Here is a 57,671-nt window from a genome sequence, read left to right on the forward strand (position 1 = left end):
CGCCGGCGGCGGTCGTGAGGAAGTGCCGTCTGTCGAGTGGTCTGGTCATAGCCGGATCTCCGCATGTCGTGGGCCGGTGGGCCCGAGGTGTCCCGTCACCATGGAGTGTTCGGTATGTCGAACGTTGTGCGACATGCTGTGCGCTCCCACGCTACTGACGTCCCAAGGGAAGTCAATGCACCCGGCGCGAGGCCGAGTTGTGGGAGTCCGGGCGGTACGGTCGACGCTATTGACTACCTGTCAATAACGGGCGCAGTGTGGTCGCCATGTCATGGGGCGAGGCGACGGCGGTACGGATCACGGGGCGGGGCGCGCGGCGGCGAGGGCGCTCGGGGCGGCGCGGGGGCCCGAGGTGGGGCCCGGGACGGCGAGCGTGCGTGCCAGGCGTCGCCGGCCAGGCGGGACTTTCGCGACACGCCCGAGGGCGCGGCGCACTGCTCGGCGCGGTCGGCCTGCTCCTCGCCACGGTCGCGCTCGCCGGTCCTCCCGCCCGCGCCGCGGACGGCGATCCGCAGTGGTTCGACGGCCGGACGGCCACCGAAGTGAGCGTGGACGACGGCCGGTTCAGCGACGGACACGGCCGTGAGGTGGTCCTGCGCGGATTCAACATCTCCGGCGAGACCAAACTGGAGGAGAACGGCGGCCTGCCCTTCGCGAACGCGGCCGACGCCCGCGCCTCCGCCGCCGCCGTCCGCACCCTGACCGGGGGCAACGCCGTCCGCTTCCTGCTCTCCTGGGCGCACGCCGAGCCCGCGCCCGGCGTGCTCGACACCGCCTACCTCGACCGGGCCACCGAGCAGATCAAGGCCCTGCTGGCCGTCGGGCTGCGGGTGTTCCCCGACTTCCACCAGGACCTCTACTCCCGCCACCTGTTCGACGAGGACAGCTGGTACACCGGTGACGGCGCGCCCCGCTGGGCGGTCGAGGCCGGCGGGTATCCCGACGAGTCCTGTGGCATCTGCGTCCTGTGGGGCCAGAACATCACCCAGAACCAGGCGGTCAAGAGCGCCACCCGGGACTTCTGGGCCAACCGTGTCCTCACCGTTCCCACGCCCTCCGGCCCGGTCTCCGTGCCCGTCCGGGACGCCTTCCTCGACACCGCGCAGAAGACGATGGAACACCTGGCCCGCGATCTCGACGCGGACGAGTTCGCGGGCGTCGTCGGCTTCGACCCGTACAACGAGCCCTACGCGGGCGAGTACGCGAGCGGACAGGACAGCCGCGCGTGGGAACGGGACGTCCTGTGGCCGTTCTACGAGGAGTTCCGGGCCCGGATGGACGCCGCGGGCTGGCGCGACAAGCCCGTGTTCGTGGAGCCCAACATGTTCTGGAACGCCAACCTCGACTTCGCCCGGCAGCCCGGCGGCCTCCTCGACGCGGGCGCCGTCGGCGACGACTACGTCTTCAACACCCACTTCTACGACCAGAAGGCCATCTCGGGCATCTTCATGTGGGGCAAGGCGCGGGACGGCCGGTACGCCACCGACTTCGCGGCGGTGCGTGACCGCGCGGCGGCCCTGGCCACCCCCGGCATCGTCAGCGAGTTCGGCCACCCGCTCAGCGGCACCACCGCCGACAAGGCCCCCTCGGTGCTGAAGGCCATGTACCAGGCGCTCGACTCCCGGCTGCCGGGCGCCGCCTGGTGGTCGTCGGCGGCGCGGTCGGGCCCCGTCCTGTCGGGCACCCAATGGCAGTGGGACCTCTACAGCGGCCGCCACCGTGAGGCGATGAACGGCAACCCCGGCAAAATTCTCACGGACGGGGACGCCTGGAACGACGAGGACCTCTCCTCCGTCGAACTCGACGCGTCCGGCAAGGCCGTCCTGCGCCAGGACGCCCGGCTGCTCGACCGCCTCTACCCCACCGCCGTCGCCGGCCGCGCCCTCGCCTTCACCTATGAGGACCGGTCCCGCGACGGCACCTCGGTGATGAGCTGGAACCGCGTTCCGGAGGGGATGCCCAACACCGCGCGGCTGGTGGGTCCAGGGCGCTACGGTGTGATCGTCTGGCGCTCCGAGGGCGCCACGCGGGCGCCGACCGAGCTGCACCTGCCGAGCGGTTTCGACCCGGCCACCACCACCGTCGTCTCCGACCTCGGCGCCGTGACCGGCCTGCCCGCGTACACCGCGCAGGGGCAGACGGCCGGCCATCCCGTCGCCCGGGCCGCCGAACGGGGCGGCCCGGGCGCGCACCGGCTGCTGCTGTCGGCCCCGGCGGCGGCCGACGGGCCCGGGACCCTCCACTACGCACTCGTCGCGGACGGCACCACGTCCCCGAGCGCGGAGCTGCGCGCCGCGGCGGGGCGTGAACTCGCCGCGTGGGCGGCGTCCTCGGCCTTCCCCGCGGCGGGCTGACCGGGGATCCGGTACGGAGTGGACATGAGCGCGGTTGAAAGGAATATCTACTTAGCTTAGGCTTCCCTAAGCCGCTGTTGACCGGTGTCGCACGGCTGCCTGTGCCCCATGGCCGCAATACGCCGCATCACACAGAGGAATCCGATGCCCACCTGGTCCACCCGAGTGCGCCGCCGCACGCTCACCCTCTCGGCGGCCGCCGCCGCGCTCACCCTCGTCCTCGGCGGTTGCTCGTCGGGAGGATCCGACGAGGGGAAGTCCTCCGGCGGTGCGGCGAGAAACGGTGGCGGTGCCTTCCCGGTCACGATCAAGAGCTCGCTCGGCGAAGCGAAGATCAGCGAACAGCCCGAACGGATCGTCACCCTCGGGCAGGGCTCGGCCGAGACCGCCATCGCGCTCGGTCACACCCCCGTGGGCATCGAGGAGTACGCGTGGGGGAGCGACAAGACCGGCTACCTGCCCTGGATCCACGAGGCGGTGAAGAAGTCCGGCGACGAACTGCCCGAGCAGTTCGCGGGCGGTGAGGACATCGACTTCGAGGCCATCACCGAACTCGCCCCCGACGTGATCCTCGCCCCCTGGTCGGGCATCACGCAGAAGCAGTACGACATCCTCTCCGACATCGCCCCGACCGTCGCCTACCCCGGGCTGGCCTGGAGCACCAACTGGGACGAGCAGATCGAGATCATCGCCAAGGCGCTGGGCAGGCCGGCCGAGGCCAGGACCCTCATCTCGCGGATCGAGAAGCAGCTCGCCGACGCCGCCGCGACCCGCCCCGCGTACAAGGGCGTCTCGTTCTCGTACATCTACACCTCGGGGCCCGGCACGCTCGGGGTCTTCCTGCCCGAGGAGCAGCGGGTCGAGATGGTCTCCTCGCTCGGGCTCACCGTCGACCCGGTCGCCAAGACGTTCAAGGAGACCAAGGGCACCGACTCGGCGCTCATCGGCCTGGAGAACGCCGAGAAGCTCTCCGGCAGTGACGTGATCTTCACCTTCTACACCGACGCCAGGACCCGCGAGGAGATCGAGGCGCAGCCGCTGTACGCGGCGATACCCGCCGTCAAGCGCGGTGCCGTCGTCGCGAGCGACGACACCTCCTTCGTCACCGCGTCGTCGATCATCAACCCCCTCACCGTCCCCTGGGTCGTCGAGCGCTATCTGCCACTGATCGACAAGGCCGTGGCCAGGGCCGGTGGCTCGGCGGGCGCCACGTCCTGACACCGCGTGGTGCCCCCGCACCTGCCGGGCCCGGCGGCCCGGCGCCGGGCGACCCGTGACAGGCCCACCCGCCGGACAGCGACCATCAGGACCCCATGACCACCACCACCTCAGCCGTCCGCCCGGGCGGTGCCGGTACGTCCCGGCGTACCGGCACCGCCCGGCGGGTGTACGTCCTCCTCGCCGGGCTCGCCGTCCTGGCGTGCGCCGTCGTCGCCAGTGTGATGTTCGGCAGCAGGACCACTTCCTTCGGCGATGTCGTGGACGTGTTCTCCGGCGCCGCCGACCCGTACGTCGCCACCGTCGTCGAGAGCCGCTACCCGAGGACGGCGCTCGGCCTGCTGGCCGGGCTCTGCCTCGCCGTCGCGGGCACGCTCATGCAAGGGGTGACCCGTAACCCGCTGGCCGACCCCGGGCTGCTCGGCATCAACGCGGGCGCCTCCGCGAGCATCGTCGCCGCCACCGCGTTCCTCGGTGCTTCCGGCGCCACCGCCACGTTGTGGTGGGCGCTGCCCGGGGCGCTGGTCGCGGGGGTGCTCGTGCACGCCATCGGATCGGCGGGGGCCGGCCGGAGCATGGTCAGGCTGGTGCTCGCCGGGGCGGTGCTCTCCGCCGTGCTGATGGCGTTCATCCAGGCCGTGACCCTCAGCAGGCCCAAGGTCTTCGACAGCTACCGGTACTGGGTCGTCGGGGCCCTCGGCGGCCGGGACTTCGACGTCCTCTGGTCGGTCCTGCCCTTCGCCGCCGTCGGGTTCGCGCTCGGCGCGCTCGTCGCGCCCGGTCTCAACGCGCTCGCGCTCGGGGACGATTCCGCGACCGCGCTCGGCGCCCGTCCGGCCCTGGCGCGCGGCGGCGGTCTGTTCGCCGCCACGCTGCTGAGCGCGGCGGCCACGGCGGCGGTCGGCCCGATCGCCTTCGTCGGGCTGGCCGTCCCCCATGTCGTACGGGCCCTCGTCGGCACCGACTTCCGGACCCAGGTCGCGTTCTCCGCCGTCGCGGGCCCGGCCCTGCTGCTGCTCGCGGACGTCGTGGGCCGCGTCGTGCTGCGGCCGCAGGAGCTGATGGTGGGCGTGGTCACCGCGTTCGTGGGCGCCCCCGCGCTCCTGTACGCCGTACGGAGGATGAAGGGAACGGCGGGATGAAGCACACCATCCGTAGCGCGGATCCGCGCGACACCTCACCCGCGTCGCACGGCACACCGAACGGCATACGGAACGGCATACGGAACGGCATACGGAACGGCATACGGAACGGCACCTCGAACGGCGCGCCGGACCCGGCGCGCCGACCGTCCCGGCGGACCCGCCCCACCGGCGCGCCACGCGGCTTCCTCGTCATCGGGCGGGCCCTCGCGCTCCCGGTCCGGCGGATCTCCGTCGTCACGGCGCTCCTCGTCGTGCTCCTGACCCTCGCCGCCGCGGCCGCGACGCTCTCCCTCGGCCGGACCGGGGTCCCGCTCGCCGACCTGCCGGGCGCCCTCACGGGCGGCGCACGGGGAACGGACGTCTTTGTCCTCGAACGGCTGCGCGGGCCACGCCTCGTGGTCGCCGCGGGGACGGGCGCGGCGCTCGGACTGTCGGGCGCGCTCTTCCAGTCCGTGACCCGTAACCCCCTGGGGAGCCCGGACGTGATCGGCCTGGGTTCCGGGGCGGGCGCCGGCGCCGCGATCGTCGCGTTGCTGCTGCCGGGCACCCTGCCAGTACCCGTCGGCGCGCTCGCGGGGGCGGCCGCCGCCATGGCGCTGGTGTACGTCTCGACGGGTGCCGGCTTCCGCAACGGCGGACGCCTCGTGGTGGCCGGTATCGGAGTCGCCGCCATCGGGACGGCGGTCACGCAGTACGTGGTCTACGCCGTGGAGCGGGACAAGGCCACCGTCCTGACCGCCTACGTCAACGGCAGTCTCGCGGCGCGGTCCTGGAGCGACGCCGGTGTCATCTGGCTGGTGCTGCTGGCCGCGGCCCCCTGCACGGCCCTGATCGCACGGCGCCTGGACATCGGTGAGATGGGCGACGACCTCGCCGAGGGGCTCGGCGCCCGTCCCGGGAGCACCAAGTCCCTCGCCGTCACCTTGGCGATCGTGCTCTCCGCGGCGGCCGTCAGCGTCGCGGGGCCCATCGCGTTCATCTCGCTGACCGCACCGCAGATCGCCAAGCGCCTCACGCGCGGCTCCGGCCCCCAGCTGACGCAGGCCACCCTCGTCGGCGCGCTGCTGCTGGTGTCGGCGGACCTCGCGGCCCAGCAACTGCCCCTGTTCGAGGACCTCCCCGTGGGCATCTACACGATGGCCCTCGGCGGCGGCTATCTCGGCTGGCTCCTGATCCGCGAGTGGCGCCGGGGCGTGCTCTGAGCCGTGGCGCCCGGTGCCGGGCGCCACGCGGCGCGGCGGATCCGGTGGACCGCGGCCGGGCCGGGCCGTACCAGGGCCGAACGGCCACGGTGAGGCCGAACGGACCTCTAGGGCCAATACCGCTGTTTTAAGGGCTTTCCTGGCGTCTGCTGGTGGTTTTGGTGGGTGGGACCAGTGTGACTGTCGTGGCCGGGGGCTGGGGTGGGTTGCGGTGATGGGGGTGTTTGAGGTGCCAGTTGGACATCTTGCGTTTGATGACACGGGGGTTGGTGCGTGGCCTTCGGGGTGGCAGGAGTCGTTCCAGCAGTTCACGGCCCGTGTGTCTCAGCGCCTGCTTCAGTCGTGAGGGGGGAAAGTGCCGCCTGGCCGGTGACGTGCCGGCGGGCGGCGTTCAGTGTGCGGGTGAAGGAGATCCGGTCGGGGTCGAGTCCGGCTCGGTGGGCGGTGCGGTGTATGACGTCTCTCAGCGCGTGGTGGACCAGGAGGAATCCGTAGATCTCCTGCTCGACGCCGTCGGGATGGCGCGAGCGCAGGACGAGGTGGTGTCCGCCCTGATGGGTCTTGATCTCGTCGAGAGTGTTCTCGATCTCCCACCGCTGGTGGTAGAGGGCGGCAAGCTCGGCCGCGGGAGCCTGGTCCGGGTCACAGACAGTGGTGACGAGCCGGTAGACCGTCTCGTCCCCTCCGTTGAGGGTGTACTCGACCACTCTGACCGTGGCCGGGTCACGGCGGCGGGCTCGGTCGCTGGTGGCGACGATCTCGGACAGGTAGGAGCCGTCGTCGAAGTTCTCGAGGACGGGCAGCACGACGTTCTTGCGGACCCGCCACACCAGGTCCGCGCCCGTGTCCGTGGCGGCCCGCCACAGCTCGAACCCGGTGATGCCCCGGTCGGCGAGCACCAGCATGCCCGGCCTGAGCCGGTCCAGCAGGCCGGGGATCAGGTGCTGTTCGTGGACCGAAAGCGGTGCGGTCGCCGCGGCAAACACCGCATGCGTGCCGCACTCGACCAGGGCGGTGACCCTCACCTGCGGGTAAGCGCTTCGCTGCTGTCCCCGGGCTGAACCGGGCCGGCCGAAGAAGTCTGCGTTCGCGTCGGTGTCCGGGATGTCGAAGACGGTGCTGTCCACCGAGACCAGTCGCCACTGCCGGTACCAGGCACCGGCAGTGTCCTGGTCGGCCACCGGCCGGCAGACACGGTCGAACAGCACCTTCAACGGCTCCGGCCCCAGCCGTGAGCGGGCCCGGCCGATCGCCCCGGTCGTCGGCACCCGCCACGGCTTCTCCCACCGCCGGGCCCGCTCCAGCCCCTGCGTCAGCAGCCTGGCGACTTCCTCATAGCCCTGCCCGGAGAACAGACACATCGCCAGCACGAAATACACCACCACACGGGCCGGCAGCAGACGCGACCGCTGTTCCAGACGCCCGCACTCAGCAATCACCTCATCCACCAGCTCCGGCGGGAAGACCCGCGTCAGCACCCCCAGAGCAATTCGGTTCGACAGACGCTCACCCGACGACGACTTCACCTGACCAGGCCTCGGCACACCACACCCAACGACCCACACCACACAAAGTCACTGGTATTGGCACTAGTAGTGCTTGGTCATGTTGGTGCGGGGTGTGGCATGTCGCGGTGACAGGTGGGGCAGGCGCCGGTCCAGATCGCGAGGAGTAATTGCAGCTCGCGAACGACTTGGTAGAGGCTCAGGCCGACGCCGTCTCTTTTGGGGATCGGCTCAGTCGCTGCAGGGTGCAGAAGGCGTGGGCGACCGAGACGAGGGTGACGTGGTGGTGCCAGCCTGGCCATGTCCGGCCTTCGAAGTGGGCCAGGCCCAGGGTCTGCTTCATCTCGCGGTAGTCGTTCTCGATGCGCCAGCGGAGCTTCGCGGTGCGCACGAGGACGGGCAGCGGAGTGGTCTCGGGCAGGTTGGAGAGCCAGAACTGCACGGGCTCGTCCTGGTCGGCGGGCCATTCGGCCAGCAGCCAGCGGACCGGGAGCCCGGTGCCAGCCGTGGCCTTGCGGATCTCCCGTCCGGCAGGCCGGACCCGCAGGGCCACGAAGCGCGAGTACATGCGCTTGCGCCCGCTGCGGCCACTGCCCGGCCTCGATCCCTCCCGCCACTGCACCGGCCGCGCGGCGCGTTTCCCGGCCGCGATGACCAGGCTCTTCACGGTCTGTGCTCGCTCGGGGTAGGCCGGGACCGGCCGTCGGCCCAGGCCGGGGTAGGCCGGGGTGCACGGCTGTGCATCCCCGGGGTGCGCCGTGGTCGTGGTCGAGATGCCCACCACATAGTCGAGACCGCGTTCTTCCAGGCCGAGCCGGAAGGCGGCGGTGTCCCCGTAGCCGCCGTCGGTGATGACCTGGGGTACTTCGATGCCCCAGGACCGCGTCTCGTCGATCATGTCGAGGGCCAGCTGCCACTTCTCGACATGGCCCACCTCGGCGGGGATGGCGCACCTGGCACGGCGGGCCACTTTGGCCGGATCTGCCTTCGGCGAGGCGGGGTCCCAGCTCCCGGGCAGGAACAGACGCCAGTTCACCGCCGCCGAGGCACCGTGGGAAGCCAGGTGCAGAGAGACGCCGGCCTGGCAGTTGGTGACTTTGCCCGCTGTGCCGGTGTACTGCCGGGTCACGCACGCGGACGCGTCCCCGTCCTTGAGGAACCCGGTGTCATCGATGATCAGCGCGGTGGGCTTGATGACCGGCTCCATGCGCCAGGCCAACCGGGCCCGCACATGCGCTGCATCCCACGGACTGGAAGTGACGAAGTGGGCCAGGGCCTGACGGTTCCCGTCCTCGCCCAGGCGGGCGGCCATCGGCTCCACCGACTTACGCCCGCCGTCCAGCAGCAGACCCCGCAGATAGACCACACCCCACCGTCGCTGATCCACCCGCGCGAACGGCTCGAACATCTCCGCCGCGAAGTCCTCCAGATCACACCGGACCGCAGCCAACTCCCCACCCAGCACACCCGGTCAACGACACGACCAATCAAAAAGACACGCCATCCCAGACCGCACATGACCAAGCACTACTAGACGCCGTTCATCGAATCATTTAATGATGGCGTCACCGGGTACTACGGCCTGCGGGTCGCCACCCGACAACGCCCCTCGCGAAGCGGACGACGCCAGAGCTACGGGAGTGCCTACATGACGGACGGTCAGCAGAAGAGTCGCCGCAGCCAGGCATGGTTCGGCGCACGGGGCCGCAGCGGGATGGTGTACCGCTCCTGGATGCGCAACCAGGGCTTCGGGCACGAGGTCTTCGACGGGCGCCCGGTCATCGGCATCGCGACCAGTGCCTCCGAACTCGCCCCGTGCAACGCCCATCTGACTCGCGTCGCCGAAGCCGTCAAGCGCGGCGTGTGGCAGGCGGGCGGCCTGCCGCTGCAGTTTCCCACCATGGCCACCGGCGAGACTCTGATGCGTCCCACCGCCATGCTGTACCGCAACCTGATGGCCATGGAGGTCGAGGAGCTGATCAGGGCCAACCCGCTCGACGGTGTCGTGCTGCTGTCCGGCTGTGACAAGACCACCCCCGCCATGCTCATGGGCGCCGCCAGCGTCGACCTGCCCGCCGTCATGGTTACCGGCGGGCCGATGCTCAACGGCAAGTACCGGGGTCAGGACGTGGGGTCCGGTACTCACGTGTGGAAGTTCGAGGAAGATCTGAAGACCGGCAGGATGACCGAGGAGGAGTGCTTCTTCGCGGAAGGCTGCATGGCCCGTTCCAACGGGCACTGTATGACGATGGGGACCGCCTCGACGATGGCCTGCATGGCCGAGGCGCTCGGCATGCAGCTGCCGGGCTCGGCGGCCTGGCCCGCGGTCGACTCCCGGCGGATGGAGACCGCGCAGGCGGCCGGGCAGCGCATCGTGGGGATGGTGGAAGAGGAACTACGCCCCTCGCGGATTCTGACCCGGGAGGCGTTCGAGAACGCCGTCCGGGTCAACGCGGCCATCGGCGGTTCCACGAACGCCGTCATCCACCTCACCGCCCTGGCCGGGCGGGTCGGCGTCGAGTTGAGCCTGTCGGACTTCGACGGCCTGGCTCGCGCGGTGCCGACGCTGGTCAACCTGATGCCCAGTGGCGCGTACCTCATGGAGGACTTCTGCTACGCGGGCGGCCTCCCGGCTGTCCTTGCCGAGCTGCTCGGCGGCGGGCTGCTGCACGGCGACCAGATCACAGTCACCGGACGCACCATCGCCGAGGACACCGAGCACGCCGAACGCGTCGACTCCGACGTCATCACCCGCCTCGACGCCCCCTTCCAGCCGGCCGGCACCGGTATCGCGGTCCTGAGCGGCAACCTGTGTCCCGACGGGGCCGTGATCAAACAGTCCGCCGCGTCACCGCACCTGCTCACCCACCGCGGCCCCGCGCGCGTCTTCGACTCGCCGGAGGCCTACCACGAGGTGGTCGACGACCCGGACCTGGACATCGACGAGAACACCGTCATCGTCATCCGCAACGCCGGCCCCAAGGGCTACCCTGGCATGCCCGAGGTCTCCAACGTCCCGCTTCCCGCCAAGCTGCTGAAGGCCGGCGTCAAGGACATGGTGCGCGTCTGCGACGGCCGGATGAGCGGCACCGGGTACGGCACGGTGGTCCTGCACGTGGCGCCCGAGGCCGCCGTCGGCGGACCTCTCGCCCTGGTGCACGACGGAGACTCCGTCGTCCTCGACGTCCCGAACCGCACCCTGCGCCTGGACGTGGACGACGTTGAGCTGACCCGGCGCCGGCAGACGTGGAGGCCACCCGCTGACCGGTACGACGGGGGCTACACCTGGCTGTACACGCGGAACGTGGAACAAGCCGACCGGGGGGCCGACTTCGGGTTCCTGCGCGGAAGCCGTGGACACGAGGTCCCTCGCGACTCCCACTGAGACGGCCCCAGGCACCGCACCCCCGGACCCAGGAGAGCATTGATCGTGGAATCGGCAGCCGCCCGCCCCCGTCCGGTCCTCACCAGCGGCTCCGTCCTTCCGGAGGACGCCGACCGCGCAACCCTCGTCGCCCGCGTCCACGCCCCGGAACACGACGGGCCGTGTGTGGCCGCGGTTCGCGGCGAGCGGGTCGTCGACCTGACGGCCGTCGTTCCCACCGTTTCCGACCTCATGGAACGCGACGACGCGGCGGCAGTCGTCCGCGAGGCCGACGGAGGACACGTCTGGCGCCTGGACGCATTGCTCGAGGCACCTACCGGTCGCCGTGACGTTGCCCATCTGCTCGCCCCCGTCGACCTGCAGGTGATCAAGGCCGCCGGCGTCACCTTCGCCCGGAGCCTGCTGGAACGCGTCATCGAGGAGCGCGCAGGAGGCGACCCGGCGCAGGCTGCCCGGGTGCGGGCCCGCCTCGTGGAGGCGGTGGGCGGTGCGCTCGACGGCATCCGTCCCGGATCACCCGAGGCCGACAAGGCCAGGGAACTCCTTGTCGCCGAGGGGCTGTGGTCGCAGTACCTGGAGGTCGGCATCGGGCCGGACCCGGAAGTGTTCACCAAGGCGCCGGTGCTGTCCGCGGTCGGCGTCGGCGCCGACATCGGAGTGCTCGGCGCCTCGGTGTGGAACAACCCCGAGCCCGAGGTCGTCCTCGTCGTGGACTCGGGCGGCCGGGTCCACGGTGCGACGCTCGGCAACGACGTCAACCTCCGTGACATCGAGGGACGCAGCGCCCTGCTGCTCGCCCGCGCGAAGGACAACAACGCCTCGTGCGCGATCGGCCCGTTCCTCCGCCTGTTCGACGAGGACTTCACCCTCGACACCGTACGCGGTCTCGACGTCGATCTGCGGGTCGAGGGCACGGACGGATACGTACTGCACGGCAACAGCACGATGCGGGGGATCAGCCGCGACGTGCTGGACCTGGTGGCCGCCACGTACGGTCCGCACCATCAGTACCCGGACGGCTTCGTGCTGTTCACCGGAACGCTGTTCGCCCCGACCGAGGACCGAACGGCACCCGGCATGGGCTTCACCCACGCGTACGGCGACGTCGTGCGGATCTCCAGCCCGCGACTCGGCGCCCTGGTCAACACCGTCGTCCCCAGCGAGCAGGCCGCGCCGTGGACGTTCGGTGTACGAGCGCTGACGCGCAACCTGGCCCGGCGCGGCGTCCTGTGAGACACCGGGGACCACCAGGCCCCGGCGCCGCGACCGACCACCGGGATGTCCCGGCTCAACGGCTGAATCCGGCGGTCAGACCGCTCAACAGTTGGCGGCGGCCGAACGCGTACAGGATCAGGACGGGCAGTGTGGTGAGGACGACGGCGGCGAGAACGGCGGGGACATTGACCCCGTACTGGCCCTGGAAGGTCCACAGCGCGAGCGGCAGGGTCCGGCGCTCCGGAGTCTGAGTGAGCACCAGCGGAAGCAGAAACCCGTTCCAAATGGTCAGGGCGTTGAAGATGGTCACGGTGAGGATGGCCGGCCGGGTGAGTGGTGCCGCCAGCCGCCACAGGGTCGTCCATTCGGTGGCGCCGTCGACCCGCATCGAGTCGAACAGTTCCTTGGGCACGTCGCGGATGAAGTTGGCGAGCACCAGCACCGACAGTGGGATGGCGAAGGCGATCGACGGGAGGATCAGCGCGAGCAGTGTGTCGTACAGCCGCAGTCTGATGATGATCAGATAGACCGGGATCACCGTCGCCTGCAGCGGGATGGCCAGGCCCATGAGGAACAGCCCGTTCATCGCGCGCAGCACCCGCATGCGCCAACCCCTGACGATGGCATAGGCCGCCATGAAGGAGAACACGACCGCCGGCACCACGGCGCCCGCGGTGACCACGACGCTGTTCAGGAAGTAGCGCAGGAAGTCGGACTCGATGACCAGCCGGTAGTTGTCCAGTGTCGGGTCGCCCGAAGGCACCAGCGGGTTGCTCGCGTAGTAGCGGCTCTGGGCCTTGAGGCTGGTGATGAGGGTCCAGTACAGGGGTACGGCCACGACGACCAGCCAGAGCCATCCTGCCAGACCGCCGGGCCAGTTGCGTCGGCGGGTCCTGCGGGGGGAGTGGCGTGGCCACTCGCGGGGGGCCGTGCCGCGCGGTCGCCGTGCCTCGGGCAGCGTGGTGGTCACCTCAGGCCCCCTCGAGTTGGCTCGCCCCGGCGTCCCGGCCGCCGAGCCGGCGCAGCAGCAGGGCGAGGGCCAGACCCACCAGGACGAGGATGACGGCGATGGCGCTGGCCGGTCCCATCAGGCCGGCCTGGAATCCCCGCTTGTACATGTCCAGTGCCAGGACCCGGGTGGCGTCGCCGGGGCCGCCCTCGGTCAGGACGAAGATGAGGTCGAAGAAGGTCAGCGACCCGACCACCATCAGCGTGGACGATGTGATGATGGTGTATCTCAGCTGGGGCAACGTGATGCCGAAGAACTGCCGGATTCGTCCGGCACCGTCCAACTGGGCCGCTTCGTAGAGTGACTGGGGGATCTGCTGGACACCGCCCTGGTAGATCAGGGAGTGGAACGGGACGAACTGCCAGGAGACGACGAAGACGACGACGCCGAAGGCAAGGCAGGGCCGCCCCAGCCAGTCCTGGCTGAGCAGGGGCAGCTTCAGTCCGGCGCCGAGCCCGAAGTTGGGGTCCAACAGGGCCTTGTAGGCGATGGCGATGGCCGCGGAGCTGAGCATCAGGGGGACGAAGTACACCACGCCCAGCACCGCGCGGTAGCGCTGGCGGCCCGCGAGGAACGTGCCGAGCAGAATACTCAGCGGCGTCTGAACGGCCCACGACACCGCCATCACCATGAAGGTCACGCGGAGGGCGTGCGGCAGCCCGGGGTCGGTGAGCACCGCACGCCAGCTGGTCAGCCCCGACCGGTGGACGGCGCCGATCCCGTCCCAGGTGGTGAAGCTCAACGCGAAGACACCGACGAGCGGGACCACGGCGAAACCGACGAAGACCACCAGCGCCGGTGTGGCCAGCCAGGGCAGGATGCTGTGCGGTCGGCGGCGCGGTGGGTGACCGGTGGGTGAGCTCATGTGCCGATGACCGCGTTGAGGTTGCCGGCGAACTGCTCCGGCGAGATGGACAGCTGGAACAACTTGACGACGTTGTCCAGCAGGGTCTCGGCGGCCGTCGGACTGAGTGCCTGGTCCCAGGACTGCACGAACGTCTTGGCCTTGCTGGCGATGCCGTAGTCGACCTGGAGGAAGTCGGCGCTCTGGGAGGCGGCCAGCAGCTTTTCCGTGCCCGGCCGGACCGGAACCGACCCGTTGTCGATCCATGCCTTCACCTCGGCGTCCTGGAGGACACCGGTCGCAAAGAAGTCTTTGGCGATCTTCTTCTCATCGTCGGTGGCCTTAGAGGAGATGGACAGGTACTGAGCCGGGTTGCCGACCGCGTTGCTCGGATCGCCCTTGCCGCCGTCCACGGGCGGGAAGTTCATGTAGCCCAGTCCACCGCTGGAGACGAAGTCTCCGCCGTCGGCCCGCTGGATGCCGTACGACCATGCACCGTGCAGCATCATCGCGGCCTTGCCGGTGTACAGCAGTGCCTGGTCAGCGTTGGAGTCCGCGGTGATGGAGGAGAAGCCCTTGATGAACCCGTCGGCCTCGACCAGTTCCTGCACCTTGGTCAGCGCGGTGATGGCGTCCGGGTTCGACCAGGCGTTCTTCTCGCCCTCGACGACGGCCTGGAACACCTCGGGACCGCCGATGCGGTCGAACAGGAACTCCAGCCACATCATGTTCGTCCACCGGGACTGGCCGCCGAGGGAGAGCGGTGCTATGCCCTTCGCGTTGAATTTGGGCACCAGCGCCATGATGTCGTCCCAGGACTCCGGCGGCTGTACGCCGACCTGGTCGAAGACCTTCTTGTTGTAGTAGAGGATGATCGGCTGTACGGTCTCGCACGGCATTGCGTAGATCTTGCCGTCGACGGTTGCCGCGCCGAACGAGGAAGGAAACAGCTCCTTCTTGACTTCGGGGTGCTCGCCGAACCACGACGTGAGGTCTTCCACTTGGCCCGCTCGCGCGTAGGTGCGCAGTGTCCCGCCGCCCCAGCCCCAGATGATCGTGGGTACCTGCCCGGCACCGATGGCGGTTTTGATCTTCGTCTTGTAGGCGTCGTTCTGAAACGTGGTGTCGTCGATCCGGCCGTGGGGACGGGCCTTGTTGAACGCGTCCACCGCACCGGCTCGGACGCCTTCCTGCGGCTGACCGTTCAGGTACCAGTATGTGGCCCCACCACCGCTCTTGCCGGGGCCGGACGAGCCGCAGGCCGCCAGTGCCGCGGAGACCGGCACAGCGGCGGCCAGGCCGAGGAGGGTACGTCGGGAGAGCGCCATGTCTTTTCTCCGCACTCGAGAGCCACCGGCTTCTCGTGAGTCATGGTGAAAGATTTTCGAAACAGCTTTCTCCGAGCTATGTTCGTGCAAATTAGGTTTCGAGTTGATGGCCTGTCAAGGGACGTGAAGGCGCGTTCTGGAGGTGTGTTCGACCTGTGCGGTACCGGGCCGCAACGACACCCGAAAAGGCTCGCGGGTTCGAAACAGTTTCGAAAGTCATGGGCTGCGGGTAAGGCAGGGAGATGACCCCGGCGTGAGCGCCGGCGGGGCTGGTCGGGTCGTGCCGAAGGCAGGCGCGGTCGGTACCTCCCGGGACGGGCTCATGGCGGGTTGCCGTATTGTTGACCGGTTCCACCCGCGTTGCCGGCCCGATCGGCGACGGACCACACCGGTGGACGTCTACGGGAGGTAACCGATGCGACCGAACGCGAGGCGCACCACTTTGGCGGACATCGCTCAAGCGGCCGGCGTCTCCGTCGCGACCGTGTCCAAAGTGGTGAACGGCCGCGGTGACGTGGCCGCTCAGACCCGCACCCGGGTGCAGGAACTGCTGGACCACCACGACTACCTCGCCCCGGTGTTCCGTCACACCGAGGCCGTCGTAAGCCCGACGATCGAGGTGCAGTTCAAGGGCGGTCTGAAGTGCTACGTCGCCGAAACCCTGGAAGGGATCATCGACTCCGCCTCCGAGCTGGGGGCCTCGGTGGTGATCAGCAAGGCGTCTCGCGCCCCGCACTGGGCCCGGGACCTGGTTTCCGCCGGGCGTCGTGCCGTCATCGCGGTCACCAGCGTGTACACCACGGCGCACCTGAACGAACTGGCCCGGTCCGGGCTGCCGCTGGTCGTATTGGACCCCTTGCACCTGCCGGACACCCGGGTGAACAGCGTGGGGGCCACCAACTTCGCGGGCGGCCTGGCCGCGACGCGGCACCTGCTCTCCCTGGGGCACCGCCGCGTCGCCTATCTCGGTGGACCCGCCATGGCCGTGTGCAACCAGGCACGTATGCACGGTTACCGCGCCGCCATGGAGGCGGGAGGGGCCCGCGTACCCGAGGACTACGTCCGGCCGGGAGAATTCACCTACGAAACAGGACTGCTCGGGGCAGCGGCACTGTTGGGCCTGCAAGAGCCACCGACAGCGATCTTCGCAGGCAACGACGAGATCGCCGTCGGGATCATCGAGACCGCCCGGGCGCGAGGTCTGCGCGTCCCGGAAGACCTGAGCGTGGTCGGCTTCGACGACACGAGCCTCGCCCAGGTGGCCTCACCGCCCCTGACCACCGTGCGCCAGCCGCTGCGGGAGATGGGCGGTGCCGCCTTGCGTACCGCCCTACGACTCGCCAACGGTGAGAAGGTCGACTCCCACCACATCGAGCTCGCCACCGAACTCGTCGTACGTGCCTCGACGGCGCCGCCACCCGCGAGGTCTCCGGAGCGCGGGTAACCGAAGAGGTTGGGTACCGAGGGCCGCTGGAGGAAGGGCCGCACGTCTTCCGCGCGGGCTGCCGCCCCTACTCGGCGGCGACGTCGATGCCGGGCCGGTCGTCAGTCCAGCGGGATGCCGCGCAGGTTGGGGCCGAGGTGTCGAACGAGCTGTTCGTCCGACACCTCGGCCAGCGGCCCGTTCTTGCCGGACTCCTCCTCCGAGGCCACCGCACGCAGCATGGCCACGAATGGATCGCTGCCTCCGCTCTCGGCCATGCGCCGCACATAGGACCGGGCGATGCGCGTCGGCAGGGTCTTGGGGTCGCCGGCCACTTCCGCATGAGGGTGCGGCGCCTGACGCCCGGCGGCTTCCGCCTTCCGTGTCCCTGCCCGGCCCGGTGCCGGGCAGGGGGTCGGGTGAGGTTCTTCTCGAGGGCGGTCAGGGTGGGGGCGGAGTCCGCCGGGCCGTGCCCCGTCCGCGTACCGGCCCAGAAGGGCCATGCCGGAGGAGCGGCTCTTCTGGGCCGGACGGCCCGCGCGTAGGGCCGGTCGGTCCCGGGGAGGACCTGTCCGGCCCTAGGGGCCCGGCCCGGCGTCCCGTGATCATGGTTGCGCCGGGAAGAGCTGGACCATGTCCCCCGCATTCCCCAGCTCTTCCCGGCACGTTCGACAGTTGTGAGATGCGGAGGGTACGGGCCGGTGGACAACGCACGAGCGAAGGGGCGGCCGGCTCGACCGGAGCGGGAGCCCGAGACGGGACGCGGATCGGAGTCCGGGCGGAAGACAGGGCGGAAGACCGGGCAGGAGTTCCCGGCGGGACCACGGGCCGAGTCCGGGCCGGGGCCCGCGGCGAGACCCGGCCCGGACGCGGAGGACGCGGCGCCGGCGCACCGCGCCCCTCGGCATGTCGTCGTGGACTGGCTGACCACCACCGACCACAAGCGGATCGGGACGCTCTACCTCGTGTCCGCGTTGTTCTTCTTCCTGATCGGCGGTGTGCTGGCGCTGGTGATGCGCGCCGAACTGGCCCGTCCCGGCACCCAGATCGTCTCCAACGAGCAGTTCAACCAGGCGTTCACCATGCATGGCTCGATCATGCTGCTGCTCTTCGCGATGCCGCTGTTCACCGGATTCGCCAACTGGATCATGCCGCTTCAGATCGGGGCGCCCGATGTGGCCTTCCCCCGGCTGAACGCGCTCGCCTACTGGCTGTTCCTGTTCGGTTCGCTGATCGCAGCCGGCGGTTTCCTCACCCCGCAGGGCGCCGCCGACTTCGGCTGGTTCCTCTACGCGCCGCTCTCGGACGCCGTCCACTCGCCGGGCGTGGGCTCCGACATGTGGATCATGGGTGTGGCCCTGTCGGGCTTCGGCTCCATCCTCGGCGCGGTCAACTTCATCACCACGATCGTCTGCATGCGCGCCCCCGGCATGACGATGTTCCGGATGCCGGTCTTCACCTGGAACGTGTTGCTGACCGGCGTACTGATCCTGCTCGTCTTCCCGGTGCTCGCCGCCGCCCTCTTCGCGCTGGAGTGCGACCGGAAGTTCGGTTCACACATCTTCGACGCGGCGAACGGCGGCGCCCTGCTGTGGCAGCACCTGTTCTGGTTCTTCGGCCACCCCGAGGTCTACGTGCTGGCCCTGCCGTTCTTCGGCATCGTCTCCGAGATCATCCCGGTCTTCTCCCGCAAGCCGATGTTCGGTTACATCGGCCTGGTGGGCGCGACGATCGCGATCGCCGGCCTCTCCGTGACGGTGTGGGCCCACCACATGTACACGACGGGCGGTGTGCTGCTGCCGTTCTTCTCCTTCATGACCTTCCTGATCGCCGTGCCGACCGGGGTGAAGTTCTTCAACTGGATCGGCACGATGTGGAAGGGCTCGCTGTCCTTCGAGACGCCCATGCTCTGGGCGACCGGTTTCCTGGTCACCTTCGTCTTCGGTGGCCTCACGGGCGTCATCCTGGCCGCGCCCCCGCTGGACTTCCACGTCTCCGACACGTACTTCGTGGTCGCGCACTTCCATTACACGCTCTTCGGCACGGTGGTGTACGCGATGTTCGCCGGATTCCACTTCTGGTGGCCCAAGTTCACCGGGAGGATGCTCGACGAACGCCTGGGCAAGATCACCTTCTGGACGCTCACCGCAGGCTTCCACCTGACCTTCCTCGTACAGCACTGGCTGGGCGCGCGGGGCATGCCCCGCCGGTACGCGGACTACCTCACCGCCGACGGCTTCACCACCCTGAACACCGTGTCCACGGTGGGTTCGTTCCTGCTCGGCCTGGCCCTGCTCCCGTTCTTCTACAACGTCTGGAAGACCGCGCACTACGGGAAGAGGGTCACCGTCGACGACCCGTGGGGCTACGGCCGCTCCCTGGAGTGGGCGACGTCGTGTCCGCCGCCCCGGCACAACTTCGTCGCCCTGCCCCGTATCCGCAGCGAGTCCCCGGCCTTCGACCTGCGTCATCCCGAGTTCGCCGAACTGGAGGCGGCGGCGCGGGCCGCGGTCCCCACGCCGCGTGCCTGACGCGCGCACCTGACAGGCGTGCCCCGAACCGCCTCCGATCGCCACCGACCGCTTCCGGCCGACCGGGCGGAAGCATGAAGGGAAAACATCATGTCGCACGGTGTTCCGGCCCTGGGGATCGCCCTGCTGTGCGGCGCCGGCTGTGTCTGGTACGTGCCGGCCGTCGCCGACCTGCGCGCGGGGGCGGACCGGCCGGTCTCCCGGCGGCTGGGCGCCGCGGCCGTGCTGACGGGGTGGGGCACCGCGGCCCTGGCCGTACCGCTGCTCCTCCTGGCCACCGCCCGGGGCACGGCCGTCCTGACGGCGGCCGGTGCCCTGGCGACCCTGGCGCTGGCGGTGTGCTCGGTGGTACGGCGCCGGAACGAGCAGCGCGAGACGGCCGACCGCTGGGCCCTGCTCCGAGGGGAGCACGGGCCGTGTGGTGCGACGGAGGCGGCCGCGGGCCGTCCCGCCGACGGCCGACGGGCGGAGCGCGCCTTCCTCGCCTGGCTCGTACCGGGCCTGGTGCTGGCGCCCTGCGCGGGCGTGGCCGTCCTCCTCACGGGCGGTGCCCTCACCCCACAGCGGATCGCCGTCGCGGCCGGGGCGGCGACGGTGGTCGAAGCGCTGTTCCTGACGACGGCGGCAGTACGCGCGGGTGCCGCCGCGCGGTGAGATCACCCCGTGACGCGGACGGCCGTACGGGGGCGGCCGACGCCCATGACCGGGCGTCCCGGTCGCCCCACCGGGACGCCCCTGGCCCCCGTGGCCGCTGTCGGACGGCCCTCATCCGTCCGCCGGCAGGCCCTCCTGAGCGGCCGACGGCATGGCGGCCCGCTCGGCCGACCGCGCCCGGTACGCCATCCAGGCCGCCACCAGCGCCCCCGACACGTTGTGCCAGACCGAGAACACCGCGGCGGGCAGGGCGGCCAGCGGGCTGAAGTGGGCGGTGGCCAGGGAGGCGGCGAGGCCCGAGTTCTGCATGCCGACCTCGAAGGCCATCGCCCGGCTCGCGGGCGCGCCGAGCCGGGCCAGCTTCCCGGCGCCGTAACCGAGGGCCAGCCCCAGACCGTTGTGCAGCACCACGGCGACGAACACGAGCAGCGCGGCCGACCGGATCGCGCTCGCGCTGCCGGCGACCACGACCGCCACGATCACCGCGATGGTGGCCGCCGACAGCCAGGGCAGCGCCCCCATCACCCGGTCCAGGTACCGTCCCGCCAGCAGCCGGACCGCCAGCCCGACGAGCACCGGCAGCAGCACGGTCTTGAGGATGTCCGCCACCATCGAGCCCGCGTCCACCGGCAGGAACTCGCCCGCCAGCAGCAGTGTGAGCGGCGGTGTCACCACCGGGGCGAGGACGGTGGAGACGGTGGCGACCGAGACCGACAGCGCGACGTCGCCGCGCGCCAGATAGGTCACCACATTGGACGCCGTACCGCTCGGCGCACAGCCGACCAGGATCACCCCCGCCGCCAGCTGGGGCGGCAGCCCCAGCGCGTTGGCGATCAGCCAGCCCAGCCCGGGCATGATCACATAGTGCGCGACCAGCCCCAGTCCGACCGCCCACGGCCGCCTGGCGACGCCCCGGAAGTCCTGCGGCGTCATCGTCAGTCCCATGCAGAACATGATCACGCCCAGGAGGTACGGCACCGAGACCGACCAGCTCGCGAAGGTGCCAGGGGTCAGCAGCCCGAGGACGCCCGCGACGAGTACCAGGACCGGGAAGACGGTGACGGCACGCCGGGCCGCACGGTCGGCGGGGTCCGGCGCGGTGGGAGTGGAAACGGTGGGGGGCTTCTGTTCTGACGACACGGCGCGATGGAACGCCTCGCGGTCCCGTCGCGCAACACCGTCTCGTCATCTGGTCCCTCCCGCTCACCCCGGGTCACGACGTAACGCGGAGGGTCACGGCTCGGCACGGGAGGGCCCCGGCCGGTCATGGCGGCCGGAGCGCGGTGACGCCGCCCGGTGTCCACCGGGCGGCGTCACGGTCGTGCGTGGCGGGCCGACGGGCGTCACCGGTGACGCCCGTCGACGGTGTGGGTGTGGGTGCTACGGGACGAGCTTCAGGAGCTTGTTCGGCGAGCCGGTGCCCGGGCTGGTCACCACGCCCGAGGTGGCGCCGTTGACCAGGGCCGCCCCGACCTGCGCCGGGGTCGCGCTCGTGTGGCCCGCGAGGTAGACCGCCGCCGCGCCCGCGACGTGCGGGGTGGCCATCGAGGTGCCCGAGATGGTGTTGGTGGCCGAATCGGAGGAGTACCAGGCACTGGTGATGGAGCTGCCCGGGGCGAACAGGTCCACCACCGAGCCGTAGTTGGAGTAGCTCGCGCGGGCGTCGGTGCTGGTCGTCGCCCCGACGGTGATGGCCGCGGCGACCCGGGCCGGCGAGTAGTTCGCGGCGTTGGCACTGGAGTTGCCCGCCGCGATGGCGTAGGTCACACCGCTGTTGATGGAGTTCTGCACGGCCGTGTCCAGCGCGGTGCTGGCGCCGCCGCCCAGGGAGACGTTGGCGACGGAGGGCCCGCTGTGGTTCGCGGTCACCCAGTCGATGCCCGCGACGACCTGGGCCGTGGTGCCCGAGCCGGAGTTGTTGAGGACCCGCACGGCCACGATCTTGGCGCTCTTGGCCACGCCGTACGAGGAGCCGGCGATGTTGGCCGCGACATGGGTGCCGTGGCCGTTGCCGTCCTGCGCGGTGGTGTCGCCGTCGACGGCGTCGTAACCGTACGAGGCCCGGCCGCCGAAGTCCTGGTGGCTGATGCGGACCCCGGTGTCGATGACGTAGACCGTCGCTCCCGAGCCGGCACTGTCGGGGTAGGTGTACCGGGAGTCCAGCGGGAGCGACGCCTGGTCGATCCGGTCCAGCCCCCAGGACGGCGGGTTCGTCTGGGTGCCCAGCGCGTGGACCGTACGGTCCTGGATGACCTGGTCCACCGCGGGGTCGGCGGCGAGCCGCGCGGCCTGGGCGGCCGAGAGGCGCACGGCGTATCCGTTGAGGGCGGCCGTATACGTTCTCTCGATCTTCGCGCCGTACTCGGAGACGACCTCCCGGCCTGAGGCCGAGGCGGCCTTGAGGCCGGTGTTCTTCTTGAGCGTGACGATGTAGCTGCCCGGCACGGCGTCCTTGGCCCGGGCGTCGATGACCGTGCCGACGGCGGGCGCGGCCTGGGCGGGAGCGGCGACGGCCGCGAGGGCGGCGGTCGCCGCGAAGGCGGTGAGCGCGGCTGCTATCCGCGTCGTGGTGGTACGGGTCGATGCCATGCTGAGGGATCCTCCTCATCGGGGCGCGCCAGGGTGCGTGCGCGACAGGGGGGCGGCATGCCGCAGGCATGCGCGAGGCGGTCCGGACGGGGTCGTGTGACCGCCTGTGAAAAACCATCGCCGAGGAGTGAGAGGCGGAACAAGGAGGACTGACGGATTGTCACCTTCCTGACATGGTCATGCAATAAGCTGATCGTACCGATGCGGGCAACCCGCCCCACCTCGCCAGGTCCCGGACACCTCGCCACGTTCCTTGTGCGAAGCGGGAGCTGACGACGGCAGGCACGCACGGCGGAGGGGCCTCGAGAGCGCACGCGCTCCCCGAGGCCCCTCCGTCCCGCGCCGTCCGCCCGCGAAGACCGGCCGGACCGGTCCGCACCCACTACGGGCCCGCCCGGCGTCCGGCCGGTGATGTTCCCCTCGCTCAGGAGACGTCGGCGCCGTGTTCCACCGTCACCGGGTCGAAGGCGATACGGGTCCACTCACCGTCCCGCGCCCATTTCACCTCGACCACCTCACCGCGCACCCGGGTCTCGCTCACGGCGTCCGCCGACGGGGCGGCCCGGGGCCCGGCCGTGAGCGACGCGAGCGCCACGAAGAGCGCCGTCCCCTCCGCGCCGCCCGTCAGCCGGGGCACCACCGCCCAGGGCGTGAACGCCGTGCCCTGCGGCGCCCGTCGCTCGTCCGCGTCCTGCCAGCCGTACAGCCCGTGCAGCGCCGACCGCGTGTCCTCGCCGGGCCCGGTCGCCCAGCCCGACTGCCACACCCGCGCACCGGGCGGCGCGCCCACCACCCGGTGCGCGCGCAGCTCGTACCCGCCCCGGACCACCGTGACGCTGTCCACCCGCAGCCCCGGCACCATCGGGGCGCCGGAGGAGAACACCGGCCGGTGCCAGGAGGCGGCCCAGCCCCAGCCGTCCCCGTGCCCCGCCCCCAGCGGGTGGATGCGGCGGCGGCCGCTGACCGCGCCCGCGACCTCCACGGTCAGCTGGTTGTCCGCGACGTTCGCCGCGGACGTCGGACCGGTCCGGGTGGAGTAGGCCAGCCTGCTGTACAGCGGGTCGTCCGGTATCCCCGACTCGCCCTCGTGCGGCCGGACATGGTCGCTGCCGTGGTTGTGCAGCCGTACGATCCCGTCCGCCGCGGTGGACTGGACGAGCAGCCCCGCGGCCGGCAGCGCGAGCACCCGGTCGGCCCCCTCGACGGGTGCCGGCTTCTCCGGGGCCCGCCACAACGGATGCGCCTCGGGCGCGAGGAGCGCCACGAACGCCTTGGACGCCCAGTAGGGCGAGGCCGGGCCCGAGTAGGTCTGGAGCGTGGCGTCGTGCGGACCGTGCCAGCCGAGGTTCAGCAGCCCGTCCGTGCCCGTCGCGCCCCGGTCGGTGAAGTAGCGCAGCGCGCCGCTGATCAGCCGGCGCGAGACACCGGGGGCGAGCGGGGTGTGGCCCGTCACGGCGCCCAGCGCGACGGCCGCCCCCGCCGCGAACCGGTAGGTGAGCGAGCGGCCGAAGTGGATCGGCGCGCCGTCCGCGCCGAACAGCAGCGAGAAGCTCTCCAGGTGCTCGCGCAGCCGGGGACCGTAGGCGCCGTAGCGGTCCGGGCCGGCGTGGTCCGGACCGCTGCCGTCCCGGTCGTCGGCGAGGCCGGCCGGACGCGTGCCACCGAGGCCGACGGTGGCACCGGCGGCACCGTCTTCACGAGCCGCCAGATACGCGTCCAGGACCGGATAGAGGTGCAGTGCCCAGCCGTTGTAGTGGTCGAAGGCGCGCCCGTCGCCGTCGGTGTACCAGCCCTGTCCCCGGTACCAGCCCTCCAGCAGGCCGGTCGCCCGCTCCCGTGCCCGGGCCGTCTCGTCGTCGCCGCGCCCCACCGACTCCAGGAACCCGGCCACCGAGTAGGGGAACAGGTACCAGTTGTTGGGCGCCGGGGTGTGCCGCAGGGCGCCGCGCAGCCACTCCTCGGCCCGGTCCTGGACGCCGGAGTCCAGCCGGTCCCACAGCCATCGCCGGGTCAGCCGCAGCCCGAGCGCGACCGACGCGGACTCGACCATGGGCTGGCCCTGCACATGGTGGTCGAGGATCAGCGGCCAGGACTCGGTGTCGTCGCGGCCGGGCGTACGGGTGCCGGCCGCGAGCCCGTCCGCGTACCGCTCCAGCCAGCCGAGCGGGTCCTTCCCGTCCGCGCCCGCGACCCGGAACGCGGCGGCGAGGAACGTCCGGGCATAGCCCTCCAGACCGTCCGAGCGCACGCCCGAACGGGACGGCCTGCCCGGCAGGTCGAGCAGCGCGCGGCCAGGCGTCGCCCACTGCCAGGCGGCGGTCAGCAACCCGTCGGCGGCGGCCTCCCAGTGGTCCCGGGTGTAGCCGGTGTACGGGCTGTGCGCGCGGTCCTCGCCCGGGAGCACGAGGGGAACGGGCGCCGGGCCCGCGCGACCGGTCCCGGCGGCGGCGCCCGGACCGGCCGCGGTGGTGGTGGCGGGGGCGGCGGGCGGATTCGTACGGGATGCGGTCATGCGAGGAATGCCAGCCTTTCGCGTCGTACGGGATGGGCGAAGCCGTCACCCGCGGCCCAGCGGGTGACCTCGGCGACGGCCAGTTCCGCCAGCCGCCGCAGTTCGTTGCCCTGCGACCCGGCGAGATGCGGGGTGATGACGGCGTTCTCACACTCCCACAGCGGATGGTCCGGAGGCAGGGTCTCCGGATCAGTGACGTCGAGGATCGCTCGAATCCGTTCCTTGCGGACGACGTCGGTGAGGGCGTCCTGGTCGACGACCGCGCCCCGCGCGGTGTTGATGAGCACACTGTCCCGCCGCATGGTGGCGAGCAGGTCACGGCTGACCAGTCCGGTGGTGGCGGGCAGCAGCGGGGTGTGGACGCTCACCACGTCGCTGCCGGCGAAGAGTTCACCGATCTCCACCTGACGGACACCGAGCGCGGCGGCCTCCTCCGCGGAGACGTACGGGTCGTACAGGGCCACGTCCAGGTCGTACGGGCGCAGCAGTTCGATCACCCGCCGCCCGATCAGCGAGGCGGACAGGATGCCCACGGTCCTGCCGTAGTTGCCCACCACGTCGGGGAGGCGCAGCCAGGTCTCACGGCTGCGCGCGGTCCTGTAGTCGCGGGCCCGCTCCAGGGCCCGCTTGCCGGACAGCAGGATCATCGCGACGGTGTACTCGGCCACCGGCAGCGCGTTGGCGGCGGCGGCCGAGGAGACCGCGATGCCGCGTTCCCAACAGGCCTCGGTGACATGGCCGCGTACCGTCCCCGCGGTGTGGACGACCGCGCGCAGCCGGGGCGCCGCCGCCAGGACCTCCTCGTCCAGCGGCGGGCAGCCCCAGCCCGTGACCAGCAGTTCGGCGTCGGCCAGGGCCGCACGCGCCCGGGCCGTGCCGAAGTCGTCGAGGACGGGGGGCGGCGTGAGGTCGCACACCGCGCCGAGGGCGGCCAGGGTGTCGGGACGCAGGACCGCGGCCCCGGCGTCCGGGGACATGGCGAGGGCGGCCCGGGGGCGGGAGCGTGCTGTTGCTGCGGTAGCCATGAATCTCCTGGGTTTCCTGATGCTCCTGGTGGGGGTGGGTGTGGCTCCGATGGCCTGTCAGGTGGGCGGTCCGCTGCTCGGGTGGTTCGCTATTTGACGGCGCCCGCGGTGAGTCCGGACCGCCAGAACCGCTGGAGCAGCGCGAACGCGAGGATCAGCGGCACCACCGCGAGCAGTGAACCCGTGATCACCACCGGGTAGTACTCGGGGGAGACCCTCGCGGCACTGTTCCAGGCGTACAGGCCGAGGCTGACCGGATACAGGTCCTGGTCGGACAGCATCACCATGGGCAGGAAGAAGTTGTTCCAGATGGTCGTGAGCTGGAAGAGAAAGACGGTGACGAGCCCGGGGCCGAGCATCCGCAGGGACACCCGCACATACGTCGTCAGCTCGCCGGCCCCGTCCACCCGCGCCGCTTCCAGCACCTCGTCGGGTACGTACCCCTGGCTGAAGATCCGGCCCAGATAGACCCCGAAAGGATTGAACAGGACCGGTATGAAGACCGCCCAGAAGGTGTTGACCAGCCCGACGCCCGACGCCATCAGGTACAGGGGCAGCGCGAGCACGGTCTGCGGCACCATCACGGCCGCCAGCACCAGCCCGAACAGCTTCTCCTTGTGCCGGAAGTGGTACTTGTCGAAGGCGTACCCGCAGGCGATGCTCACCAGCGCCCCGATCGCCGCGCCGAGGACGGCGTACAGCAGGCTGTTGGCGTACCACCGGCTGAAGAGCCCGCCGTCCATCGCGAACACGTCCCGCAGGTTCTGCGCGAAGGAGAAGTCGCTCAGCGACAGCAGGTCGCTGCGGAACAGCGCGTCCCGGTTCTTGGTGGCGGCCAGCACCAGCCACATGACCGGCAGCAGGGTGTAGAGCACCGAGAGGCCGACGACGAGATTGACGACGGCGCGGCCCAGCAGGTGCGGGCGCCTCGGCGGCGCGGTACGGGGAGCGGTCAGCGCGCTCATCGGGCTGCCTCCTCGGCGCTGTTCGCGCGGTTGGTCCAGCGGGTGACGCCGTAGGAGAGGGCGACGGTGAGGATCAGCAGAATGACCGAGGCGGCGGCCGCCAGACCGTAGTTGTTGCGGGTGAACGCCGCGTCGTAGATGTACATGCTCGGCGAGAACCGCGCGTTGATCATCGGCGAGGACTGGCTCAGCAGCACCGGCTCGGTGAACAGCTGGAGCGCGAAGATCAGGGTGAACATCGCCACCATCACGATCGAGGAGCTCACCAGCGGAGTCTTGACCTGGAGCGCGGTACGGACCGGACCCGCGCCGTCGACGACCGACGCCTCGATGACCTCGCGCGGCACCGCCTGGAGCGCGGCGTAGAAGATGACCATGTTGTAGCCGAGGTTGCTCCACAGCGCGATGTTGACGATGGAGGGCAGGACGGTGTGCACGCCGAGGAAGTCGATGGTGATGTCGGCCTTGGCGAACAGCTCGATGACCGGGCTGATGCCGGGGGTGTAGAGGTAGAGCCAGATGAGGGCGGCGATGATGCCGGGCACGGCGTGCGGCAGGAACAGCCCGAGCTGGGCCCAGGAGCGCAGCCGTACCACCCCGGAGTCCAGCAGGAGCGCCAGGGCCAGCGCGCCGATCACCATCAGCGGGATGTAGATCACGCAGTACAGGACCACGGTGCCGAGGCTGCCGAGGAAGGTGGGGTCGGTCAGGACGGCGGCGTAACTGCGCAGGCCGACGAAGACGGTGCGCTCCGGGCCGAAGCCGAGCCCCGGCTGGTCGTCACTGAAGAAGCTCAGCCACACGGCCGTGCCGACCGGTATCAGGAAGACCGTGACGAGGAGGACGTAGAACGGGGTCATCAGGGTGGCGGCCGCGGCGAGTTCGCGGCGCCGGGCGGAGGCGCGGGTGGCGGTACGGCCACCGGGCGAGGAGGCGCCCCGCGCGCGGATGGAGCCGAAGACGCGGCGTGTCGTCTCCGGGGGCGTGGTCGTGTCCTCGGAGGCGGGGAGAGGGCCGGCCAGAGGCCTGCTCACGGGTTGGCTCATGGGGAGTCACCTGCCTTTCGGCTGCGGGGGACGCGGGGACGGCGAGGAGCGGGCGGCGCGGCTCATGTGCTGTGCTCCGTGGTGGCGAGGCCCAGAGCCTTGAGGTCGGGCATGGTGCCCTTCTGCGCCTCGCGCACCGCGTCGAGCAGTGAGCCCCGGCCGCCGCTCGCCCGTGCGAAGTTGTCCTGCATGACCTTCTGGGTGGCGCTGCTGCGCGGCCCCCAGATCCAGCCGTCCCGTACCTTGTGCGCCTCCTGCTCGAAGAGCGTGTAGATGTCCTGGCCGCCGTAGTACGACCGGTCGAACGCCTCCCGGCCGATGTCGACGAGCCCCGGCGCGGCCGGGTACTGGCTGCTGGCGCCGCTGGAGAGCCGGGCCCGCAGCGCGTCCGGGTGCGAGACCTGCCATTCGATGAACTCCATGGCCGCCTCCGGGTGCTTGCTGTCCTTGGTGACGGCGAAGGTGGAGCCACCGTGCGTGCCGACGGCGGGCCGGGCGGGGTCCCACTGGGGGAGCGGCGCGATCGACCACTGGCCCTTCTGCCCGGGGCGCGCGTTCATCTGGGCTCCCGCGTCCCAGGCACCGCTGAGCCGGGTGAGGACGACCCCGTTCGCGATCTGAGCGTCGGCCTGCGTGCTTTCCACGGCGTTCATGTGGACCAGGCCCCGGTCGACCAGCCTCTGCCAGTACGCCGCGACCTTGCGGGTGGGCGCGTCGGCGAGCGAGACGTTCCAGGCGCCGCCCGCGGTGTCGAACCACTGCGCGCCCGCCTGCCAGGAGTACGCGGCGAACTGGGTGAAGCCGTCCGTCGGGAAGAGGGCCAGCCGTCGGCCCGAGCCCTCGCGCCGGACGGTCTCCGCCGTCTCCTCGAACTCCTCCCAGGTGCGGGGCACATCGAGTCCGTACCGCCGGAAGAGGTCCTTGCGGTAGTGCATCACCATCGGCTCGATGTCCAGCGGCACGCTGAACACCCGCTTCTCGAACGTGGTCAGCCCGAGCGCCTGCGGCAGCAGCCCGGCGCGCAGCCGGTCGCTCAGCAGTCCGGTGATGTCCCGGGCGACGCCGTCGATGGCGTAGGCCGGGACCTGCGGGTATTCGATGGTGGCGACGTCCGGCGCGTTGCCCGCGCGGGCGGCGTTGCTGAGCTTGACGTAACCGCCCTGGGTACCCGAGGGGACCTGCTGGAAGTCGACCTGCACCCGGTCATGCGTCTCGTTGAACGCGTCCACCACTTCCTGGCTGCCCCGCAGGGCCGACCAGAAGGTGATGTGGGTGGCTTTTCGGCTGGTTGTGCTGGTCTTGCTGGTGCTGCTCGACCCCCCGCCCCCGCTGCAGGCGCTGAGCGCTCCTGCCAGCGGTAGCGCGGCGATCGTGGCCAGCACGGATCGACGGCTCTGTCGACCAGGCATGGGCGCCTCCCGCGGCTCCGGTTCGAGACACGGGAATCCTGATCGGCTGATCGGATGCGGTCAATAGATCGCTCAGAAGAAAATTAAAACGGTCAAACGCTCATCTTTGGGCGGGAGTTGTCCCTGCCGGCGGCGGGATCGGCGGCATGTCGACGGCAGGGCGTCACGGCCCTGTCCGGGATATCGGAAGGTGCTGGTCAGGCAGCCGGCGGAGAGCGGCGCGGAGTGCGCCTCCGCGCCGCTCTCCGTCTTCTGCGCCGCGTGTGCCGCGTGTGCCGCTCACGGGGCGTGTGCGGCTTCCGCGGTAGCGGTCCGGGGTGCCCGGGCGGCTTCTTCCGCCTCCGGATCTCCCGCCTCCGTCACCCCTGCTTCGGGGCACACCGCCGGACCCGTCGATCCCCGCACCTTCAGCTCCGGCAGCAGCTCGATCCGGCGCACCGGGCCCGGCGCGCCGGCCGGCCGGGCGAGCCGGTGCAGCAGCAGTTCCGCCGCCGCCCGGCCGATCTCCGCCTTCGGCGGTGAGACGGCCGTCAGCGGAGGACTGCCGAGTCCCGCGATCACATCGTCGTAGGCCACCACCGAGCAGTCGCGCGGCACCCGCACCCCGGCCTCCGCGAGCCGCTGCACCAGCATCAGCGCGTCCACGTCGCCGTGCATCACCGCGCCCGTCGCGCCGCGCTCGCGCAGCAGCGCGGCCAGGTCGAGCGGTGTGCGGTCGTGCGCGGCGCGGGAGGTCCTGGCCGCCGTCGACGCGCCCCCCTCCGCGGGCCCCGCCGCCTCGGGCCCCGGGCCCGGGACCGCGTCCGGCGAACTCAGCACCACCGACCAGTCGGACACCTCCGGCCGGGCCGCGGCGATCTCCGCGAAGGCCGTGCGGACCCGGCGCGCCGTGGGGCTGTCGTCACGGGCGGCCAGCACGATACGGCGGTGGCCGAGCGCGATCAGATGGTCGATCGCGAGGTGGATGCCGTACCAGTGGTCGGAGGAGACCGAGTCCAGCGCGTGCAGCCCGCTCCCGGCCGGCGGCCGGCGCTCCATCAGTACGGTGGGCACCCCGACCTCGGCCAGCCAGCGGTAGTCCGCCTCCTCGGTGAGCGCGCTGCGCCAGCGCGGCGCGATCAGCAGCCCCCGCGCCCCGGCCGTCAGCGCGGCCTCCACCAGGGGGCGTTCGGCCCCGACGGTCTGCGGCGCGATGTGCAGGGCGATCCGCGTCCCGGACTCCTCCAGCACGGTCCGGGCGCCGTGCAGCGTCTCGTACAGGTACGAGTGCCGTTCCGGCACCACCACCGCGACCGTGGCGCCCTCCGGCGACCACTGCCCGGGCCCCGCCGCGGACCCGGCCCCCGACCGGTCCGCGGCGGGGCCCGGGGCCTCGACGGGCCGCACCGGCCGGGCCACGCCGTGCCCGCGCCGCAGTCTCCCGGCCCGGGCCAGCTCCTCGACGTCCCGTCTGATGGTGACCACCGAGACCTCCAGCTCGGCGGCCAGCGCGCTCACCTTGACCGCGCCGCGCGACTCCACTACCGCGAGGATCCGCTGACGCCTCAGCTCGACCGGCTCCCGCATGCCCAGCCCCCTTGCTCCGCCCGGTCGCCGCGCCGGGACCGGACCGCTCCGTCACGCACCCGCGGCGTGTTGTTTCGTTTGACTGTTTGGTTGAGCGTTTCGGTCGGCAGCATAGCGATCGTTCGCCGGACGGCGGCCCTCCCAGGTCTCGCTACACGAGACCGCGTTGACTCCGAGTGATGTTCCTCGGGATGGTTGGCTGCATGATCCATGTATCTCCACCGCGGCCGGGGGCCGTTCCGTCGAGTGATCCGAGCGACCGGGACGTGCGGTGCGGGGAGTTCTGACCGGGTTCGCGGTCATCGCGGTCGTCATCGGCGTCGGCTATGTGATCGGCCGGCGCAAGTACCTCGGCGACAACGGGCGCGAGGTCCTCACCAAACTCGCCTTCCACGTCGCCTCGCCCGCCCTGCTGTTCACCACTCTGGCGCGGGCCGATCTGTCGGTGATCCTCTCCAGCCGGCTGCTGATCACGGCGATCACCACGGTCCTCGCCGCCGGGGCCTTCGTGGCCGTCGCCGCGATCCGCCGCTGGGGGGTGGGCGCCGGCACCATCGGCGCGCTGTGCTCCAGCTACGTCAACTCGGGCAACCTGGGCATTCCGATCGCCGTGTACGTGCTCGGCGACGCCTCGCTGGTGGCACCGGTCCTGCTGTTCCAGCAGATCGTGGTCACGCCGATCGCGCTGACGGTGCTCGACCTCACCGGCCCGGACGAGCGGAAACGGCCCATGTGGCAGATGCTCCTCACACCGCTGCGCAACCCGGTGGCGGTCGGATCCCTGAGCGGGGTCGCCGTGGCGGCGACGGGCTGGACGGTACCGGGGCCGGTCATGGACCCGCTCATCCTCATCGGCAACATGTCCGTGCCCGCCGTACTGCTGGCCTTCGGCATATCCCTGCGCGGCAGCGCCCTGCCGGGCCGGGGCGCCGACCGGTATCCGGTCCTGCTGTCCGCGGGGATCAAGGCGGCGGGCCAGCCCGCGGCGGCGTGGCTGCTGGGCGCCTGGGCCTTCGGCCTGCACGGCGCGGCGCTGCTGGACGTCGTGGTGACCTCCGCCCTGCCCGCCGCGCAGAACCTCTACACCTACGCCTCGCGCTACCGCGTCGCCGAGCGGCTGGCCCGGGAGTCGATCCTGCTGTCCACCCTGCTGTCGGTGCCCGCCCTCGTGGTGATCGCGGTGCTGCTCGGCTGAGGGGTCCTCGCACCGTGCCCGTCGGGGGCGCGCGTCCTGGCACCGCGCCTCGCCGGCGGGTCTCAGAGTGGGGCGCCCGGCGGGATCCGGGGCCCGGGGCCGGTCCGTGGCGCGTCGTCTCCCGCGAGGAAGCCGTCGATCGCCCGCGCCGCCGCGCGCTCCGCCTCGTCGCCGCCGCGCAGGTCCTCGGCCAGCCGGCCGAGCCGGTCACCGACCCGGGCCCGTACCGTCGCGTGCGGGCCGTCCCCGCGCAGCAGGCCGAACGTGGCGCGCAGCACCACCCAGCCCGCCGTCTCCTGCACGGCGGCGCCGCCCGGCAGGTGCGCGGGTACGGGATCGGGCCTGCGCCAGGTGGCGGTCAGCAGCGCCTCCACCACGTCCGCCGGGCCCGGCACGGCGGGGTCGGCGGCGTGCTGCCAGGCCAGCCGGTTGAGGAGGGCCGGCTCCAGCAGCTCCCCGGTGACCAGGGCGGCCGTCGCCTCCACCGCGGCGAACGGGTCGAAGACCCGTCCCGCCCGCGTGTCGAAGTACTCGGTGCTCCGGCCGTACCGGATACCCGGCGGAGTGAGCACGGCCAGGACGTTCTCCGGCAGCGCGAGGTGTTCCGCGCGCAGCAGCCCGGCCAGCCGCGCCAGCGCCCGGGCCTGCGTCCGGGCCGCGACGGGCACGGTCCCCGTGCCCTCCTCGCCCGCGAGGCCGTACCCGTACCGGACACCGCCGACCAGCCGGGCGACGGCCGAGAGCTGGGAGCGGTGGTAGAGCTGGAGCAGCGCCGCGCGCTCCTCCAGCTCTCCGGTCTGCCGGTCCGGCGGGAGCACGGCGCGCGAGAAACCCGCCAGCGCCACCCGCCGTACGTCCAGCGCCTCGTCCAGCGCGGCGAAGACGTCGGGGCCGGGGGCGGTCCAGACGACCGCGTCGGCGTGGGCCGCGCCAGGGCCGCGCGCGTCCTCGTCGCTCACGTAGATCAGTCCCCGCGCGGCGGCCCGGTCGCGCAGCCGGGCCAGGGCGGTCTCCTCGTCCTCGCCGGGGAAACGGCCGTACGCGTGCGCGACCAGGAAGTGGTCCCACGGGCCCAGGCCGTGCGCGTACGCCCGGGAGGAGTCGAGCGTGCCGTCGGGAGCGACCGTCACACGGGGGTGCGGGTAGTCCATCACCGAGGGGTGCGGGTGGTGGCTGCCCGCGAAGTTGTGCATGAAGCCGAGCGCGTGGCCGATCTCGTGCGCCGCGAGCTGGCGCATCCGGCTCAGCACCAGTGCCTCGACGGCGGCCAGGCGCTCGCGCTCGTCCTCCTGCCCGTACGGCGCGTACAGCGCCTCGGCGAGCGCGGTCACCTGCTCGACCCGCTGGGAGCCGAGCCGGACGCGGCCGCAGACGATCTCCCCGGTGCGCGGGTCCGTCAGCCCCTGCCCGTGCGACCAGCCACGGCCGTCCCGGTGCACCCAGCGCACGGAATTGACGCCGAGGTCGTTGTCGTCGAGCCCTTCCGGGGCCACCTCGACCCGGAAGGCGTCGTGGAACCCGGCCCGCTCGAAGGCGTCCGCCCACCAGTTGCCGCCCTCCACGACGGCGGTCCGTATCGGCTCCGGGATCGCGGGGTCGACATGGAAGACGACCGGCCGGCGGACGGGCCCGGCCGGGGCGTCCGGATCGACGGGCTCCAGCCGGAAGCGCGGCTGGAGCCCGACCCGGCGGCCGGACCGCGCGTCGTTGCCGTGGTCGTCGTGGCCGATGCCGTATCCGCCGGACGCGGGGTGGTAGCGGCGGGTCGGCAGGGGCGGGTCGGGCAGCGGGACGAGGTGCAGCTGCTGGACCACGGTGAGGGAGTGCGGCGCGGGCGTCACGGCCTCGACCGCGGCGCCCGGCGCGGCCTCGCGCGGGAGCCGGAAGGTGAGCAGGGCGGGCAGCCGGGCCCCGCCGGGGTCGGTCCGTGCCTCGTCGGCGAGCGGGAAGGAGGCGCCGGGGTCGAGCGCGTACGCCCCCTGCCGATGCTCGCGGAGCTGGTCGGCGACCCCGTGGAAGTCGGTGAGGGCGAGGCCGGACGCGTCGACGACCACGCCGCCGTCCCGTTCCCCGAGCACCGGCGCGCTCCAGACGACGGACTGGGCGAAGGACTCCTCACCGGCCCGTACGGCGGCGGTGCCACCGCTCGCCAGGTGGTGCTTGTTGCGCAGGACGAGGACGACGCGCCCGGCGATCCGGCGGAACTCCGCGACCTTCACCTTGCCCGCCTTGCCCCGGTCCAGGCCGAGCGTGCTGGAGCCGGCTCCGTGCGAGAGGGAAGCCATCAGCAGGAACGGTTCGCCGAAGCGCCGGACACCGAGGAGGAGCCGTCCGTCGTCGGCGCCGGGGCCGCCCGGGAGGTCGAGGAATCCGGTGGCCGTCGTCCCGGGCGTCCGGTCCACGGGCAGGTCGCTGACGTCGCTCACACGGGGCTCGTCTCTCTTGAGGGGCGCGATCCTCGAAACGGAGAAGCAGATGCTACGTCCGGGGCCATGACGGCGAACAGGCGGGGGGCGCGGGCCCGGGCCGAGGTCCGGGCCCGGTGGCCCGGCCGGCCGGGCGGGAGCCGGACACGGGCCGGGTGCCCTCGGCCGGGTGCCCGCGCGCCGGCCGGCGTACGAGGCGAGGCGCCCGCCGTCTCAGGCGCGGGCGTCCGCCGGCTCCGCCGGGATCTCGTACGCCAGGCGGAACCGCTCGCCCGGCACGACCAGGTCCGCCGTCTCCAGCGGTCGCGTCCCCGCGTAGTACGTGCGCTCGATGGCCGCCACGGGCGCGCCCGGTGCCAGGTCGAGGACGTCCGCCTCCGCCCGGGTGGCGGTGCGCGCGGTCACGGTCTCCGTCGAGCGGGTGATCCGGAATCCGATGTACGACATCCGTGCCACGACGCTGCTGCCGGCCATGGGACCCGCGCCGGGCAGCGAGACCGGGGTGCCGCCGGTGATGCCGAGCGGCTCCCAGCTGACACAGAACATCGCGGGCCTGCCGTCCCGGGTGATCAGGTACTCGCTGCGGATCACCGGCTCCGCGGCGGCCAGCCCCAGTCGCCGGGCGATCTCCTCCGGGGCCTCGCCGGTGGTGGAGCGGGGCGTGCCGCGCACCGTACGGCCGTCGTCCACCGGGCCATCGGCGTCGTCCTCGAGGCCGACGGTGCCGGTGTCCGCTTCGGTACCGGTGCCCGCGCCGTTGTCCGCTCCGCCGCCCGTGACCGCGAGCCGGCCCTGGAGCCGCTCCTGGGTCCACGAGCGGGCCATCGTCCGCGACGAGGACCGTTCCCGTACGAACACCCCGCGCCCCATCCGGCCCTTGACCAGGCCTTCCGTGGCCAGCGCACGGATCGCGGCGGCGGCGACATTGCCGCCGACGCCATAGGAACGGGCCAGTTCGGCGCGCGAGGGGAGCGGATCGCCCGGCGTGAACTCGCCGTCCCCGATCCGGCGACGGAGGTCCTCCGCCACCGTCCGATAGGCCGCGACCGCCATAGACGTCTCACTCTCTGGACAGTGTCTTGCTATGTGAGAAATTTTTCGATGCCCCGGTCATGAGACAAGGGCCCGAAACGGATCTTCCGAGTGGCTTGCCGGGTCACTTGATGCAACAGGCCCGGCCGATTCTCCGCTTTCCCACGCAGTCTGCCATGTCCACGGTCGCACCTGTTGCATCAGGTGGTGGTCCGCACCGGCGCCTCACGACCTCACGGAAACGCCATGAGCAGCGTTTATTCCCGCTCCGGGGCCTTTGCGCCAAGCCCTTCGCCGCAGTTAGCTTTCACCTCCGAACAGCACGGCACGCCGCCGGGGAAACAGGCCGTCTTACCAGGCGGACACCGGATGGACACACGTGGCGGCATGGACCCGCAGGGGAGGAGGACCGGGCATGGCGGACAGCACTGGGCAGCGCGCCGGACTGAGCGAGCACACGGCCGAGGCGCGCCGGGTCCTGCTCACGCCCGAGGACCCCGGCACGCTCCCGGCCGAGCTCCGGATCGCGGCCGCCGCGCGCGCCGCCGAGCGGACCGGCCAGCCCCGCCTCGCCGCACGGTACCGGGCCCTGATACCCGGGGCCGTCGCGCCCGAGGCCGTCTCGGGGCCGCACCTGACGGCCGCGGTGCTCCACTTCACCGACAGCGTCACGGTCGCGCCCGCCGATGTGCGTCCCGACGCTCTGCGCGAGCTGACCGCGCGCGGTCTGGACGTTCCCGCCGTCGTCGCCCTCGCGCAGATCTGCGCGTTCGTCTCCTACGAGGCCCGGGTCGTCTCCGGGCTCTCCCTGCTGGCGGGCGGTCCCGCGGTCGAGCCCACCGCCGTCCCCGGCCCCGCGCCCACCGCCCCGAAGGCGCCGGACGGCGACCGGTTCACCCTGGCGCGGCTGACCTGGCGGCCCCGCGTCCCGGCGGTCGCCGCCGACGCGCTCACGCCCGGTCAGCAGGCCGTCGTCGACGCGCACGCCACGCTGTCCACGACGTCCCCGTACTACCGGACGCTGCTGCACGACCCGGCCGCACTCGACCACCGCACCCACGTCTACAACGCGATCATGTACGGGCGCGGCGGCCTGCCCCGCGCCGAGCGCGAACTGGCGACTCTGCTGGTCTCCCGTGCGAACGGTTGCGTCTACTGCGCCTCCGTGCACGGCCGGAAATACGGTCAGCTCTCCCGCGACGAGGCCGCCGCCCGGCGGGTCCTGCGGGCGGGCGGCGACGCGCTCGCCCCGGACGCCCGAGGACTGGCCATCGCCCGGTTCGCGGCGGCCCAGACCCACACCCCGCCCAGGGGCGGCGCCGAGGACGTGGCCGCCCTGCGCGCGGCCGGTCTGACCGACGCCGAGCTCACCGACCTGGTGCACGCCGTCGCCCTCTTCGGCTGGGCCAACCGCCTGATGCTGGTCCTCGGCGACGCGCACCCCGCCGATGCGGCGCACCCCGCCGATGCGGCGCACCCCGCCGATGCGGCGCGGGCCGACGTGGCGGCGCGTCCCGCCGTCGTACCGGCCGCCACGGGCACGGCCTCGGCCGCCGGAGCGGCGGAGCCCGCCGCCACGGCGGCCCCCGGGACCCCGCGCGACGGCGCACGGGAGTCCTGTAGCAGGACGTCGGACCGGTCCCGCCCGGCCGACGGGCGGTAACCCTCCCGTCCCGCCGGGGCCCGCGGTCCGACGTCGCCCCGCGCCCTTCCCCCCGCCCTTCCCCGTCACCCCGCCCGACCGGAGACCGCGATGCCTTCCCTCCGTCCTGCTCTCACCTCCGCCGCCGTACTGTCGGCCACCGCGCTGCTGGCGACCGCCTGCTCCTCCACCGCCACCTCGCCGTCCGGCTCATCCGGCGGCGGGGGCAAGCAGACCGTCACCTTCATGGGCTTCTACGGCACCTTCCAGGACACCTTCACCAAGACGGTGATCGAGCCGTTCGAGAAGGCCAACCCCGACATCGAGGTCAAGTACGTACCGATCCAGAACTCCTCCGAGGTGCTGGCCAAGCTGCGCGCGAGCAAGAGCCGGCCGGTCGCCGACGTCGCCCTGATGGACAGCTCCGTGGCGCCCACGGCCAACAAGGAGAAGCTGTTCGCCCAGCTCGACGCGGAGAAGGTGCCCAACCTCGACCGCCTCGTCGACACCGCCAGGAGCAGGACCGGCCACGGGCCCGCGCTCACCTTCGACAGCCTGTCGATCCTCTACAACTCCGAGAAGGTCAAGAAGGCGCCCACCAGCTGGAACGACCTCTGGGACGCGCGGTACAAGGGCAAGCTCGCGATGCCCATCGCGGACACGCGCGGCGTCGCGCTCATCGTCGCCCTGGAGAAGATCCTGGGTGCCGACTACAAGCAGGACATCGACCCGGCGATCGACAAGCTCAAGCAGCTCTCGCCCGCCGTCCAGACCTGGCAGCCCTCGCCCGACGTCTACACCGCGATCCAGTCCGGTGACGCCGACATCGCCGTCGGATGGAACGCCCGGGGGCAGTACTACAAGAACACCTCCGACGGTGTCGTGCAGCCGGTCCTCCCCAAGGAGGGCACGGTCACCCAGGTCAACACCATCAACCTGGTCAACAACTCGCGGCACACGGCCGCCGCGGAGAAGTTCATCGACTACGCCATCGGCGCGAAGGCGCAGAAGGCGTTCGACGACGAGGCGTACTACGCGCCCGTCAACAAGGACGTCACGCTCAGCCCCGACGCGAAGGAGCGCACCACCGCCTCCGCCGAGCAGCAGAAGAACCAGATCCCGGTGGACTGGAACTGGCTGACCACCCGCTACACCGCCTGGGTCGACCGCATCAAGCAGGAGGTCATCGGTGGCTGACGCCCCGGCCCGCACCCCGTCGGCGCCCGCCGCGCCGGCGGGGGACACCCCGTCCCCCGAGGGCCCCGCCGCGCACCTGGTGCTGGACGGACTGGTCAAGACCTACCCGGGCAAGGACGGCGCCGCCGTGCGCGGGGTCGACCTCGCCGTGGAGCGCGGCCGGATGCTCGCCGTCCTCGGCCCCTCCGGCTGCGGCAAGTCCACCACGCTGCGCATGATCGCCGGCCTGGTGGAGCCCACGGCGGGCCGCGTCCGGGTCGGCGGCCGCGACATCACCGACGCACCCGTGCACCGCCGTGACATGGGCGTGGTCTTCCAGTCGTACGCGCTCTTCCCGCACCTGGACGTGGCGCGCAACGTGGCCTTCGGGCTCGAGATGCGCAAGACCCCCAAGGCGATCCTCAAGCGCAAGGTGGCCGAGGCGCTGGAGCTCGTACGGCTCGGCCACCTCGCCGACCGCCGGATCGCCCAGCTCTCCGGCGGCCAGCAGCAGCGTGTCGCGCTGGCCCGCGCGCTGGTCGTGGAGCCCGCCGTGCTCCTGCTCGACGAACCACTGTCCAACCTGGACGCACAGCTGCGCGCCGCGATGCGCGACGAGATCTGCCGGATCCAGCGCGAGACCGGTGTGACCACCGTGTTCGTCACGCACGACCAGCAGGAGGCGCTGTCCATGGCCGACCGCGTCGCCGTGATGAACCACGGCCGGATCGAGCAGACCGGCTCGCCCGAGGACATCTACGAGCGGCCCGCCCGCTCCTTCGTCGCCCGCTTCGTGGGCCGGGCCAACCTGCTCCCCGGCACGGCCGACGGACGGGACGGCGACCGCACCCTGGTCGCGCTGGACGGCCTCGGCCGGGTCCCGGCGGCCGGTGATCCGGTGGCGCGGGGCGGCACGGCCACGGTCATGCTGCGCCCGCACCGGATCGCGCTGTCCCCCGCCGCCGGCGGCACGGGAGCGGTGCGCGGCACGGTGCTCTCCGCCGGGTACGCGGGCGAGACCGTGGCGTACCGGGTGCGCGTCGGGGACGACGGTCCGCTCCTGGACGTCGAGCGGCCCACCGGCACCCAGGAGCCCTTCGGCCCGGGCGCCGAGGTGGAGCTGACCTGGGACCGTGCGGCGCCCCGGCTGGTGTCGGACGAGGACGGCGACTCGGAGGGAAGCCGCTGATGACGGCAGACTCCCCGGACCCGGCCCACGCGCGGACCCCACCGGGCCCTCCCGCGTCCGCGGGTACGCCGGAATCCCCCGGGCGCGCGGCGACACCCGGAAGCGGTGGCGCCCCGCACCCCTCCGCGACCGGGCCCGCCCCGGCCGGCACCCGGCGCCGCTCGCCCGGCCGCGTCGCGTTCGCGCTGCTCCTGCCCGGGCTGCTCGCCCTGCTGCTGACCTACGCGCTGCCCCTGGTCTGGGTCCTGCGCATGTCGCTCAACGAGGCCGAGGACGGCGGTGTCATCCGGCAGACACTCTCCGTCGCCACCTTCACCGACGTCCTCGGCAGTTCCCACTACTGGAACGTCATCGGACAGACGCTCGAGCTCGGGGCCCTCGTCACCCTCTGCACGCTCGTCGTCTCCTACCCCGTGGCCCTGTTCCTGGCCCGTACGACCAGCCGGTGGCGCAGCCTGCTCGTCGCGCTCGCCGTCGCGCCGCTGCTGATCTCCTCCGTCGCCCGCACCTTCGGCTGGATGGCGATCCTCGGCACCCAGGGCGTGGTCAACAAGACCCTGGACGGCCTGGGGCTGATAGACACCCCGCTGCACCTCGCCAACAACCTCACCGGTGTCGTCATCGCCTCGACGGAGATCTACATGCCGTTCGCCATCCTCGCGATGATCAGCGGGTTCGGCCGGCTCGACCCGGCGCTGGAACACGCCGCCGCCGCCCTGGGCGCACCCCGGCGCACGGTGTTCCGGCGGATCGTGCTGCCGCTCACCCTGCCCGGTGTCCTCACCGCCGCGCTGCTGGTGTTCGTACTCAGCCTCAGCGGCTACGTCACCCCCCGGCTCATCGGCGGCGGACGGGTCTTCGTGCTCGCCACCGAGATCTACGACGAGGCCGTCACCGCACTCAACTGGCCGGTGGCCGCCGTCCTCTCCGTCCTGCTGCTCGCCCTCTTCGGCGTGGTCATCTCGCTCTACCTGTGGGCCCAGAAAGCCCTCGAAGCGCGTTTCACCGGACCGGGGGAGGCACGGTCATGAACGTCAGCCGCCTGTCCCGGGCCGCCCGGTCCGTCGTCCTGACGGTCCTGTACCTGTTCCTCCTCGCGCCGATCATCATCGTGCTCGTGGAGTCCTTCGACAACGCGACGTACCTGCGCTTCCCGCCCGAGGGATTCACCCTCGACGCCTACCGGCAGGTCTTCGCGAACGAGGCCTTCCGCGAGGGCTTCCAGGTCAGCGGCGTCACCGCCGCGGCGACCGCGCTGCTGGCGGTCCTCACGGGCGTACCGGCCGCGCTCGCGCTGACCCGGCTGCGCTTCCGCGGCCGGAGCGCCATCGAGGCGGCCTTCCTCTCGCCGCTGCTGGTGCCGCACATCGTGCTCGGCCTGGCGCTGCTGCTGATCCTCGCCCCGATCCCGCTCACCGACACCTACTGGGGGCTGATCCTGGCCCACCTGGGCGTGACCGTGCCGTACGTCGTACGGACCGTCTCCGCGTCCCTGGTGTCCGCCGACCCGCGCGCCGAGGAGGCGGCACGCACCCTCGGCGCGGGCGGGTTCACCACCTTCTGGCGGATCACCCTGCCGGCCATCAGACCCGGACTCTTCTCGGGCGGCATCATCGCCTTCCTGCTGTCCTTCGACGAGACCGTCATCTCCCTGTTCGTCTCCGGCCAGAACACCGTGCCGCTTCCGGTGGCGGTCCTCCAGTACGTCGAGTACCGCAGCGACCCGTCCGTGGCCTCCCTCTCCGTCCTGCTCGTGCTCCTGTCCGTCGTGGTCGTCGTCCTCGTCGAACGCGGCCTCGGCCTGCGCCGCACCCTGCGGTCCGGCTGAGCGTCCCCGCCCGCGCCCCGGCCGGTCCCGGGCCGCCCGGCCGCCCGGCCGGATCGAGGCGCTGTCCGGCCGCCCCCGCTTTCCCGCCCCACCCGTTCCAAGGAGATCCACCGTGTCCGTCACCTCGGCACAGCCCCTCGACGCCGCCCGGCTGCACCGCGACAACATCGTCTTCAACGCGCTCGACTGCACCCCGCTGGTCTGGTCGGACGAGACGTACCTGGGCAAGCTCGCCGCCTCCGGGGTCACGGCGATCAACCACGCGGTGTCCATCTCGCAGGACTTCGACGCCGCCGCGGCGGGCATCGTCGGCTGGCAGCGCCGGCTGCGGGAGACCGGCGGCCGGATCTTCCAGGCGTACGGTCTGGACGACGTCGTCCGTGCCAAGGCCGAGGGCCGGGTCGCCTGGTTCGCCGGGTTCGAGGACAGCAAGCCGGTGGGCGAGGACCTGTGGCGGCTGGAGGCCCTGCACCGGATGGGCCTGCGCTTCATGGGGCTCACGTACCAGAACCGCAACTACGCCGGTGACGGCAGTGGAGAGGTCGCCAACGGCGGACTCAGCCGCTTCGGCCGCGCCCTGGTCAAGGAGAGCAACCGGCTCGGGGTCGCCCTCGACCTGTCGCACACCGGCGAGCGCTCCACCCTGGAGACGATCGAGGTCTCCGAGAAGCCCGTGCTCGTCACCCACGCCGGCCTGACCCACTTCGTGGACAGTCCGCGCAACAAGAGCGATGTCGTCGTCCGCGAACTGGCCGCGCGCGGCGGGGTGTTCGGGCTCGCCGCCAAGTCCGGCTTCCTCAGCCCCGAGGGCCTGACCCGGCGCCCGGGCGCCGAGGTGTTCGCCGACAACATCGACCACCTGGTCGAACTCGTCGGCATCGACCACGTCATCGTGGGCACGGACGTCGGCGACGAGCGCAAGTACACCCGCGAGGGCATGGCCCGGGTCCGCCGCCTCTACCCCGAGATCCCCATGGCGGGCGAGGACCTGGACCTGGAGCGGATGCACCCGGTCGGCATGGGCACCCCCGCGGACCTCCCGCGCATCACCGAACTGCTGGTCGGCCGCGGTTACACCGCCGACGACATCGCCAAGGTCCTCAGCGGCAACCTCCGGCGTGTCCTGGCGGAGATCTGGGACACCGAGGCGTGACGCCGGGACGGGTGAGCGTCGCGGTCGTCGGGGCGGGGCCGCGCGGCAGCGCCGTACTGGAACGCCTCACGGCGAACCTCGGCCCCGGCGGCCCCTGGGCCGCCCTCCCCGCCGACCTGCACGTGGTGGACGAGCACCCGCCCGGCGCCGGCCGGGTCTGGTCCCCGGGGCAGCCGGAACACCTGCTGATGAACACGCTCGCCGGGCACGCCACCGCCTTCCCCGACGACACCGTGGCCATGGCCGGTCCCGCGACCACCGGGCCCACTTTCCTCCAGTGGGTCCGCGCGCACGAGCCCGGTGATCCCGGCGCCCCCGCGTTGGAGGAATGGCACCACCCGAGCCGTGCGCGGATGGGCCGTTACCTGACGTGGGCCCACCAGGAGGTCGTACGCTCCGCGCCGCCGTCCGTCCGCGTCGTCCACCACGCGACACGGGCCGTCGCCCTGGAGGAGGTGCCCGGCCGGCGACTGCGGCTGCGCCTGGCGGACGGCGGCTCACTGGTCGTCGACGCGGTCGTGCTCGCCACCGGACACACCGACCGGGAACCCGGGCCCGAGGAACGCGACCTCACCGCGGCGGCGAAGCGCCACGGGCTCGTCCACGTCCCGCCCGGCCACCCGCACGAAGCCGCGCTCGACCTGCTGCCGCCCGGGGAGCCCGTACTCGTCCGCGGCCTGGCGCTCAACTTCTTCGACCAGCTGGCGCTGCTCACCGCCGGGCGCGGCGGTCGCTTCGAACCGGTGGGACCCGCGGGGGCCTCCGGCGCCCTGCGCTACCTGCCCTCGGGCCGCGAGCCCAGGATCCTCGCCGGATCGGGCCGGGGCGTGCCGTACCTGGCCAAGCCCGAGGAGCCGGGACGGCTGCCGGCCGGCCACACTCCGCGCTTCTTCGACGCCGCGGCGACCGCGGAACTGATGGCCCGTGAGCCGGGCTCGGTCGGCTTCCTGGCCGACGTCTGGCCACTGATCGCCAAGGAGGCGGGCGCCGCCTGGTACCGGCTCCTGCTCCGGCTGCGTCCCGAGGCCTGCCGGCTGCCGGCCGGTGACTTCCTGGACCGGTACGCGGCCGTGGACCACGGCTCCGAGGCATGGGCGGACCTGCTGGCCGAGGCGTTCGAGGACCCGGCCGACCGCTTCGACCTCATCGACCTGGACCAGCCGCTGGCGGGCCGGACGTTCCCCGGCCGCGCGGCCTTCGGCGAGTGGATGCGCGAGCGGCTGCGCGCGGACCTGCGCGAGGCCCGCGCGCCCGGGACAAGCCCGCTCAAGGCCGCCGCGGCGGCGGTCGCCGCGGTGAAGGGGCAGGTACGACGGGTCGTCGCCGCGGGCGTGCTGACCGGCGGCTCCGTCCCCGAACTGGCCTGGTTCCGGGCCTTCGGCGCCCATGTCTCCAGTGGGCCGCCCGCGAGCCGCGTCGCCGAGCTGATCGCCCTGCACGACGCGGGCGTGGTCGAGTTCACCGGCGCGCGCCCCACCCTCACCGTCGACACCCGGTCCCGCCGGTTCTCCGTCACCTCCCCGACGGTGGACGGCCCCCCTGCGACGGCCCGCGCCCTGCTGGACGCCTGGCTGCCGGGTACCGACCTCGCCCGCACCGCCGATCCGCTGCTGCGCGGCCTGCTCGCCTCGGGCCTGGCCCGTCCGCACCTGGCGGGCACGGGGGACGGGAGGCGGGCGTCGGGCGCGCTGGACGTGGACCCGGTGGAGCTGACCGTGCGTGACGCCACGGGCCGGCCGCATCCGCACCTGTTCGCGGTCGGCATCCCGATCGAGGGCGTGCAGTGGAACACGGCGATCGGAGCGCGGGCCCGTGCGAACGCCGAGCTGTTCCGCCAGGCGGACACGGTCGCCCGCGGGGCCCTGACGGCGGCGGCCCCGGGCGCGCGGGAGGATGCCTGACCACGGGCGGGGGCCGGCCGGCCTGACCGTCCGGCCCGTGCCCCACGACGCCCACGGCCTCGGGGCGCGGCGCGCCCCGCGCCACGACGCGCGCCACGACGCGCGCCGTGCCCCACGCCCGGACACCGGTTCAGTCCAGCAGGCTGCCCAGACGTCCTTCCAACAGGACCAGCAACTCGCCGAGGGACTCCGCGAGCCGCTCCTCGTTCCGGGCGCCGAGCCCCTCCAGCAGCGCCGCCTCGTAACCCAACTGCTCAGGCAGCAGCCGGTCGAGCAGCGCCACTCCCTCGTCGGTCAGGGACAGATGGGACACCCGCCGGTCGCGGCCGTCCGGCCGGCGCGCGATCAGCCCCCGGCTCTCCAACTGCCGCAGCCGCTTGGTCACGGCCGCCCCGGAAGCGAACGTCTCGCGGGCGATCCGACCCGGCGTCAGCTCCCGGTCCGTCCTGCGCAGCGTGCCCAGGATGTCGAACTCGGGGCGGGTCAGTCCCGCGCGGCGCAGCGGGGCGTCGGCGGCCTGCTGGAGCAGGGCGGAACAGCGGTTGAGCCGCCCGATCACCGCCATGGGCGCCGTGTCCAGCTCGGGCAGCACCCGCTGCCACTGCCGGATCACCCCGGCGACGATGTCCTCGGCCACGCCTGCCCTCCTTCGTCGGTCCGGCCGATTCTGCCCGCCGCGGTCGTCGGCGGGCACACGGGGGCCGGTGCGGCCGTGGAGTGCCGGACGAGGAGAGCCAGGGCGTGGTGCCCGGAACGCTCGGCCTCGGTCACCCGTTCCGTCGGCAGGGCGCGTTGCCACCACTCGCCCGAGGCCACCTCGAAGGCCTCCCGCAGTTCGGTCAGGGCCGACGCCAGCCGGGCCCGGGCCCGGGCCGTGGCCGTACCGTCCGGCTCCTCGTCGAGCGCGCGTCGCGCGGCGTGTTGCGCCGCCGCCACCTGTGCCAGCGCGTCCTCGATCCGGTCCGCGGCACGCTGGTTGGTGACCACCACACAGCACGCCAGACCCGCCGCCGCGCCCACGAGCGTGTCGATCAGCCGGTCGGAGATCAGAGTACGGGCCGGGAGCGCGCCGCCGAACTCCGTCAGCAGCAGCGCCATGGGGGTGACGCACACCGATCCCAGCCAGTAGTTGCGGGTGATGAGCGCCTCCGCCCCGATCTGGAGGGCCAGTGCGAGCAGCACCATGGCCAGGTGGCCGGTGCGGACCAGCGGCAGCAGCGCGAAGAACAGGCCCAGGCCGAGGACGTTGCCGAGGATGCGCTGTACGGCCCGCTGCCAGGAGAGCGTGGTGTTTGCCTGGTAGACGGAGGCGGCCGTGACCACGGCCCAGTAGGGGTGCCCGACCCCGGCGGCCAGGGACACCCAGCCCGCCAGCGCGCAGCCGGCCGCGACACGGGCACCGGACGGCAGCAGCGGGGAGCCGGGACGCAGCCGGGCCAGGACGGCCCGCGGCCCCCGCTGTCCGTCCGGCGCGGGGCGGCGCGGCCTCCGGCGGAGGGCGGGGCGACGGTCCGGGGCTCGGTCCGCCCCGGCGCCGGGCGCCGGTGTGTTCCGCTCGGCGGCGACCCCGACGAGTTCGCGGTCCTCGGCGGCCGTGAGGCCGACGACCGGCAGCGGCCCGCCGCCCCGGAGCGCCCGGGCCAGTTCCGCGCACCGGTCCGCTTCCCTGGCGGGCCCAGGGGTACGGTCCGTTCCCGGCACCGCGAACGGGCCCGGCTCCGGCGCGGCGAGCGACGACTCCGCGTGCACGAGGAGCCGTTCGAGCCCGGTGCGGACCGGGTCGGGCCGTGTCCGGGAGCCGGCGCCGTCCGCCCGGGGGGCGGGCCCGGCGGAGTCCGGCGCGGGCCCGGGTTCCGGCACCAGGCGCAGTGTGTGCCAGGCGGCGCTCACCGCCGCGGCCACCGCCCGGCGGGCCGCGGGCACACCCGCTTCGTCGTCCCCTGCCGCCGGGGGCCGCGGCGCCCGCTCCCGCGCCCGCCACAGCGCGGCCGCCGCCTCCAACGCCCGGGCGACCGCCGTGCGTTCGGGGCCGTGCGGCCGGACCAGACCGGGCGCCATGCAGATCAGCCACGCGACCGCCCCGCCGCCGAGGGCGAGCACGACATGGAACGGTACGTCCGCCGTGCGCTGCGGCACGAAGAACGCCGAGGACGCGATGAAGGTGAGGATCAGATTCCCCGGCGGGCCGATCCGGGTCGCGTCGCACGCCATCTTGTGGACGGCGGCCAGCAGCGCGGCGAGCGGGACGAGCAGGGCGGGCGAGCCGATGAGCGAACCCGCCGTGAGCGCGGCGCCGAGGCTCACGGTCATTCCCAGGACCACCCCCGCCAGCGTCCGGGCGCGGGCCGCGTAGGGCAGGCCGTGCGCGTACAGGGCGCACATCGCGCCGGCCGAGGTGTACAGGATCAGGTCCAGCCGCCCGAGGGCCAGCAGGGTCAGGTCGGGCACGGCCAGGGCCGCCGCCGCGCTCAGGGCGGTCTTGCGCCAGAGGTCGACGGGGCGCCGTAGCCGAACGGTGCTCCGGACGGGGAGCGGCCGCGCCCGTACCGGCCGGGCGGCCCCCGCCGACGCGCCGGCCGCCTCCGTGCGCGCTCGAACGGCGCTTCCGCTGTGCTTGCCCATACATGAACGTTAGCATGTGTTTTACAAGTAAAAGATACATCGGGATCCTCTTTCGGCTCGGCTACACAAAACCGGGTAAAGCGCGCAAACTGGTCTAGGCGCGGCTCGATGCCGCGCAGCACGGCTCAGACTTGCGGAGATGTGAGGAGGCGAGTCGCATGGCCGACGTCTCACCCTCGAGGGGGGACCTGTCCGGTCATCCCGATGTCCAGGAGATGCGGGTGCGCTACGCCCGTGTGCTCGGAGGACGCGACGTGGCACTCGTGGACGGGCCGGTGTTCCTCGTCGGCCTGTACTGTGCGGTGTCGCCCTGGATCCTCCACTTCACCCTCAATCAGCCGGCCCTCGCGGTGCACAACCTGATCATGGGCGTCGCGATCGTCGTCATGGCCCTCGGCTTCACCGCCAATCCCTCCCGGATGTACGGGCTGAGCTGGGCCATGTGCGCCATGGGCATCTGGCTGATCATCGCTCCGTGGATCGTCGGCACCGGCCCCGACGCGGGAGTGATCGCCAACAACGCCGTCATCGGCGGACTGACCTGTCTGCTCGGTCTGGTGTGTGCGGCGGCGGCGATGAGAAGCGGCCGGAAGGACCGCAGGGAGGGGATGGCCGGGCGGATGTGACCGGGCGGAGGCGGGCCCACGGCGTCGCGGGACCGCCTCCCCCCCGGAGCCGGGGCCGACCGCTCAGAACGGCCGGTCGCCCGCGATGGCCACGCGCTCCGCCACCCGGCGGTGCGGCGCGTAGTCGTTCACCGCGTAGTGCTGGGTGGCGCGGTTGTCCCAGAACGCGACGTCCCCCGCCTGCCAGCGGAAACGCACCTGGAACTCGGGCACGTGCGCCTGCTGGAACAGCAGCCGCAGCAGCCGGTCGCTCTCCTCGCGTCCGATTCCCACGATCCGGGTGGTGAACGAGGTGTTCACGAACAGCATCCGTCGGCCCGTCTCCGGGTGACGCCGCACCACCGGGTGTTCGACGGGCGGGAACACCTCCTGGAACTCGGCCAGCCGGGCCGCGTCCATGAACCGGGCGAAGCCCGGGAGGAAGTCGTGGACCGCGCGGGCGCCGTCGATACGGTCCTTCACCTCGGGCGCCAGATTGTCGTACGCGGCGGCCATGTCGGCCCACATGGTGTCGCCACCGACCGGCGGCACCTCGCGCAGTTGCAGAACGGCACCCAGAGCGGGCCGCTCCCGGAACGTGACGTCGGTGTGCCAGACATTTTCGAACGTCGGTACCGCTGTACGGTCGAATCGGACCACATCCGGTGAGTCGCCGCTGGTCAGCAGCGGATTCGTCTCCAGCTCGCCCCAGTTGCCGGCGAAGGCACGCTGGGCGTCTGAGGACAGGTGCTGCCCCCGGAAGAAGAGCACCTTCCACTCCAGCAGGGCGCGGTTCAGTTCCCCGCGCACGGCGGGGTCGAGCGACCCGGACAGATCCAGGCCACGGATCTCCGCACCGATGAGCCGGCCCTGCGGGACCACCTCGAAACGCTCGTACGGCCGTTCCTCCCAGCCCTCGGGCACCCGGCGCAGCTCCCGCGGGCCCTCGTACAGGCCGTCGGCGGGGATGCGGTGTTCCCGCAGTCCTCGCAGGGCGGGAGCCGGGGCGGCCACGGTGGTGGGTTCGGCGGCGATGGTCACGACGTTTCTCCTCTGGATACGAACCGGCGGGGGAGACGGCGGTCCGCCCGGCGACCTGGGGCGGAACCACTCTGGGGGCCGCCTGCGGGAAGCGCGGGAGGGGTCGAGCGCCGGGATGCGGAACCGGTCGGGAGGACTCCTCGCCACGTCAGCGGCGGCGCTGGTCAGCGACAGGAAGGCGCCGGGGGAGAACCCACCCGGCCGCGGCGGCGCAGAGCGCTCTCGCCACGGGGCACGCACGCGCCGCGGGCGCCGCTGTGACGCGGCTCCTCTGTGCGGCGGTTCGAGTACGGACCCATGGCGCGCACCGTACCCGAAAAGCGCCGGTGCGCGCGCCCCCCTGCCCGGATGGCGAGACCGCCCGGGCGTGGTGACGACGCCGAAGACCGGTCCCCGGTCCCCTCGTCATGGCCGGTGTGCCCCGCGTGGCGGGGCACACCGGCCGCCGGTCACGCCTGCTGCAGACCGGGCCGCCCCGCCTCCGTCACGTACGAGGTGCGCGTCGAGACGGGCGCGCCCGGGGTCGTGACGTACGGCAGCACCCGGAAGTCGGCGCGGCAGGTCTGCGGGGTGAGGGAGCAGCGCACGTAACCGCGCTGGTAGTTGGTGAACTTGATGTGGTCGTTGGCGGCGAGCAGGCTCGCCCCGGACGGGTCGAGGTCCATGCCGTCCATCTTGGTGGAGATCGAGGTGCCGACGAACTCGACGCCGATGGTCGCCGAGTCGGGGTCGTCGAAGTCCCGCTTGAGGTTGGCGGCGAGATGGCGGTGCATGTCGCCGGTCAGGACCACCGGGTTGCTGACGTCCCGGTCGACGATCGCCTTGAACAGCCGGTCGCGGGAGGCCGTGTAGCCGTCCCAGAAGTCCATGACGAACGACTGTCCCGGACCGGTGTCGGTGTCGACCTGGGTCACGGGGATCTGCTGGGGGATCAGGTTCCAGGTGGCGTCCGAGCGCCCCAGGCCCTTGTGGAGCCACCGCTCCTGCTCCGCGCCGAGGATCGTGCGCTGCGGCTCCAGCCGTTCCTCGCAGCCGGCCTTCGTGCCGTCGCCGCAGGGCTGGTCGTCGCGGAAGAGCCGGGTGTCGAGGATGTGGAAGCTGGCCATCCGGCCATAGCGGAGCCGGCGGTACATCCGGGCGTTGAAGCCCCTCGGCTTGTTCGGCAGCCGCAGCGGCAGGTGCTCGTAGTACGCCTGGAACGCGGCCGCGGCGCGCTCCCGGAAGACGAGGGGGTCCTGGTCGGGCTCGTTGTCGAGCTTGGAGTGGTCCCGCGCCCAGTTGTCCTCCACCTCGTGGTCGTCCCAGACGACGGCGAACGGGTGGGCCTGGTGGGCGGCGATGAGGTCCTGGTCGAAGCGGTGGAGGGCGTGCCGGTTGCGGTACTGCGTGAGGTTCATCGGCTCGGGACGCAGCTCCGCCGCCACGGGTACCTTGCGCACGCCGCCCATCGCGTCGATCGGGTTCTCGTAGATGTAGTCGCCCAGATGCAGGACGAGGTCGACGTCCTCCTGCGCGAGATGGCGGTACGCGGTGTAGAAGCCCTCGAACCACGCCTGGCACGAGACGAAGCCGAAGTTGAGGGACGAGGGGTTGCTGTGCGCCGCGGGTGCCGTGCGGGTGCGGCCGACGGGGCTGATCACGCCGCCGGCGCGGAAGCGGTAGTAGTACTGCCGTCCGGGGTGGAGTCCGGAGACTTCGACGTGGACCGAGTGGGCGAGTTCGGCCACCGCCCGGGTGGTGCCCCGGCGCACGACGCGCCGGAAGTGCTCGTCGGTGGCGACTTCCCAGCCGACGGGGACCGGTGCGGGCGGCATGCCGCCGGTGCCGTCGGGGGAGAGGGGGTGCGGTGCGAGGCGCGTCCAGAGGACGACGCCGTCCGGCCAGGGGTCGCCGGACGCCACGCCCAGCGTGAAGGGGTCGTCGGTGAAGCGCTGCACGGCGCCGGCTCTGGAGGCCGTCAGTCCGCCGGCGGCGAGGGCCAGGGCGACCGTCCCCGAGGCACCGAGCACCGCGCGTCTTCCCAGCCGTCTGCCGCCGTCATTACCACTGTTCATGCTCATGAATGCAGGTCCGTTCGTCGTGCGGGACCCCTCCGGGCAAGGAGGAGGCCACCGCGTGATTTAACGTCCGTTCATGTGGTAATCACACGGTGGAATATCACGAAGAGTCAGGTGCCACAAGAGCCCCTGCCACCGGGTGACAAAGCCTTGTCGGGGCGACTGTAGGGCTCTTGTATGAGCAGACAGGTGACGCCACGAGGCCGACGAATGACCACCTCGGTAACACTCTTGACACTCCTCGCGAACGGCTCATAGTCTCCACGCCACAGAATTCACGTTGGATTTCACATTCAGAACACCCGTCTTCACGTACGAGGATGACGACGGATCAGCGACGGTGTGAGCGCCCTGGTCGGCGCGAAGGAGGACGTGCCTGTGTCCGGTCCCCCGGCAGCGGATGTGCCCGACCACCGATCCGTCGCACCCGCCGAGGGAGAGCAGGAGAATCCGGGCGCCACGGGGACAGGCACGTCCGCGCGGTCCCCGCGGCCCTACGCCCTGCGCTGCGACCACCGCGTCACGCCGCTGGGCATCGACGAACGCGCGCCGCTGCTGTCCTGGCGCCTCGCCGCCGACCACCGGGGCGACGACCCCGCCGCCCACCGCGTCCGGGTCGCGGAACGCCCCGACGACCTGACCGGCGACTCCCGGCTCGTGTGGGACACCGGGCGCGTGAGCGACCCGGCCGCGATCGGCGCCGTCTACGCCGGCTCCCCACTCCTGCCCCGTACGCGCTACCACTGGCGCGTCGACGTCTGGCCGCGTACGGCGGCGGGGGAGGAGCCGGCCCCGCCCGCCCACGCGACGTCATGGTTCGAGACCGGACTGTCCCCGGCCACCGACCCGCCCGGCGGCGCCGAGGACTCCTGGCGGGCTTCCTGGATCGGCCACCGCCCCGGCCCCGCCGCCGTGATGGACGCGCCGACCGAGGGAGAGCGCGCCCTGGACGACCACGGTCTCGCCCCCTGCCCCGTACTGCGCCGCTCCTTCGCCGCCCGCACCGCCCGGGCCGCCGCGGCAGGCTCCGGAGGCGGCGAAGAGCCCGTCGTACGCGCCCGGCTGTACGTGACGGCGCGCGGTCTGTACGAGGTCACCCTCAACGGCACCCGGGTCGGCGACGCGGAACTCGCACCCGGCTGGACCGACTACAGCCACCGCGTCCAGTACCAGACCTACGACGTGACCGGCCTCCTGCGCGACGGCGAGAACGTCCTCGCCGCGACCCTCGCCGACGGCTGGTGGAGCGGCTTCGTCGGCTTCGAGCCACGACGCGCGGGCGCCCACTACGGCACCTCCCCCCAACTCCTGGCCGAACTGCACCTCACCGGCGCGGACGGCGCCACCACCACCGTCGTCACCGACGACACCTGGCGCACGCACACGGAAACGATCCGACACGCCGACCTCCTCATGGGGGAGTGCCACGACCTGCGCCACACCGCCGACGGCTGGCGGCTGCCCGGATTCGACGACTCCCACTGGACGCCCGCCCTCGTCACCGGCACCGACCACCACCTCCTCGAGGCGTCCGTGGACGAGCCCGTGCGCGCCACCGCCGAGATCCGCCCGCGCGCCATCACCCGCGTCGGCGACGGCGTGCACATCGTGGACTTCGGACAGAACCTCGCCGGGCGGGTACGGCTGCGGGTGCGCGGACTCGCCCACGGAGCGCGGGTCGTCGTGCGCCACGCCGAAGTGCTCGATCCGGCCGGCCGGCTCTACACGGCGAACCTGCGGACGGCCGCGGCCACCGACACCCTGATCGGCGACGGCCGCGCCGAGGCCGTCCTCGAACCGCGCTTCACCTACCACGGGTTCCGCTACGCGGAGATCAGCGGCGTCCCCGCCCTGTCCGAGCGCGACATCGTCGCCGTCGCCCTGCACAGCGACACTCCGTGGGCCGGCTCCTTCGACTGCTCCGACCCCGACATCCGGCGACTGCACGCCTGCGTCGAGTGGGGACAGCGCTCCAACTTCGTCAGCGTCCCCACGGACTGCCCGCAGCGCGACGAACGGCTCGGCTGGCTCGCCGACGCCCAGGTCTTCCTGCCCACGGCCGCCCTCAACGCCGATGTCGCCGCGTTCTTCACCAAGTGGCTGCGCGACGTGGCCGACGCCCGCACCCCCGACGGCGGATTCGGCAACGTCGCCCCGCGCCTCGTCGGCGTCGCCGACGAGGGAGCCCCCGGCTGGGGGGACGCCGGGGTGATCATCCCGTGGCATCTCCACCGCACCTACGACGACCCCCGCTTCCTCGCCAGGGCGCTGCCCGGCATGCGCGCATGGGTCGACCTGATCCACCGTCACAACCCCGACCTCGTCTGGCGCCACCGGGTGGGACCGCACTTCTCCGACTGGCTCGCCCCCGGCGCACCGACCCCGCGCGAGGTCGTCGCCACCGCCTACTTCGCGCACAGCGCCCACCTCACCGCGCGCGCCGCCGACGTACTCGGCCACACCGGCACCGCCCGCGGTTACCACCGGCTGGCGGCCGCCGTCCGGACCGCCTTCACCCAGCACTTCGTCACCGAGCGCTTCGTCGCCGACGACGGACGACCGGGCGGCGGGCGGGAGGTGCGGGTCGAGGGTGACACGCAGACCGGCTACCTCCTCGCGCTCGCCTTCGGCCTGCTGCCCGAGGACCGCAGGGACGCCGCCGCCCGCCGGCTCGCCGAACTGGTCGAGGCGGCCGGGCCCGCGCTCACCACCGGCTTTCTCGGCGTCGCGCTCGCGGCGCCCGTCCTCGACGACCACGGCCGCGCCGACCTGGCGCACGCCCTCCTGCGTCGCGCGGACCCGCCCTCCTGGCTGTTCCCGCTGCGGCACGGCGCCACCACCATCTGGGAACGCTGGGACGGCTGGACACCGGACACCGGGTTCCGCGCCCCGTCGATGAACTCCTTCAACCACTACGCGCTGGGTTCGATCGGGGAGTGGCTCCACCGCGGCGTCGCCGGCCTCGACCAGCGCCCCGACTCCACCGGCTACCGCCACCTGCTCATCAGACCCCGGCCCGGCGACCTCGCCCACGCGAGCGCCCGTTACGAATCCGTGCGCGGCACCGTCGCCGTCCGCTGGGAACGCCACGGCGACGCCCTGACGCTCCGGGTGCGGGTGCCACCCGGGGCCGACGCGGAGGTCCACGTACCCACCACCGACCCCCGCACGGTCCGGGAATCCGGTCTGGTCCCCGAGGACGTCCCGCACCTCACGCCCCTCGCGGCCACCCCCGGACACGCCGCCTACCGCGTGGCCTCCGGGGTCTACCGCTTCACCGCGACGTACGCGCCGGCCCCGGCACCCCGGCCGCCGGCGGCCCCGTCCCGTCCGCCGCGCACCACGAGCCCGCGCACATCCCGTACGGCGGCACCTTCGTTCGTCGGCTCCCCCGAGGAGGAGACACCATGACCACGGGTTTCCCCAGGTCCAGGCATGCGAGGACCGACGGGCCGGGGGACGGCCTGCCCGTCCCGCCCGGCCGTGGGACCGTCAGCCGTCGCGGGCTGCTGCGGATCGGGGGCACCGCCGCGGCCGCCGCCGCGCTCCCCGCCGCCCTCACCGCGTGCTCCGGGTCGGGCGGCGGCACGGGGCAGGTACGCGTCGTCGGCGTCGCCGACCAGCAAAAGCCCCTCGAAGAACTCATCGCCGCCTACCGCGCGGACCACCCCGACGACCGGTTCAGCACCTCCTTCGCGCCCACCGACCAGGTGCAGACCGTCGTCCGCACCCAACTCGCCGGGGGCAACGCGCCCGACGTGCACGTGCTGTACCCCGGCAGCGGCAGCGCGATGTCCATGGCCGAACTCGCCAAGGCCTCACTCCTCACCGACCTGAGCGCCCAGCCCTGGACCAAGGGCATCCCCGCCTCCTTCGACGCGGCGTACCGCAGGGACGGCAAGACCTATCTGTACTCGGCCGGCAGCAGCGTCATCGGCGCCATCTACAACAAGAAGGCGTTCGCCAGGGCCGGTGTCGAACCGCCGCGCACCTGGGCCGAACTCCTCGACGTCTGCGGCACGCTCAAGGCCGCGGGCATCGTGCCGATCGCGCTCGGCGCCCAGACCCCCTGGGTCACCCAGCTGATCAGCTACGCCCTGGTGCCCGACGCCGTCTACGCGCGGGAGCCGGACTTCGACGACCGGATGACCGCCGGACGCGCCACGTTCGTGGACTCCGGCTGGGCCGACGCACTGGGCAAATACAAGGAGCTCCAGCGCAAGGGCTTCTTCAACGACAACCCCAACGGCACCACGTTCGAGCAGCAGACCTCCCTCGTCGCGAGCGGGAAAGCCGCCATGGCCGTCCAGGTCTCCGCCGTCCTGTCCACCTTCCGCCAGGCCACCAGGACCCCCGACGACCTCGGCATGTTCCCCTTCCCCGCGGGCGACGACGCGAAGAAGCAGTGGATCCCGGCGGGCGTCGTCGTCGGCCTCGGCGTCGCCGCGCACGCCAAGAACCCGGACAGGGCGAAGGCGTTCGTGGAATTCCTCGGCCGGCAGGAGAACATCGACCGCTGGGCGAAGGCCGTCTCCGCGATCCCGTTCAAACGCGGCGCCGCCACCCGGCTCGACCCCGTCCTCGACCCGTTCCTTCCCGTCATCGACGCCGGCCGGGCCGTCCCCTTCATGGACCAGCGCTGGCCCAACGCCGAGGTCCAGCCCGCGCACTTCGCCGCCGTACAGGACCTGCTGGCCGGGAAGAAGGACGTCAAGGGCGCGCTGACGCAGATGGACGCGGCCTACAGGAAGAAAGCGTGAACTCCGCCCCCCGCACGGCCACCTCCGGCGCCCCCCGCGCCACCCCGCCCCGGTCCGCGCCCGCCAAGGGCCCCGGCGGGCCGGGCGGGGGCGGACGCGCCCGGTGGTCCCCGTTCCGGACCGACCCGTCCGTCCCGCCCTGGATCTTCGTCGTCCCCGCGCTCGCCGTGTACGCCGTCGTCGTCCTCTACCCCAGCGTCGCGGGGGTCGTCTACGCGTTCACCGACTGGTCCGGCGTCGGCTCGTTCTCCTTCGTCGGCGTGGACAACTTCCGTACGCTGCTGGACGACCGGCGGGCCCTGGAGTCCGTCGGCAACACCCTGCTGCTCACCGTCGCCGTGGTCGTGGTACAGAACGGCATCGGCCTGCTGCTCGCGCTCGGCGTGCACGCGAACATCCGCTCCAGGGGCCTGCTGCGAGTGATCTTCTTCGCCCCCGCCGTGGTCAGCCCGGTGATGGTCGCTTTCCTGTGGAAGTACGTGTACAACCCCGAGGGCGGCGCCGGGCTCAACGGCGTCCTCGGCGCCCTCGGCCTCGGCGGTCTGCGCCAGGACTGGCTCGGCGACCCCTCGCTCGCACTGTGGTCCGTCGCGGCCATGGTGATCTGGCAGTACGCGGGCTATTCGATGGTCATCTTCCTCGCCGGGCTGCAGGGCGTGCCGGCCGAGCTGCACGAGGCCGCCACCATCGACGGCGCCGGGGCGTGGCAGCGCTTCCGCTACGTGACCTGGCCGCTGCTGGCTCCCGCGCTGACCATCAACCTGATGCTGTCGACCATCGGCGGCCTCAAGCTCTTCGACCAGGTCTACGCCGCGACCAACGGCGGGCCCGGCACGGCCAGCGAGACCCTGTCGACCGTCCTGTACAAGGAAGCCTTCGTGTACGGCAAGTTCGGCTACAGCACCGCTGTCGCCCTCGTCCTCGCGCTGTTCGTCGCCGCGGTGTCCCTGGTCCAGCTCCGTTACCTGCGCGCCCGGGAGGTCACCGCGTGAGCGCCGCCACCCCCGTCCGTCCCGGTGCCTCCGAGCCGTCGGCCCGCGGTGCCGACCGCCGCCGGCGCCTGCCCCGGTCCGGCCGCTACCTCCTCGAACTGGTCATGGCCGCCGCCGCGGTGGCCTTCCTCTTCCCCGTCTACGCCCTGGTCAGCATGGCCATGAAGGACCCGCGGCAGATCGCCGAGTCGCCGCTGGCCCCGCCCGCGCCGCCCACCCTTGCGAACTTCGGCGACGCCTGGTCCTCCGCGTCCCTGGGGCCCGCGCTGGTCAACAGCACGGTCATCACGGTCGCCAGCCTCCTGCTGCTGATCGTCCTCGGCTCCACCGGCGCCTACTACCTGGCGCGCCGGGCCCGCGGGCTCGGCTACGGGCTCTACGTCCTGTTCCTGCTGGGGATCGTCCTGCCGTTCCAGCTCGGCATGATCCCGCTGTACAAGCTGGTCGACAGCCTCGGCTGGCTCGGCACGTACCAGGGCATGGTCCTGTTCTACACGGGCATCCAACTGCCCTTCACCGTCTTCCTCTACACCGGGTTCATCCGCGCGCTGCCCCAGGACTACGCCCAGGCCGCGCTGATCGACGGATGCGACCACCGCCAGGCGTTCACCCGGGTCGTCTTCCCCCTGCTGCGGCCGATCACCGGGACCGTGATCATTCTGAACGCCGTGTTCATCTGGAACGACTTCTTCACCCCCCTGCTCTACCTCGGCGGCTCCGACAAGGAGACCGTCCCGGTGGGGATCTTCTCCTTCGTGGGCCAGTACGTCTCCGACTACGGCCTGGTGTTCGCCGGACTGGTGCTCGCGGCGCTGCCCGTGCTGCTGGTGTTCCTCCTGCTCCAGCGCTACGTGATCAAGGGATTCGCCGGCGGCCTCAAGGGCTGATTCTCCGCGCGGGTCCTCCGCGCCGGTTCTCCGCGGAGCGTGCTCGCTCCCCTCACTCGAAAGGGTTGTTCCGCGGAACGACCTCTGTCGCTGTCCGTGCGGTGTGTGCGCCAATTGACTCACCCACCGGGGTCGCCGGAACGGGGCGACAGCCAGCAGGACATGTCGAGCCGGTCAGCGGGACGGGTGGGACACCACATCACACGAGGCCGTCGGCCGGGCCGCGTATCCATGCCCGGG

Annotated in this window: 43 protein-coding genes and 1 pseudogene (1 of these 44 only partly in view); 23 read left to right on the forward strand and 21 right to left on the reverse strand. The window is 72.2% G+C overall.

Translation table 11 applies throughout. The features are described from left to right. A protein-coding gene (locus tag ACU6P3_RS30280; RefSeq protein WP_447195000.1) for a glycoside hydrolase family 127 protein crosses the window boundary here: on the reverse strand, positions 1–49 show its start. The gene continues 2,516 nt to the left of window position 1, outside the view; 49 of the gene's 2,565 nt are visible here — the first part of the coding sequence; it begins with the start codon at positions 47–49; the stop codon falls past the left edge of the window. Positions 50–377: 328 nt separating this feature from the next. On the opposite strand from ACU6P3_RS30280, the gene ACU6P3_RS30285 reads away from it, so the two are divergent. From ACU6P3_RS30285 to ACU6P3_RS30300, 4 genes are all read left to right on the forward strand, one after another. Then, on the forward strand, positions 378–2,354 hold the full coding sequence (locus tag ACU6P3_RS30285; protein WP_447195001.1) for a cellulase family glycosylhydrolase: 1,977 nt from the start codon (positions 378–380) through the stop codon (positions 2,352–2,354). 144 nt (positions 2,355–2,498) lie between these two features. Further along, entirely contained in the window at positions 2,499–3,572 is a 1,074-nt protein-coding gene (locus ACU6P3_RS30290; RefSeq protein ID WP_447195002.1) for an iron-siderophore ABC transporter substrate-binding protein, read from the forward strand. A gap of 95 nt (positions 3,573–3,667) precedes the next feature. Then, entirely contained in the window at positions 3,668–4,714 is a 1,047-nt protein-coding gene (locus tag ACU6P3_RS30295; RefSeq protein WP_447195003.1) for a FecCD family ABC transporter permease, read from the forward strand. Continuing rightward, positions 4,711–5,919 (forward strand): FecCD family ABC transporter permease, encoded by a 1,209-nt coding sequence (locus tag ACU6P3_RS30300; protein WP_447195004.1) that lies wholly within the window; start codon positions 4,711–4,713, stop codon positions 5,917–5,919. The genes ACU6P3_RS30295 and ACU6P3_RS30300 overlap by 4 nt, the downstream gene beginning before the upstream one ends. Positions 5,920–6,227: 308 nt before the next feature. Here ACU6P3_RS30300 and ACU6P3_RS30305 read toward each other — a convergent pair whose 3' ends face one another. Beyond that, complete coding sequence (locus ACU6P3_RS30305; RefSeq protein WP_447195005.1) at positions 6,228–7,463, reverse strand: IS4 family transposase; 1,236 nt, start codon at positions 7,461–7,463, stop codon at positions 6,228–6,230. A gap of 160 nt (positions 7,464–7,623) precedes the next feature. Next, positions 7,624–8,889, reverse strand: a complete 1,266-nt coding sequence (locus ACU6P3_RS30310) for an IS701 family transposase (RefSeq protein WP_447194508.1) — start codon at positions 8,887–8,889, stop codon at positions 7,624–7,626. A gap of 183 nt (positions 8,890–9,072) precedes the next feature. Between ACU6P3_RS30310 and ACU6P3_RS30315 the strand changes: the two genes are divergently transcribed. Both ACU6P3_RS30315 and ACU6P3_RS30320 read left to right on the forward strand, forming a co-directional pair. Beyond that, a complete protein-coding gene (locus ACU6P3_RS30315) occupies positions 9,073–10,809 on the forward strand; it encodes an IlvD/Edd family dehydratase (RefSeq protein ID WP_447195006.1) in 1,737 nt (578 codons plus the stop codon). A gap of 45 nt (positions 10,810–10,854) precedes the next feature. Further along, positions 10,855–12,042 carry a fumarylacetoacetate hydrolase family protein gene (locus ACU6P3_RS30320; RefSeq protein ID WP_447195007.1) on the forward strand — a complete coding sequence of 396 codons (1,188 nt, stop codon included), beginning with the start codon at positions 10,855–10,857 and terminating at the stop codon, positions 12,040–12,042. A 55-nt stretch (positions 12,043–12,097) separates the two neighbouring features. Here the strand turns inward: ACU6P3_RS30320 and ACU6P3_RS30325 are convergent, their stop codons facing one another. The 3 genes from ACU6P3_RS30325 to ACU6P3_RS30335 are packed head-to-tail and all read right to left on the reverse strand — an operon-like array spanning position 12,098 to position 15,205. After that, a complete protein-coding gene (locus tag ACU6P3_RS30325; RefSeq protein ID WP_447195008.1) occupies positions 12,098–12,994 on the reverse strand; it encodes a carbohydrate ABC transporter permease in 897 nt (298 codons plus the stop codon). A 1-nt stretch (position 12,995) separates the two neighbouring features. Further along, positions 12,996–13,898 carry a carbohydrate ABC transporter permease gene (locus ACU6P3_RS30330; protein WP_447195009.1) on the reverse strand — a complete coding sequence of 301 codons (903 nt, stop codon included), beginning with the start codon at positions 13,896–13,898 and terminating at the stop codon, positions 12,996–12,998. After that, positions 13,895–15,205, reverse strand: a complete 1,311-nt coding sequence (locus tag ACU6P3_RS30335; RefSeq protein ID WP_447195010.1) for an extracellular solute-binding protein — start codon at positions 15,203–15,205, stop codon at positions 13,895–13,897. The genes ACU6P3_RS30330 and ACU6P3_RS30335 overlap by 4 nt, the downstream gene beginning before the upstream one ends. A 415-nt stretch (positions 15,206–15,620) precedes the next feature. Here ACU6P3_RS30335 and ACU6P3_RS30340 point away from each other — a divergent pair, with 415 nt between their 5' ends. Beyond that, positions 15,621–16,649, forward strand: coding sequence for a LacI family DNA-binding transcriptional regulator (locus tag ACU6P3_RS30340; RefSeq protein ID WP_447195011.1), 1,029 nt, complete (start codon positions 15,621–15,623; stop codon positions 16,647–16,649). 101 nt (positions 16,650–16,750) lie between these two features. Here ACU6P3_RS30340 and ACU6P3_RS30345 read toward each other — a convergent pair whose 3' ends face one another. Further along, a complete protein-coding gene (locus ACU6P3_RS30345) occupies positions 16,751–16,963 on the reverse strand; it encodes a hypothetical protein (protein WP_447195012.1) in 213 nt (70 codons plus the stop codon). Between the two features lie 342 nt (positions 16,964–17,305). Between ACU6P3_RS30345 and ctaD the strand changes: the two genes are divergently transcribed. Together ctaD and ACU6P3_RS30355 are read left to right on the forward strand one after the other, a co-directional pair. Next, positions 17,306–19,159 (forward strand): aa3-type cytochrome oxidase subunit I, encoded by a 1,854-nt coding sequence (gene ctaD / locus ACU6P3_RS30350; protein ID WP_447195013.1) that lies wholly within the window; start codon positions 17,306–17,308, stop codon positions 19,157–19,159. A 90-nt stretch (positions 19,160–19,249) separates the two neighbouring features. Further along, on the forward strand, positions 19,250–19,813 hold the full coding sequence (locus ACU6P3_RS30355) for a hypothetical protein (protein ID WP_447195014.1): 564 nt from the start codon (positions 19,250–19,252) through the stop codon (positions 19,811–19,813). A 111-nt stretch (positions 19,814–19,924) separates the two neighbouring features. On the opposite strand, the gene ACU6P3_RS30360 is transcribed toward ACU6P3_RS30355, so the two are convergent. From ACU6P3_RS30360 to ACU6P3_RS30395, 8 genes are all read right to left on the reverse strand, one after another. After that, a complete protein-coding gene (locus tag ACU6P3_RS30360; protein WP_447195015.1) occupies positions 19,925–20,953 on the reverse strand; it encodes a bile acid:sodium symporter family protein in 1,029 nt (342 codons plus the stop codon). A 240-nt stretch (positions 20,954–21,193) separates the two neighbouring features. After that, positions 21,194–22,402 carry a S8 family peptidase gene (locus ACU6P3_RS30365; RefSeq protein ID WP_447195016.1) on the reverse strand — a complete coding sequence of 403 codons (1,209 nt, stop codon included), beginning with the start codon at positions 22,400–22,402 and terminating at the stop codon, positions 21,194–21,196. Between the two features lie 424 nt (positions 22,403–22,826). Continuing rightward, entirely contained in the window at positions 22,827–24,914 is a 2,088-nt protein-coding gene (locus tag ACU6P3_RS30370) for a DUF2264 domain-containing protein (protein ID WP_447195017.1), read from the reverse strand. Beyond that, complete coding sequence (locus ACU6P3_RS30375) at positions 24,911–25,939, reverse strand: hydroxyacid dehydrogenase (protein WP_447195018.1); 1,029 nt, start codon at positions 25,937–25,939, stop codon at positions 24,911–24,913. Before ACU6P3_RS30375 ends, ACU6P3_RS30370 begins: the two co-directional genes overlap by 4 nt. An 89-nt stretch (positions 25,940–26,028) precedes the next feature. Further along, entirely contained in the window at positions 26,029–26,904 is an 876-nt protein-coding gene (locus tag ACU6P3_RS30380) for a carbohydrate ABC transporter permease (protein WP_352085704.1), read from the reverse strand. Continuing rightward, complete coding sequence (locus ACU6P3_RS30385) at positions 26,901–27,854, reverse strand: carbohydrate ABC transporter permease (protein WP_447198130.1); 954 nt, start codon at positions 27,852–27,854, stop codon at positions 26,901–26,903. Before ACU6P3_RS30385 ends, ACU6P3_RS30380 begins: the two co-directional genes overlap by 4 nt. A gap of 158 nt (positions 27,855–28,012) precedes the next feature. Further along, positions 28,013–29,359 carry an ABC transporter substrate-binding protein gene (locus ACU6P3_RS30390; protein ID WP_447195019.1) on the reverse strand — a complete coding sequence of 449 codons (1,347 nt, stop codon included), beginning with the start codon at positions 29,357–29,359 and terminating at the stop codon, positions 28,013–28,015. Positions 29,360–29,638: 279 nt separating this feature from the next. Continuing rightward, positions 29,639–30,925: a substrate-binding domain-containing protein gene (locus ACU6P3_RS30395; RefSeq protein ID WP_447195020.1), complete on the reverse strand. Its 1,287-nt coding sequence runs from the start codon at positions 30,923–30,925 to the stop codon at positions 29,639–29,641. A gap of 271 nt (positions 30,926–31,196) precedes the next feature. Between ACU6P3_RS30395 and ACU6P3_RS30400 the strand changes: the two genes are divergently transcribed. Continuing rightward, positions 31,197–32,120: an AEC family transporter gene (locus tag ACU6P3_RS30400; RefSeq protein WP_447195021.1), complete on the forward strand. Its 924-nt coding sequence runs from the start codon at positions 31,197–31,199 to the stop codon at positions 32,118–32,120. Between the two features lie 62 nt (positions 32,121–32,182). On the opposite strand, the gene ACU6P3_RS30405 is transcribed toward ACU6P3_RS30400, so the two are convergent. Both ACU6P3_RS30405 and ACU6P3_RS30410 read right to left on the reverse strand, forming a co-directional pair. Beyond that, entirely contained in the window at positions 32,183–34,546 is a 2,364-nt protein-coding gene (locus ACU6P3_RS30405) for a zinc-dependent metalloprotease (protein ID WP_447195022.1), read from the reverse strand. A 213-nt stretch (positions 34,547–34,759) separates the two neighbouring features. Next, positions 34,760–35,599, reverse strand: coding sequence for a GntR family transcriptional regulator (locus ACU6P3_RS30410; protein WP_447195023.1), 840 nt, complete (start codon positions 35,597–35,599; stop codon positions 34,760–34,762). A gap of 394 nt (positions 35,600–35,993) precedes the next feature. On the opposite strand from ACU6P3_RS30410, the gene ACU6P3_RS30415 reads away from it, so the two are divergent. The 8 genes and pseudogenes from ACU6P3_RS30415 to ACU6P3_RS30450 all read left to right on the forward strand — a co-directional run bounded on the left by ACU6P3_RS30415 (position 35,994) and on the right by ACU6P3_RS30450 (position 44,467). Beyond that, on the forward strand, positions 35,994–37,241 hold the full coding sequence (locus ACU6P3_RS30415; protein ID WP_447195024.1) for a peroxidase-related enzyme: 1,248 nt from the start codon (positions 35,994–35,996) through the stop codon (positions 37,239–37,241). A 90-nt stretch (positions 37,242–37,331) separates the two neighbouring features. After that, a complete protein-coding gene (locus ACU6P3_RS30420) occupies positions 37,332–38,417 on the forward strand; it encodes an ABC transporter substrate-binding protein (protein WP_447195025.1) in 1,086 nt (361 codons plus the stop codon). Positions 38,418–38,496: 79 nt separating this feature from the next. Further along, positions 38,497–38,961: pseudogene (locus tag ACU6P3_RS30425) on the forward strand (ABC transporter ATP-binding protein); the annotation flags it as partial. A 360-nt stretch (positions 38,962–39,321) separates the two neighbouring features. Continuing rightward, positions 39,322–39,585, forward strand: a complete 264-nt coding sequence (locus tag ACU6P3_RS30430) for a TOBE domain-containing protein (protein WP_425574251.1) — start codon at positions 39,322–39,324, stop codon at positions 39,583–39,585. Then, a complete protein-coding gene (locus ACU6P3_RS30435) occupies positions 39,585–40,616 on the forward strand; it encodes an ABC transporter permease (protein ID WP_447195026.1) in 1,032 nt (343 codons plus the stop codon). Before ACU6P3_RS30430 ends, ACU6P3_RS30435 begins: the two co-directional genes overlap by 1 nt. After that, complete coding sequence (locus ACU6P3_RS30440) at positions 40,613–41,413, forward strand: ABC transporter permease (RefSeq protein WP_447195027.1); 801 nt, start codon at positions 40,613–40,615, stop codon at positions 41,411–41,413. Before ACU6P3_RS30435 ends, ACU6P3_RS30440 begins: the two co-directional genes overlap by 4 nt. A gap of 112 nt (positions 41,414–41,525) precedes the next feature. After that, a complete protein-coding gene (locus ACU6P3_RS30445) occupies positions 41,526–42,566 on the forward strand; it encodes a dipeptidase (RefSeq protein ID WP_447195028.1) in 1,041 nt (346 codons plus the stop codon). A gap of 11 nt (positions 42,567–42,577) precedes the next feature. After that, positions 42,578–44,467: an FAD/NAD(P)-binding protein gene (locus ACU6P3_RS30450; RefSeq protein WP_447195029.1), complete on the forward strand. Its 1,890-nt coding sequence runs from the start codon at positions 42,578–42,580 to the stop codon at positions 44,465–44,467. Between the two features lie 130 nt (positions 44,468–44,597). Here ACU6P3_RS30450 and ACU6P3_RS30455 read toward each other — a convergent pair whose 3' ends face one another. Further along, entirely contained in the window at positions 44,598–45,104 is a 507-nt protein-coding gene (locus ACU6P3_RS30455) for a MarR family winged helix-turn-helix transcriptional regulator (protein WP_344285510.1), read from the reverse strand. Beyond that, positions 45,077–47,089, reverse strand: a complete 2,013-nt coding sequence (locus ACU6P3_RS30460; RefSeq protein ID WP_447195030.1) for an FUSC family protein — start codon at positions 47,087–47,089, stop codon at positions 45,077–45,079. The genes ACU6P3_RS30455 and ACU6P3_RS30460 overlap by 28 nt, the downstream gene beginning before the upstream one ends. Positions 47,090–47,247: 158 nt before the next feature. Between ACU6P3_RS30460 and ACU6P3_RS30465 the strand changes: the two genes are divergently transcribed. Next, complete coding sequence (locus ACU6P3_RS30465) at positions 47,248–47,715, forward strand: SPW repeat protein (protein WP_447195031.1); 468 nt, start codon at positions 47,248–47,250, stop codon at positions 47,713–47,715. 63 nt (positions 47,716–47,778) lie between these two features. Here the strand turns inward: ACU6P3_RS30465 and ACU6P3_RS30470 are convergent, their stop codons facing one another. Next, the gene (locus ACU6P3_RS30470) at positions 47,779–48,735 is read right to left on the reverse strand and encodes a TauD/TfdA dioxygenase family protein (RefSeq protein ID WP_447195032.1); all 957 of its coding nucleotides are present in this window, start codon (positions 48,733–48,735) and stop codon (positions 47,779–47,781) included. A 449-nt stretch (positions 48,736–49,184) separates the two neighbouring features. Further along, positions 49,185–50,789: an alkaline phosphatase D family protein gene (locus tag ACU6P3_RS30475; protein WP_447195033.1), complete on the reverse strand. Its 1,605-nt coding sequence runs from the start codon at positions 50,787–50,789 to the stop codon at positions 49,185–49,187. A 345-nt stretch (positions 50,790–51,134) separates the two neighbouring features. Between ACU6P3_RS30475 and ACU6P3_RS30480 the strand changes: the two genes are divergently transcribed. The 4 genes from ACU6P3_RS30480 to ACU6P3_RS30495 are packed head-to-tail and all read left to right on the forward strand — an operon-like array spanning position 51,135 to position 57,431. Continuing rightward, a complete protein-coding gene (locus tag ACU6P3_RS30480; protein WP_447195034.1) occupies positions 51,135–54,203 on the forward strand; it encodes an alpha-L-rhamnosidase in 3,069 nt (1,022 codons plus the stop codon). After that, a complete protein-coding gene (locus ACU6P3_RS30485; protein WP_447195035.1) occupies positions 54,200–55,552 on the forward strand; it encodes an extracellular solute-binding protein in 1,353 nt (450 codons plus the stop codon). Before ACU6P3_RS30480 ends, ACU6P3_RS30485 begins: the two co-directional genes overlap by 4 nt. Then, a complete protein-coding gene (locus tag ACU6P3_RS30490) occupies positions 55,549–56,544 on the forward strand; it encodes a carbohydrate ABC transporter permease (RefSeq protein ID WP_447195036.1) in 996 nt (331 codons plus the stop codon). The genes ACU6P3_RS30485 and ACU6P3_RS30490 overlap by 4 nt, the downstream gene beginning before the upstream one ends. Then, positions 56,541–57,431: a carbohydrate ABC transporter permease gene (locus ACU6P3_RS30495; RefSeq protein ID WP_447195037.1), complete on the forward strand. Its 891-nt coding sequence runs from the start codon at positions 56,541–56,543 to the stop codon at positions 57,429–57,431. The genes ACU6P3_RS30490 and ACU6P3_RS30495 overlap by 4 nt, the downstream gene beginning before the upstream one ends. Positions 57,432–57,671: the final 240 nt, after the last annotated feature.

The organism is Streptomyces hebeiensis (assembly GCF_052983195.1).

Bases quoted from the DNA above. Each gene is read 5' to 3' on its own strand.
- ACU6P3_RS30370 (WP_447195017.1), bottom strand. From the start codon at position 24,914: ATGACCGCATCCCGTACGAATCCGCCCGCCGCCCCCGCCACCACCACC.
- ACU6P3_RS30330 (WP_447195009.1), bottom strand. From the start codon at position 13,898: ATGAGCTCACCCACCGGTCACCCACCGCGCCGCCGACCGCACAGCATC.
- ACU6P3_RS30460 (WP_447195030.1), bottom strand. From the start codon at position 47,089: ATGGGCAAGCACAGCGGAAGCGCCGTTCGAGCGCGCACGGAGGCGGCC.
- ACU6P3_RS30290 (WP_447195002.1), top strand. From the start codon at position 2,499: ATGCCCACCTGGTCCACCCGAGTGCGCCGCCGCACGCTCACCCTCTCG.
- ACU6P3_RS30375 (WP_447195018.1), bottom strand. From the start codon at position 25,939: ATGGCTACCGCAGCAACAGCACGCTCCCGCCCCCGGGCCGCCCTCGCC.
- ACU6P3_RS30365 (WP_447195016.1), bottom strand. From the start codon at position 22,402: ATGGCATCGACCCGTACCACCACGACGCGGATAGCAGCCGCGCTCACC.
- ACU6P3_RS30300 (WP_447195004.1), top strand. From the start codon at position 4,711: ATGAAGCACACCATCCGTAGCGCGGATCCGCGCGACACCTCACCCGCG.
- ACU6P3_RS30340 (WP_447195011.1), top strand. From the start codon at position 15,621: ATGCGACCGAACGCGAGGCGCACCACTTTGGCGGACATCGCTCAAGCG.
- ACU6P3_RS30315 (WP_447195006.1), top strand. From the start codon at position 9,073: ATGACGGACGGTCAGCAGAAGAGTCGCCGCAGCCAGGCATGGTTCGGC.
- ACU6P3_RS30475 (WP_447195033.1), bottom strand. From the start codon at position 50,789: ATGAACAGTGGTAATGACGGCGGCAGACGGCTGGGAAGACGCGCGGTG.
- ACU6P3_RS30410 (WP_447195023.1), bottom strand. From the start codon at position 35,599: ATGGCGGTCGCGGCCTATCGGACGGTGGCGGAGGACCTCCGTCGCCGG.
- ACU6P3_RS30295 (WP_447195003.1), top strand. From the start codon at position 3,668: ATGACCACCACCACCTCAGCCGTCCGCCCGGGCGGTGCCGGTACGTCC.
- ACU6P3_RS30440 (WP_447195027.1), top strand. From the start codon at position 40,613: ATGAACGTCAGCCGCCTGTCCCGGGCCGCCCGGTCCGTCGTCCTGACG.
- ACU6P3_RS30355 (WP_447195014.1), top strand. From the start codon at position 19,250: ATGTCGCACGGTGTTCCGGCCCTGGGGATCGCCCTGCTGTGCGGCGCC.
- ACU6P3_RS30435 (WP_447195026.1), top strand. From the start codon at position 39,585: ATGACGGCAGACTCCCCGGACCCGGCCCACGCGCGGACCCCACCGGGC.
- ACU6P3_RS30395 (WP_447195020.1), bottom strand. From the start codon at position 30,925: ATGCGGGAGCCGGTCGAGCTGAGGCGTCAGCGGATCCTCGCGGTAGTG.
- ACU6P3_RS30430 (WP_425574251.1), top strand. From the start codon at position 39,322: ATGCTGCGCCCGCACCGGATCGCGCTGTCCCCCGCCGCCGGCGGCACG.
- ACU6P3_RS30420 (WP_447195025.1), top strand. From the start codon at position 37,332: ATGCCTTCCCTCCGTCCTGCTCTCACCTCCGCCGCCGTACTGTCGGCC.
- ACU6P3_RS30335 (WP_447195010.1), bottom strand. From the start codon at position 15,205: ATGGCGCTCTCCCGACGTACCCTCCTCGGCCTGGCCGCCGCTGTGCCG.
- ACU6P3_RS30485 (WP_447195035.1), top strand. From the start codon at position 54,200: ATGACCACGGGTTTCCCCAGGTCCAGGCATGCGAGGACCGACGGGCCG.
- ACU6P3_RS30390 (WP_447195019.1), bottom strand. From the start codon at position 29,359: ATGCCTGGTCGACAGAGCCGTCGATCCGTGCTGGCCACGATCGCCGCG.
- ACU6P3_RS30415 (WP_447195024.1), top strand. From the start codon at position 35,994: ATGGCGGACAGCACTGGGCAGCGCGCCGGACTGAGCGAGCACACGGCC.
- ACU6P3_RS30465 (WP_447195031.1), top strand. From the start codon at position 47,248: ATGGCCGACGTCTCACCCTCGAGGGGGGACCTGTCCGGTCATCCCGAT.
- ACU6P3_RS30380 (WP_352085704.1), bottom strand. From the start codon at position 26,904: ATGAGCGCGCTGACCGCTCCCCGTACCGCGCCGCCGAGGCGCCCGCAC.